The 57,671-nt window shown below is 32.3% G+C and carries 50 protein-coding genes (2 of these 50 cut by a window edge); 46 read left to right on the plus strand and 4 right to left on the minus strand.

Annotated elements, in window-relative coordinates:
- On the minus strand, window positions 1–146 hold the 5' end (the start) of the coding sequence (locus tag AC5YGG_RS10085; RefSeq protein WP_041461620.1) for a ribonucleotide-diphosphate reductase subunit beta. It extends 829 nt beyond the left edge of the window; 146 of the gene's 975 nt are visible here — the first part of the coding sequence; it begins with the start codon at window positions 144–146; the stop codon falls past the left edge of the window.
- Window positions 147–570: 424 nt separating this feature from the next.
- Between AC5YGG_RS10085 and AC5YGG_RS10090 the strand changes: the two genes are divergently transcribed.
- The 41 genes from AC5YGG_RS10090 to AC5YGG_RS10290 all read left to right on the plus strand — a co-directional run bounded on the left by AC5YGG_RS10090 (window position 571) and on the right by AC5YGG_RS10290 (window position 48,201).
- The gene (locus tag AC5YGG_RS10090; protein ID WP_065394913.1) at window positions 571–1,260 is read left to right on the plus strand and encodes an ABC transporter ATP-binding protein; all 690 of its coding nucleotides are present in this window, start codon (window positions 571–573) and stop codon (window positions 1,258–1,260) included.
- 105 nt (window positions 1,261–1,365) lie between these two features.
- Window positions 1,366–1,602: a four helix bundle protein gene (locus AC5YGG_RS10095; protein WP_496144380.1), complete on the plus strand. Its 237-nt coding sequence runs from the start codon at window positions 1,366–1,368 to the stop codon at window positions 1,600–1,602.
- 244 nt (window positions 1,603–1,846) lie between these two features.
- Window positions 1,847–3,076 carry an ABC transporter permease gene (locus AC5YGG_RS10100; RefSeq protein ID WP_496144381.1) on the plus strand — a complete coding sequence of 410 codons (1,230 nt, stop codon included), beginning with the start codon at window positions 1,847–1,849 and terminating at the stop codon, window positions 3,074–3,076.
- Between the two features lie 31 nt (window positions 3,077–3,107).
- A complete protein-coding gene (locus AC5YGG_RS10105; protein ID WP_076551011.1) occupies window positions 3,108–4,379 on the plus strand; it encodes an ABC transporter permease in 1,272 nt (423 codons plus the stop codon).
- Between the two features lie 118 nt (window positions 4,380–4,497).
- Entirely contained in the window at window positions 4,498–5,709 is a 1,212-nt protein-coding gene (locus AC5YGG_RS10110; protein ID WP_496144382.1) for an efflux RND transporter periplasmic adaptor subunit, read from the plus strand.
- Between the two features lie 145 nt (window positions 5,710–5,854).
- Entirely contained in the window at window positions 5,855–7,378 is a 1,524-nt protein-coding gene (locus tag AC5YGG_RS10115) for a glycosyltransferase family 39 protein (RefSeq protein ID WP_496144383.1), read from the plus strand.
- A gap of 106 nt (window positions 7,379–7,484) precedes the next feature.
- A complete protein-coding gene (locus AC5YGG_RS10120; protein ID WP_496144384.1) occupies window positions 7,485–8,390 on the plus strand; it encodes an NAD(P)/FAD-dependent oxidoreductase in 906 nt (301 codons plus the stop codon).
- A 149-nt stretch (window positions 8,391–8,539) separates the two neighbouring features.
- Window positions 8,540–9,805 carry a serine hydroxymethyltransferase gene (gene glyA, locus AC5YGG_RS10125; protein ID WP_496144385.1) on the plus strand — a complete coding sequence of 422 codons (1,266 nt, stop codon included), beginning with the start codon at window positions 8,540–8,542 and terminating at the stop codon, window positions 9,803–9,805.
- A gap of 55 nt (window positions 9,806–9,860) precedes the next feature.
- Window positions 9,861–10,322, plus strand: coding sequence for a regulatory protein RecX (locus AC5YGG_RS10130; RefSeq protein WP_496144386.1), 462 nt, complete (start codon window positions 9,861–9,863; stop codon window positions 10,320–10,322).
- 409 nt (window positions 10,323–10,731) lie between these two features.
- Window positions 10,732–12,690 (plus strand): UDP-N-acetylglucosamine 4,6-dehydratase family protein, encoded by a 1,959-nt coding sequence (locus AC5YGG_RS10135; RefSeq protein WP_496144387.1) that lies wholly within the window; start codon window positions 10,732–10,734, stop codon window positions 12,688–12,690.
- A 140-nt stretch (window positions 12,691–12,830) separates the two neighbouring features.
- Entirely contained in the window at window positions 12,831–13,637 is an 807-nt protein-coding gene (locus AC5YGG_RS10140; RefSeq protein ID WP_496144388.1) for a polysaccharide biosynthesis/export family protein, read from the plus strand.
- Between the two features lie 138 nt (window positions 13,638–13,775).
- Window positions 13,776–14,564, plus strand: a complete 789-nt coding sequence (locus AC5YGG_RS10145) for a polysaccharide biosynthesis/export family protein (protein ID WP_496144389.1) — start codon at window positions 13,776–13,778, stop codon at window positions 14,562–14,564.
- A gap of 8 nt (window positions 14,565–14,572) precedes the next feature.
- The gene (locus tag AC5YGG_RS10150) at window positions 14,573–16,915 is read left to right on the plus strand and encodes a GumC family protein (RefSeq protein WP_496144390.1); all 2,343 of its coding nucleotides are present in this window, start codon (window positions 14,573–14,575) and stop codon (window positions 16,913–16,915) included.
- A gap of 8 nt (window positions 16,916–16,923) precedes the next feature.
- Entirely contained in the window at window positions 16,924–17,892 is a 969-nt protein-coding gene (locus AC5YGG_RS10155; protein WP_496144391.1) for an SDR family oxidoreductase, read from the plus strand.
- A gap of 28 nt (window positions 17,893–17,920) precedes the next feature.
- Window positions 17,921–19,216 (plus strand): nucleotide sugar dehydrogenase, encoded by a 1,296-nt coding sequence (locus AC5YGG_RS10160; RefSeq protein ID WP_496144392.1) that lies wholly within the window; start codon window positions 17,921–17,923, stop codon window positions 19,214–19,216.
- Between the two features lie 150 nt (window positions 19,217–19,366).
- On the plus strand, window positions 19,367–19,918 hold the full coding sequence (gene rfbC / locus AC5YGG_RS10165; RefSeq protein ID WP_496144393.1) for a dTDP-4-dehydrorhamnose 3,5-epimerase: 552 nt from the start codon (window positions 19,367–19,369) through the stop codon (window positions 19,916–19,918).
- Window positions 19,919–19,987: 69 nt separating this feature from the next.
- On the plus strand, window positions 19,988–20,425 hold the full coding sequence (locus AC5YGG_RS10170; RefSeq protein ID WP_496144394.1) for a serine O-acetyltransferase: 438 nt from the start codon (window positions 19,988–19,990) through the stop codon (window positions 20,423–20,425).
- Window positions 20,415–21,845 (plus strand): lipopolysaccharide biosynthesis protein, encoded by a 1,431-nt coding sequence (locus tag AC5YGG_RS10175; protein WP_496144395.1) that lies wholly within the window; start codon window positions 20,415–20,417, stop codon window positions 21,843–21,845. Before AC5YGG_RS10170 ends, AC5YGG_RS10175 begins: the two co-directional genes overlap by 11 nt.
- Entirely contained in the window at window positions 21,835–23,202 is a 1,368-nt protein-coding gene (locus AC5YGG_RS10180; RefSeq protein ID WP_496144396.1) for a hypothetical protein, read from the plus strand. Before AC5YGG_RS10175 ends, AC5YGG_RS10180 begins: the two co-directional genes overlap by 11 nt.
- Window positions 23,177–24,283 (plus strand): glycosyltransferase, encoded by a 1,107-nt coding sequence (locus AC5YGG_RS10185; RefSeq protein WP_496144397.1) that lies wholly within the window; start codon window positions 23,177–23,179, stop codon window positions 24,281–24,283. Before AC5YGG_RS10180 ends, AC5YGG_RS10185 begins: the two co-directional genes overlap by 26 nt.
- Window positions 24,280–25,149, plus strand: a complete 870-nt coding sequence (locus AC5YGG_RS10190; protein WP_496144398.1) for a glycosyltransferase family 2 protein — start codon at window positions 24,280–24,282, stop codon at window positions 25,147–25,149. The genes AC5YGG_RS10185 and AC5YGG_RS10190 overlap by 4 nt, the downstream gene beginning before the upstream one ends.
- Window positions 25,142–25,954: a glycosyltransferase gene (locus AC5YGG_RS10195; RefSeq protein WP_496144399.1), complete on the plus strand. Its 813-nt coding sequence runs from the start codon at window positions 25,142–25,144 to the stop codon at window positions 25,952–25,954. The genes AC5YGG_RS10190 and AC5YGG_RS10195 overlap by 8 nt, the downstream gene beginning before the upstream one ends.
- Window positions 25,951–27,033: a hypothetical protein gene (locus AC5YGG_RS10200; protein ID WP_496144400.1), complete on the plus strand. Its 1,083-nt coding sequence runs from the start codon at window positions 25,951–25,953 to the stop codon at window positions 27,031–27,033. The genes AC5YGG_RS10195 and AC5YGG_RS10200 overlap by 4 nt, the downstream gene beginning before the upstream one ends.
- Complete coding sequence (locus tag AC5YGG_RS10205; RefSeq protein ID WP_496144401.1) at window positions 27,030–27,932, plus strand: NAD-dependent epimerase/dehydratase family protein; 903 nt, start codon at window positions 27,030–27,032, stop codon at window positions 27,930–27,932. Before AC5YGG_RS10200 ends, AC5YGG_RS10205 begins: the two co-directional genes overlap by 4 nt.
- Before the next feature lie 27 nt (window positions 27,933–27,959).
- A complete protein-coding gene (locus AC5YGG_RS10210) occupies window positions 27,960–28,511 on the plus strand; it encodes a sugar transferase (RefSeq protein ID WP_496144402.1) in 552 nt (183 codons plus the stop codon).
- 68 nt (window positions 28,512–28,579) lie between these two features.
- Complete coding sequence (locus AC5YGG_RS10215) at window positions 28,580–29,716, plus strand: DegT/DnrJ/EryC1/StrS family aminotransferase (RefSeq protein WP_496144403.1); 1,137 nt, start codon at window positions 28,580–28,582, stop codon at window positions 29,714–29,716.
- Between the two features lie 146 nt (window positions 29,717–29,862).
- Window positions 29,863–30,408, plus strand: coding sequence for a sugar transferase (locus AC5YGG_RS10220; protein ID WP_496144647.1), 546 nt, complete (start codon window positions 29,863–29,865; stop codon window positions 30,406–30,408).
- 446 nt (window positions 30,409–30,854) lie between these two features.
- On the plus strand, window positions 30,855–31,967 hold the full coding sequence (locus tag AC5YGG_RS10225; protein WP_496144648.1) for a DegT/DnrJ/EryC1/StrS family aminotransferase: 1,113 nt from the start codon (window positions 30,855–30,857) through the stop codon (window positions 31,965–31,967).
- A 91-nt stretch (window positions 31,968–32,058) separates the two neighbouring features.
- The gene (locus AC5YGG_RS10230; protein WP_496144404.1) at window positions 32,059–33,540 is read left to right on the plus strand and encodes an O-antigen translocase; all 1,482 of its coding nucleotides are present in this window, start codon (window positions 32,059–32,061) and stop codon (window positions 33,538–33,540) included.
- On the plus strand, window positions 33,537–34,433 hold the full coding sequence (locus AC5YGG_RS10235) for a glycosyltransferase (RefSeq protein ID WP_496144405.1): 897 nt from the start codon (window positions 33,537–33,539) through the stop codon (window positions 34,431–34,433). The genes AC5YGG_RS10230 and AC5YGG_RS10235 overlap by 4 nt, the downstream gene beginning before the upstream one ends.
- 30 nt (window positions 34,434–34,463) lie before the next feature.
- A complete protein-coding gene (locus tag AC5YGG_RS10240) occupies window positions 34,464–35,558 on the plus strand; it encodes a glycosyltransferase (RefSeq protein ID WP_496144406.1) in 1,095 nt (364 codons plus the stop codon).
- A 122-nt stretch (window positions 35,559–35,680) separates the two neighbouring features.
- Window positions 35,681–38,059, plus strand: a complete 2,379-nt coding sequence (locus tag AC5YGG_RS10245; protein ID WP_496144407.1) for a GumC family protein — start codon at window positions 35,681–35,683, stop codon at window positions 38,057–38,059.
- Between the two features lie 124 nt (window positions 38,060–38,183).
- Complete coding sequence (locus AC5YGG_RS10250) at window positions 38,184–39,209, plus strand: EpsG family protein (protein ID WP_496144649.1); 1,026 nt, start codon at window positions 38,184–38,186, stop codon at window positions 39,207–39,209.
- Window positions 39,206–40,018: a glycosyltransferase family 2 protein gene (locus AC5YGG_RS10255; RefSeq protein WP_496144408.1), complete on the plus strand. Its 813-nt coding sequence runs from the start codon at window positions 39,206–39,208 to the stop codon at window positions 40,016–40,018. The genes AC5YGG_RS10250 and AC5YGG_RS10255 overlap by 4 nt, the downstream gene beginning before the upstream one ends.
- 6 nt (window positions 40,019–40,024) lie before the next feature.
- Window positions 40,025–41,155 carry a right-handed parallel beta-helix repeat-containing protein gene (locus AC5YGG_RS10260; RefSeq protein WP_496144409.1) on the plus strand — a complete coding sequence of 377 codons (1,131 nt, stop codon included), beginning with the start codon at window positions 40,025–40,027 and terminating at the stop codon, window positions 41,153–41,155.
- A 2-nt stretch (window positions 41,156–41,157) separates the two neighbouring features.
- Window positions 41,158–42,219, plus strand: coding sequence for a glycosyltransferase (locus AC5YGG_RS10265; protein ID WP_496144410.1), 1,062 nt, complete (start codon window positions 41,158–41,160; stop codon window positions 42,217–42,219).
- Window positions 42,216–43,160, plus strand: coding sequence for a sugar transferase (locus AC5YGG_RS10270; RefSeq protein ID WP_496144411.1), 945 nt, complete (start codon window positions 42,216–42,218; stop codon window positions 43,158–43,160). Before AC5YGG_RS10265 ends, AC5YGG_RS10270 begins: the two co-directional genes overlap by 4 nt.
- A 186-nt stretch (window positions 43,161–43,346) precedes the next feature.
- Complete coding sequence (gene rimO, locus AC5YGG_RS10275) at window positions 43,347–44,648, plus strand: 30S ribosomal protein S12 methylthiotransferase RimO (RefSeq protein ID WP_496144412.1); 1,302 nt, start codon at window positions 43,347–43,349, stop codon at window positions 44,646–44,648.
- Between the two features lie 382 nt (window positions 44,649–45,030).
- Entirely contained in the window at window positions 45,031–45,696 is a 666-nt protein-coding gene (locus AC5YGG_RS10280) for a phage tail-like protein (protein ID WP_496144413.1), read from the plus strand.
- A 21-nt stretch (window positions 45,697–45,717) separates the two neighbouring features.
- On the plus strand, window positions 45,718–46,467 hold the full coding sequence (locus AC5YGG_RS10285) for a phage tail-like protein (protein WP_496144414.1): 750 nt from the start codon (window positions 45,718–45,720) through the stop codon (window positions 46,465–46,467).
- A 1,362-nt stretch (window positions 46,468–47,829) separates the two neighbouring features.
- The gene (locus AC5YGG_RS10290; protein WP_496144415.1) at window positions 47,830–48,201 is read left to right on the plus strand and encodes a septal ring lytic transglycosylase RlpA family protein; all 372 of its coding nucleotides are present in this window, start codon (window positions 47,830–47,832) and stop codon (window positions 48,199–48,201) included.
- Window positions 48,202–48,270: 69 nt separating this feature from the next.
- Here AC5YGG_RS10290 and AC5YGG_RS10295 read toward each other — a convergent pair whose 3' ends face one another.
- The 3 genes from AC5YGG_RS10295 to AC5YGG_RS10305 all read right to left on the minus strand — a co-directional run bounded on the left by AC5YGG_RS10295 (window position 48,271) and on the right by AC5YGG_RS10305 (window position 52,589).
- Window positions 48,271–49,035: an exodeoxyribonuclease III gene (locus AC5YGG_RS10295; protein WP_496144416.1), complete on the minus strand. Its 765-nt coding sequence runs from the start codon at window positions 49,033–49,035 to the stop codon at window positions 48,271–48,273.
- A 236-nt stretch (window positions 49,036–49,271) separates the two neighbouring features.
- A complete protein-coding gene (gene porX, locus AC5YGG_RS10300; protein WP_496144417.1) occupies window positions 49,272–50,816 on the minus strand; it encodes a T9SS response regulator signal transducer PorX in 1,545 nt (514 codons plus the stop codon).
- Between the two features lie 132 nt (window positions 50,817–50,948).
- Window positions 50,949–52,589, minus strand: coding sequence for a S41 family peptidase (locus tag AC5YGG_RS10305; RefSeq protein WP_496144418.1), 1,641 nt, complete (start codon window positions 52,587–52,589; stop codon window positions 50,949–50,951).
- A gap of 305 nt (window positions 52,590–52,894) precedes the next feature.
- Between AC5YGG_RS10305 and AC5YGG_RS10310 the strand changes: the two genes are divergently transcribed.
- The 5 genes from AC5YGG_RS10310 to efp all read left to right on the plus strand — a co-directional run.
- Window positions 52,895–54,106 carry an HD domain-containing protein gene (locus AC5YGG_RS10310; protein WP_496144650.1) on the plus strand — a complete coding sequence of 404 codons (1,212 nt, stop codon included), beginning with the start codon at window positions 52,895–52,897 and terminating at the stop codon, window positions 54,104–54,106.
- Between the two features lie 85 nt (window positions 54,107–54,191).
- Entirely contained in the window at window positions 54,192–55,223 is a 1,032-nt protein-coding gene (lpxD, locus tag AC5YGG_RS10315) for a UDP-3-O-(3-hydroxymyristoyl)glucosamine N-acyltransferase (protein ID WP_496144419.1), read from the plus strand.
- The gene (locus AC5YGG_RS10320; protein WP_065394880.1) at window positions 55,216–56,613 is read left to right on the plus strand and encodes a bifunctional UDP-3-O-[3-hydroxymyristoyl] N-acetylglucosamine deacetylase/3-hydroxyacyl-ACP dehydratase; all 1,398 of its coding nucleotides are present in this window, start codon (window positions 55,216–55,218) and stop codon (window positions 56,611–56,613) included. The genes lpxD and AC5YGG_RS10320 overlap by 8 nt, the downstream gene beginning before the upstream one ends.
- Window positions 56,614–57,408 (plus strand): acyl-ACP--UDP-N-acetylglucosamine O-acyltransferase, encoded by a 795-nt coding sequence (gene lpxA / locus AC5YGG_RS10325; protein ID WP_068944369.1) that lies wholly within the window; start codon window positions 56,614–56,616, stop codon window positions 57,406–57,408.
- Between the two features lie 38 nt (window positions 57,409–57,446).
- Window positions 57,447–57,671, plus strand: partial view of an elongation factor P gene (gene efp, locus AC5YGG_RS10330; protein WP_496144420.1) — the 5' end (the start) only. Its footprint extends 342 nt past the window's final position; only the first 225 of its 567 coding nucleotides appear in the window; its start codon is at window positions 57,447–57,449; its stop codon lies beyond the right edge, outside the window.

Below are 57,671 nucleotides of genomic sequence, written 5' to 3' on the forward strand. Positions count from 1 at the left end.
TCCAACTGCGAATGAAAATCTTGTACATCTGCAGTAAAGTCCACTTCCGAATGCACCCAGAACGATTTGTTGATCGCTTCCACAAATTGAAGGACCTCCGGGTATTCAAATGGCTTATAACTTACTCTCTTATCAAAAATTCCCATATTAAAATATCTATATAATTAAATAATTCAGATCTCTGTGGATAACGTTCAGAAAATGTATAACTTTTTGTTTTTGTGATGGTTGTGAATTTAAGTTATTCACATTCTAAGTTTGTGTTTCTGATCAGAATCTAAATACAAAGTTCGAAAAAAAGAACTGATTTTGAAAGAGGTAAATACTAATAGGCTGACTTTTAGCTGTAAAAGTTTTCCACATTTACATGAAACAGGCACGAATAATAGGCTAGACAGCTTTCTTGGGGATAAATACATGTAAAACTTAAGTTACGGTTAAACAAAAATTGATAAAATGCTTTGAATAAAGGGTAAAGTAGTTAAACAAAAAAATATTTGAATAAATTTTCATTCTTGTAACAATTTGAAAATATCATCTACTTATTGGGTATAAAACATAGATCACTTAATGTTAGTAATTCAGGATTTACATAAATCATACGATACAGGAAAAAGCAAACTTCACGTTCTGAAGGGAATCAATCTGAATATCTCCGAAGGCGAGTTTGTATCTATTATGGGAAGTTCCGGTTCCGGAAAATCTACCCTTCTTAATATCATTGGGATTTTGGATGAAAAAGATTCAGGAACCTATGAATTGGATGGTGTTCCGATAGAACATTTATCCGAGGTAAAAGCTGCCGAGTACAGAAGTAAATTTTTAGGATTTATTTTTCAGTCCTTTAACCTGATCAATTATAAAACGGCTTTGGAAAATGTAGCACTTCCTTTATACTATCAAAATGTACCAAGGAAAGAGCGTAATCAGAAAGCAATGGAGTATCTGGAAAAAGTAGGACTTGCACAATGGGCAAATCACCTTCCCAGTGAACTTTCAGGGGGGCAGAAACAAAGAGTTGCTATTGCTAGAGCTTTGATTACAGACCCGAAAGTGGTACTGGCGGATGAACCTACCGGAGCATTAGATTCAAAAACAACACACGATATTATGAAGCTTCTTCAGGATATTAACAATGAAGGAAAAACAATCATCGTGGTAACCCATGAGCCGGATGTTGCTGCACAGACAAAGCGAAATGTTGTTTTGAAGGACGGAATCATTGAAAGTGATGAGTTTATTAAGCAGATTGTGCTTTAAAAGTCAATAGTGAATAGTCAATTTTGCTTTGCAAGTGAATTTTTATTTGCTTGAAGTGAAATAAATTTAAATATAACACACACAAAAAAATGAAAAAAAGTAAAAATGTTTTTAAATCTAAATCACTATAAACTTGATGTTTATAAATCAGCTAGAGAATTAAGAATAGAATGTTACAAACATTTATCTAAGATTCCGGATAGTGAAAGATTTAATATAATAGATCAGATAAGACGAGCATCTACTTCAGTTGTATTAAATATTGCTGAAGGTTGTTCAAGGAAATCAGAGCTGGAAAGAAAAAGATATTTTGAAATAGCAAGAGGTCTGTTGTTGAGTTAGACTCCTGTTTTGATATAGTTATAGAGTGTGATTATATCAAAAGAGAAGAATTAATTAAAATTGAAAATTTAATAAAGACAACATTCATCTTATTAAGTAAAATGTTGAAAAAAGATTAGAAATGTAAAAGGGAAATATTCATTTTGCTGTAGGTTTAAAAAGAGAAATTGACATATTAATTGACTTCGAAGAAAATTGACAGTACAGCTCATTGACTTTTTACAAAGTAAAAAAATAAAAAACTATGTTTGACCTAGATCGTTGGCAGGAAATATTCAGTTCTATCCGCAGTAATGTGCTTCGGACAGTACTTTCGGGGTTTACGGTGGCTTTAGGCTTATTTATATTCATTGTTCTTTTCGGAATAGGGAAGGGACTTCAGAATGCTTTCTCGGAAGGGTTTTCAGGAGATGCCAAAAACCTGATTACTATTTCTACGGGGAAAACAACTTTAGCGTATAAAGGTTTACAGTCTGAACGTACCGTAACGATGAATAATGATGATTATGATTTTCTGATCAACGCAGAAAAGAAAAACGTTGGAGCATCCAGCCCAAGGTATAATGCCAGTCTGATGGTAAAATACGGGAAAGAAAGCGGAATCTATCAGGTACACGGTGCGGAACCGGGTGAGCAGATTATTGAAAACCGAAAAATGATCGATGGACGATACATTACTCCCAGAGATCTTGAAGGAAAACAGAATGTGGCTGTAATCGGAAGAATGGTTCAGAGAGACCTGATTAAAAACGGAAGTCCTGTTGGAAAAGAACTGGATATCAACGGAACTATGTTCAAAGTAGTAGGTGTATTCTCAGATGATGGTGGAGACTGGGATGAAAGACATATTACCGTGCCGATTACCACCTTGCAGCAAATGAAGAAAGGTTCTGATACCGTAAATATTGCTTATATCACGTACAGCGATAAAATGACCCCTCAGGAAGCCATTAAATATGGTGATGAGCTGAAAGATAAATTAAAATCACGAAAAAGTGTTTCTCCCGACGATGAAAACGGTGTCCGTGTCTGGAATAATGCCAAAAACATGAACGATACCTTTACCTTTATGGCAGTTCTTACAGCTATTGTTGGTTTTATCGGGATGGGAACATTGCTGGCAGGAATCATCGGGATCAGTAACATCATGGTATACATCGTAAAAGAAAGAACCAAAGAAATAGGAGTAAGAAAAGCTATTGGGGCAAAACCAAGAGGGATTGTAGCGCTTATTGTTCAGGAAAGTGTTGTGATTACAGTAATTTCAGGAATAGTAGGAATAGCAGTCGGTGTTTTGACATTAAGTATGATTGGTGACAGCCTTGAAGAGTTTTTCATTAAAAGCCCGAGTGTAGGGTGGGGAGAGATTCTGATGGCGTTTATAGCTTTGGTTTTCTCTGGGTTTGTAGCAGGATTTGTGCCGGCTTACAGAGCTTCAAAGATCAAACCTATTGAAGCATTGAGAACAGAGTAACTATATAACTTGTAACTAATAATTCATAAAGGTGAATATTATATTTAAAAAAGATACCTGGCAGGAGATTTATTATTCATTAAGAAATAATAAGCTTCGTACATTTCTTACCATGATCGGCGTGGGATGGGGAATGTTCCTGTACGTGAGCCTTCTTGGAGCAGCAAAAGGAATGGAGAATGGTTTTGATAAACTTTTTTCCGGATTTGCTACCAATTCCATTTTCCTGTGGGCACAGAAAACCTCTATTCCTTACGAAGGATTTCCCAAAGGAAGAGAAGTTCACCTGAACCTTTCCGATATGGAAATGCTGAAAAGAAAAGTAACACAGGTAGATTATATCTCTCCTCAGAATGCCAGAGGAAGCTTTACGGGAACACCAGGAGAATCTATGTCCAGAAACGGCAAAAGTGCTACCTATTCTCTTACGGGAGATTACTCGGTGGGAAATAAAATTTCAGAAAAGAAACTTATTTTCGGACGCTATATCAATGATGCAGACGTTTCGGGAAATAAAAATGTAGTGGTCATCGGAGAAGAAATTTATAAAAACTTCTTTGATTCTAAGAAAAAGGAAAATCCGATAGGACAATCAATCAATATCAAAGGGCTGTTCTTTAATGTAATCGGAGTATTCAGAGTGAAAAAAGGAGGAGGCTTTGAGAATGATCAGACCGCTTTTATTCCACTTTCTACATATACTAAAATGTATAATGCAGGAGATCAGATTGATATGTTTGCAATTGTAAGCAAGCCAAATGCAAATGTGAACTCCGTGGAAGAAGATGTAAAACAGGTGTTAAAAGCTAAAAACAAAGTTTCACCTGAAGATACCAATGCATTCGGTAGTTTCAATCTTGGAAAAGAATTTAAAAAACTGACAGGTTTCCTTACGGGAATGCAGCTTCTGACCATTATTGTGGGAACACTAACGATTTTAGCAGGAGTCATTGCGATCTCTAACATTTTATTGATCACGGTAAAAGAAAGAACCAAAGAAATCGGAATCAGAAGAGCATTGGGAGCAAAACCAGCCGAAGTAAGAAACCAGATTTTGTTAGAAAGTGTAGTGATCACGCTCTCCTCGGGATTATTAGGATTTATGTTTGGAATCTTTGTGCTGATGATCTTAAATGCCGTTACCCAGGGACAGGATTCTTTTCCTTTCTATAATCCGACGGTAAACTACGGAAACGTATTTGCTGCGATGGCAGTAATGGTTATTTTGGGGCTGATTATCGGAATGATTCCTGCGCAGAGAGCCGTAAAGATCAGACCGATTGAAGCATTAAGAACAGAGTAATAATTTGAAAATGATATAATTTGAAAATTTAAAAATAGAAAATGATCAGTAGCCATGTGGTATTACTCTTTTAATTTTTAAACCTTTCAATCTTTTAATTAAAAAATAAACTAGACATATGAAAAAGAAATTCACTTGGAAAAAAGCCATTTATATTGTGTTGGGGCTTTTATTTGCAGTGGCATTGTTCTCAGGGATTGGCTATCTTGTGAAATCAAATTCCAAAGAAGGCGAATCCTTCCTTACCCGTAAACCCAACATTCAGAATATGGATGATAAGGTGATGGCTACCGGAAAAATTGTTCCCAAAGAAGAAATTGAAATCAAACCCAATATTGCAGGGATTATCGATAAAATCTTAGTAAAGGAAGGAGATAAGGTAGAAGTAGGTCAGTTGATTGCTACTGTGAAAATTGTACCAAGTATCTCAGAAGTAAACGCATCTCAGCAGGAAGTTCAGAATGCTCAGATTCAGATCAGCAATGCTCAGATGAATGTATCAAACATGCAGAAGCAATTTGAAATTCAGGATAAGCTGTATAAGCAAGGTGTTGCTTCAAAGCAGGAATTCCTGAATGCTCAGCAGCAATTGTATTCGCAACAGCAGACGCTTAAAAATGCTCAGCAACAATTGAATACTGCTCAGAAAAGATTACAGATCGCAAAAACCGGAGCTACTCCTGAATTGCAGGGGCAAGGATTGGCAACTACGCAAATCCGTTCAAAAGTAGCAGGTACCGTTCTTGAAGTTCCTGTAAAAGTAGGAAGCCAGGTAATTGAAGCCAATAACTTCAACGCCGGAACTACAATCTGTTCTATTGCAGATCTAAACTCCTTAATCTTTAAAGGAGAAATAGACGAGGCGCAGGCAGGAAAACTTAGCGAAGGAATGGATATGAATATTGTAATCGGTGCATTACAGAACAAAACTTTCCCTGGAAAACTAACCATGATTGCTCCTAAAGGAAAAGATAATGCAGGTACCATCAAGTTTCCTGTAGAAGGAAATGTGGATAATCCTAATAACGAATATATCAGAGCAGGTTTCTCTGCTAACGGTGAGATTGTGTTAAGCTCTCAGAAAAACGCTTTATTACTGGATGAATCTTTAGTTCAGTATGAGAAGAAACAAGGTAAAGATGTTCCTTTCGTAGAAGTGAAGCAAAAAGACGGTAAGTTTAAAAAAGTGTACGTAAAACTTGGTGCTAGCGATGGGATCAATGTTCAGATTCTTCCGGGATCGGATATTACAAAAGATTCAGAAGTGAAAGTTTGGAACCCATCCGATAAAGACAAAGAAGAATTGAAAGAAAAATCAAAGTCAAAATAATAAACTGACATTATAAATTGGCAAGTCCCGGAGTGTTTTCTCCGGGATTTTTTTATGAATGAAATTTAGCCTGATTGTCAAATTAAATTTAAAATGCAATAAAAATACCGTTAGAAATGTTTTAATTTTAATTTAAAATATAGCCATGAAGAAAAATTATCTGATTTTGTTCCTGCTTATCATTGTAAAATTTATCCTTCAATATATCCTGATAAGTCCTGAATATGAATTGCAGCGGGATGAATACTTACATTTGGATCAGGGGAATCATCTTGCTTGGGGATATCTTTCAGTTCCTCCTGTAAGTTCATGGATTTCATGGCTGATCAAGATATTGGGCGGCTCTGTATTTTGGATTAAATTTTTCCCGGCTTTATTCGGAGCCCTTACGATGATTGTGGTCTGGAAAGCCATCGAAGAATTAAAAGGTGGTCTTTTTGCTTGTCTTCTTGCCTCTTTGGGATTGTTATTTTCATCCTTGCTTCGTATGAATATGCTGTATCAGCCCAATTCACTAGACGTTTTGTTATGGACTTCTTTTTTCTACATTCTGATAAAATATACCTATACAGAAAAAGTAAGCTGGCTTTATTGGGGCGGAGTTATTTTCGGAATTGGAATACTCAATAAATACAATATAGCTTTTCTTGCATTAGGATTTATTCCAGCACTTTTATTGACAAAACAGAGACGGATTTTTGTAAATCCCCACACGTACGGCGCAGCACTTTTAGCTTTAATAATTATTTTCCCTAACCTTGTTTGGCAGTATAATAATGGTTTTCCGGTTGTTCATCATATGAAAGAACTTTCCGAATATCAGTTAGTAAATGTCAACAGATTTGACTTTTTGAAATCACAGCTTTTATTCTTCATAGGCGTAACATTTGTTATTCTGTTTGGCTTTTATGCTTTATTATTTTATAAATCTTTTGAAAAGATCAGGTTCTTCTTTTGGGGATATGTTATCACAATATCGTTGTTTGTGTTTTTTAGAGCAAAAGATTATTACGCAATAGGTATATATCCTGTTTATATTGGATTCGGAGCCGTTTATCTGGAGAATATTTTAAATAGCGGATGGAAAAGATTTCTCAAACCTGTCTGCATTTTACACCCTGTCATTCTGTTCTTACCTATATATAATTTAGCATTTCCAAATAAAACCCCTGAATTTATAGCTGAAAATCCCGAATCTTATAAAAGGTTTGGGCTCTTGCGCTGGGAAGATGGTAAAGATCATGCATTACCTCAGGATTTTGCAGATATGCTGGGCTGGAAAGAACTTGCTCAGAAAGTAGATAAAGAATATTCAAGATTATCAAAATCAGGAAATACGCTTGTGTTATGTGATAATTACGGACAGGCAGGAGCAATTAATTTTTATTCAACAAAAGGAGTAAAAGCAGTTTCATTCAATGCAGACTATATTGATTGGATGGATTTAAGTAAGAAGTATAAAAATCTGATTAGAGTTAAAGACGCACCAGAAGATGAACTTGAGAAGACGGGAGTATTTTTCAAACATTCTGTAACCGCAGATTCTGTAACCAATCCATATGCGAGAGAAAGAGGAACTGTTATTTTTAGTTTTGAAGATGCGAAAATTGATATACGAAAGAGAATTCAGGACGAGATTCATGAAGTAAAAAACCGATGGCGCAAGTAAGATTTTAGGAAATAGTAATTAGGAAGAGAAAATATTATTGCAACAAAATTGCATTAAGTGGATTTTATTTTACCTTTGTACAGTAAAATTTAATCTCAACTGAAACATGGAAAATAAAAAATTTGATGTCATTATTATAGGCGGAAGTTACGCAGGGTTGTCAGCAGGAATGGCATTGGGGAGATCTCTCAGAAATGTTTTAATTATTGATAATGGAAAACCCTGCAACAGGCAGACTCCTCATTCGCATAACTTTGTAACTCATGATGGGAAGACCCCAGAAGAAATTCATCAGCTGGCAAAAAAAGAGGTTGAAAAATATCAGACAGTTCAATTTTATCATGGAACAGTTGTTTCCGTAAGAAAGAATATTGAGGGTTTTCAAGTGGAAATATCCGAAAGTGAAAAATTCCAGGCAAGAAAGGTGATTCTAGCTTCAGGAGTAAAAGATATTATGACGGATATTCCGGGATTTGCTGAATGTTGGGGAATCTCTGTGCTGCACTGCCCTTATTGTCACGGGTATGAAGTCAAAAATGAAATCACAGGGATTCTTGCGGACGGAGATATGGCGTATGAGTTTTCAAAATTGATTTTTAATATGACCAAAACCCTGACCTTGTTTACCAACGGAAAAACTAAACTTACCGTTGAACAGATTGAAAAACTTAAAAACAATAATATTGATATCAACGAAGGTGAAGTCGAAAAAATAGACCATGAAAACGGGCAGATTCAAAAAATTACTTTCAAAAATGGAAAATCTGTTTCTTTAAAAGCATTATATGCCAAAATCCCTTTTGAGCAGAATATCAATATTTCAGAAAATTTAGATGATGAGCTTACAGAGCAAGGGTATATTCAGGTTGATTTTATGCAAAAAACAAAAATTCCCGGAGTTTTTGCCTGCGGTGATAATACAACTATGATGAGGTCTGTGGCAAATGCTGTTGCGCAAGGTAATTTTACAGGTGCCATGGTGAATAAGGAACTTTCCGAAGAAGATTTTTAAAACAGAATATTGATGAAAAATTCAGAATAAATTGAAAAATTAATTTGAATTAATTCTTTTTTAGCTGTAAAAATCATCTTTTTCAATGGTAAAATCTCAACGAAAATTCCGTACATTTGGGGTGAAAAATTTCAAAAACTAAAAGTAAAATGGATATTATTTTCGACCTGATTGAAAAGGAAAGACAAAGACAAACTCATGGATTAGAGCTTATCGCATCAGAAAACTTTGTTTCTGAGAATGTGATGAAAGCAATGGGAAGTGTACTGACAAATAAATATGCTGAAGGATATCCTGGGAAAAGATATTACGGAGGATGTGAAGTTGTAGATGAGGTTGAAACATTGGCAATCAACAGAGCAAAGGAACTTTTCGGAGTAGATTATGTGAACGTGCAGCCACATTCCGGTTCTCAGGCGAATGCAGCCATTTATCTTGCAGTTTTGAAACCTGGAGATAAAATTATGGGGATGGACCTTTCCATGGGAGGACACCTTACTCACGGTTCTGCAGTAAACTTTTCAGGAATTCAATATGAAGTGGTTTCTTACGGAGTAGAAAGAGAAACAGGACTTATCGATTACAATCAGATGAGAGAAGTTGCTTTAAGAGAAAGACCGAAAATGATGATCGCTGGTTTCTCTGCCTATTCAAGAGATCTTGACTATGCTAAATACAGAGAGATTGCAGATGAGATCGGAGCAACTCTTTGGGCAGATATCGCACACCCGGCAGGTTTGGTAGCAAAAGGATTATTAAACTCTCCATTTGAACACTGCCACGTAGTAACTACGACTACTCACAAGACTTTAAGAGGTCCTAGAGGTGGAATGATCATGATGGGGAAAGACTTTGAAAATACTTATGGTCACAAAACTCCAAAAGGAGAAACGAAAATGATGAGCCAGGTATTGGATGGTGCTGTATTCCCTGGAATTCAAGGTGGACCACTAGAACATGTAATTGCTGGTAAAGCAGTTGCTTTCGGTGAAGCCTTAGACGGACAGTTCGAAACTTATGCTAAACAAGTGAGAGCTAATGCTCAGGCATTGTCAAAAGCTATGATTGACAAAGGATTTGACATCGTAAGCGGTGGTACAGATAACCACTTAATGTTGGTAGACCTTAGAAATAAAGGTGTAAACGGTAAAGAAACTGAGAAAGCATTAGTACTTGCCGATATTACATGTAACAAAAATATGGTTCCTTTCGATGATAAATCTCCGTTCACTACATCCGGTATCAGATTAGGAACTGCAGCTATTACAACCAGAGGTCTTAAAGAAAATGATATGAATACTATTGCAGAATTAATCTCTGAAGTGGTAGACAATATTAAGAATGAAGAAGTACTTTCATCCGTAAGAAAGAAAGTTAATGAATTAATGGAAGGTAAGGCTCTATTCAACTATTAATTATAGATTACAATATTATACCAAGAATGGGCTGCTGCCCATTCTTTTTTTATCCATGGAAAAGAAGTCTTTTACTTTTGAAGAAATTAAACTGAAACTGGTAAACTATTGTGTATACCAAGATCGTTGTCATGCAGAGGTAGAACAAAAAATGAAAGAGTTTTTGCTGATAGATGAAGCTAAAGAAGAGATTATTCTATATTTGATGAAGGAAAACTACCTTAATGAAGAAAGATTTACCAGAAGTTATATAAGAGGGAAGTTTTACATCAAACATTGGGGTAGAAATAAGATTAAAATGAATCTTAAGCAAAAGCAGATCTCTGAGAAACTCATTAATATGTGTTTTGATGAAATATATGAAGATGATTATAACAAAACGATCACAAGAATCTACGAAGATTATTCTTCCAGACAGAAAGGGTTACAGGAATATCAGAAAAAATCAAAAACCATAAAATATCTAATGAGCAGGGGATTTGAATATGATGCAATATTACAAGCCACTGATGATTAATCTATAAAATTAATAGTCTTTTCTGTGAATAATTAAAAAAAATATAACATCTGACAAAAAAAGAATAATAAGATTGAAATTGATTAATTTATATTAAACTATATAATGCTTTTATTTGTAATAGTTTAGATTATTTAATTAAAAAAAAATTAAATTTTAACTATCTGAAACACTAAAGTGGCATGAAAAATGCTTTTCGTAATAAATATCTCTATTTTGAGATTTTACCTTAAAAAAATGACTGTACCGTATATATTACGTAGAAAAAGATTAATTATACAGAATTTCTGTACTAATGATAATTGTAATACTTCATGAGTGGCATGATATCAAATGGAAAACCAAAACGTCACTTAACTTATGAATACTACCCTTACTATTACCCAGTAAATAAATCACTTTACCTTGAATGAGAAATTTGCAAGATGGATTTCGTGCTTTTTACAATGGAGATAACATTATAAAAATTACGAAACTAAGATATATGCCAAGGTGGTTTGTTATCTTTATCGATATTTTAATTATCTTATTTTCTATTTTTCTTTCACGTTTGTTTTTGAAAAACTTAGATGTGGAAGTTAATTTTCCTGAATATACCCTTCAGAAAAGATTAATCCTTATCGGGTTTAATATTCTGTTTATGTATGTTTTTAAAACTTATGCAGGAATTATCAGGCATTCTACTTTTTTTGATTTTTTCAAAATTATCCTGTCTTCAGGAAGTACACTTGTTTGTCTTTTGATCGTAAGCTATATTACAGAATTAGTAATGGGAAAATCACTATTTCTGTATCCAAACCTTTTTTTGTATTTCCTTATTTCTGTTTCTATAATGTTCTTTTTCAGAATGGTAACGAAGCAGTTTTTTAATATTATTGTAGATATTCAAGGGGCATCATCTAAAGTGAAAGTTGCTGTTGTGGGAGTGGGGGAAGCTTCAGTAGCAGTAGCGAGAGCAATTATGCACAATCCCAATTATCCTTACCGACTGGAAGGCTTCCTTACCAGCAGATCAGACTCTAATAAAGCATTATTGTTAGGACATAAAATCTACAATAAAAATGAATTTTTCGTCAGTGAGAACCTGGGGAAAAAATTTGATGCTGTTCTTCTTATCAAGGAGATTATGACAAAACAGGAGATTGAGGAATGGATGACGCTGGCTCTGGATAAAGACCTGAAGGTTCTGAAGGCACCTACCCTTAGTAAAATGAGAGATAGCGATCTTGTAGGAGGGATCAGTAATCTTCAGATTGAGGATTTGCTAAACCGTAAACCTATCAGTATTGAGAGTGAGGAGGTAATGAAAAGACATTTTGGCAAAAATGTTTTGGTTACAGGAGGAGCTGGTTCTATTGGAAGTGAAATCGTAAGACAGGTTTCACAGTTTAATCCATCTCTTATTGTTGTACTAGATCAGGCTGAATCTCCACTTTATGAGCTGGAGCTGGAGCTTTTGGAGAAATTTCCTGATCAAAATTTTAAATTCATACTAGCTGATATTTCCAATAGATACAGATTAGAAAAATTATTTGAAGATTATCAGTTTTCTATGGTGTATCATGCAGCTGCATACAAACATGTACCATTGATTGAAGATAATCCGCATGAAGCTATTTTTGTGAATGTTTTAGGAACTAAAAATGTAGCTTTATTATCTAAAAAATATAAAGTGAACCGATTTGTAATGGTTTCCACTGATAAGGCTGTAAACCCAACGAATGTGATGGGAGCTTCCAAAAGAGCAGCAGAGCTATTCGTACAATCATTACAGAATACCCCAGGGCATCCTACAAAATTCATCACTACGCGTTTTGGAAATGTTTTAGGATCAAACGGATCGGTAATTCCTCATTTCAGAAAACAAATTGAAAAGGGCGGTCCGGTAACCATTACACACCCTGATATCATCCGTTATTTTATGACAATTCCGGAGGCTTGTGAGCTGGTACTTCAGGCAGGAACAATGGGGAACGGAGGTGAGATTTATGTATTTGATATGGGAGAACCTGTGAAAATTCTTGATCTGGCAAAAAGAATGATCAGGCTATCCGGCTATACTCCTGATGTAGATATGAAAATTACATTTATAGGATTAAGACCTGGGGAAAAATTGTATGAAGAACTTTTAAGTAATAATACGGTTACAATTCCTACCCATCATGAAAAGATTCTGATCTCAAAAGATCCTTTAATGGAATTTAGTCAAATCGATAATTTAAGTAAACAGATTATTGTAGCAGCCGTAAAAAGAAACAGGTTGGAAGTAGTAAGAATATTAAAGACAATTGTTCCTGAATTTATAAGTAATAACTCTGAATTTGAAATTTTAGATAAAGAAACTGTTGTAGATAAGGATATTATTTGATTGTATGAAGGTTTTACTGAAGTTTTTTAAATAATCAATTTAAGAAGATAAAAGATTTATAATTAATATCTCCTAACAGACATAGTTTATAAAGTATTACCTTAAAATAATTATCCTATTTTTGTGAAAAAATTATTAAAATGAATTTGAAGTATTTTTTCTACGGAGCGATTTGCATATCAGTACTTTCTTGTACACCAAGACAAGAAATCAATTATATGAAAGACATTGATGGCATAGCTTTGGAGAATTCGATCAAAAATAGCAGAGTTGATCTTCAGCCTGGTGATCAATTAATTATTTCTATTTCTGCTAAAGATATGGAAGTAGTTAAAATTTTTAATCAAAATTATTCATCAAGCACGAATGTTGCTCAGTATACAATTCCAAGTAGTAATAATCTTCCTCAGGCTACTCCTGTTTCAGGACCTACCTATGTGGTAGATACGAACGGAGATATCGTATTTCCTCAAATTGGAAAGGTGAATACAAAAAATGAAAATATAGAAACGTTCAGAGCTAAACTCTCTGATCTTATCAGAGCTTATGTAAAAGATCCTGTAGTAGATGTAAAGCTTATTAATTTTAAAGTTTCAGTATTAGGTGAAGTTACTAAACCCGGAACTTATGTTATTCCCGATGGAACGACAACATTACTTGGGGCGCTAGGACTTGCAGGAGATCTTACACCTTATGGGGTGAGAAATAATGTTTTGGTTGTTAGAAATATTGATGGTCAGATAAGTAAAGAAAGAATAGATCTTACAAGTGCTAATTTTATTAATTCTCCCTATTACTACCTGAAACAAAATGATGTTGTATATGTGCAGCCTAATGCCGTAAGAGAAAAAGCTGCGAGAGTAGATCCAAATACAGGATTATATATATCAGTAGCATCAGTAATTGCATCAATTACAGTAGGAATATTAGCCTTAATAAAAAACTAATAAACTTTAAATAAAAAAACTAATAGCTAAAATTGTCTCTAAAAAGACAAGTTGATTAAACACAAATTTATTGTATTTACTTTTTCGTGCAAATGTCTTATTTCTGAAAATGTATTTATGATTGATATTATTAAAATTATGAACAAAACTATTATTACGTATTTTATACTGTTATCAATTGTTCTCTTATCCTGTAAGCCTAAGCAGAACATGGTGTATATGTCGCAGCATAATATGGAAGAAGAAATTGCTAAGGCAAAATATGAAGGACTTCACATTCAGGAAAGTGATGTGCTTTTAATTTTAGTTTCAGCACTGGATGAAGCTGCAGTAAAACCATTTAACCTGAATACGGCAAACCGTGTAGGAGGTACATCTGTGAATGGAGTTAACCAATATGTACAGCCAAGTGAATATTTGGTGAATGAAGATGGTTATATTAATTTTCCCGTATTAGGAAATGTATACGTCAAGGGAATGACTCAGGTGCAGTTGAAAAATGATCTTGAATCCCGATTAAAAAGATATCTTAAAGATCCTTTAGTAACCACTACGCTGAAAAACTTTAACGTAAGCATTCTTGGGGAAGTTAAGACGCCGGGGCAAAAAGAGAGTACCACACAGAAACTAAATATTTTCCAGGCATTGAGTTTAGCTGGGGATATGACAGATTTTGGAGATCGTACGAAAGTGAAGCTGATCCGTACGGCAGATAGTGGGGAAGATCAGGTGGTAAACCTGGATTTATCCAGATCTGATATTGTCAATTCACCTTACTATTATATGAAACAGAATGATGTGCTTTATGTAGAACCTGATAAGAACAAGCAGGTTCAGGCTAATTCTAACCCTAACAGGGCTCTTACTTTCCAAATTATTGCATCTGCATTGGGAGTTGCTACCCTTATCATTTCTTTAACCCGATAAATTAAGATATGCAGCAGATAGAACTTAAGGAAAATGAAGAAACTTTAGACCTAAGAAAAATTATTGGCAAATATCTTAATAAATGGCCATGGTTCGTAGGATCAATTTTAGTCTTTTTAGTAGCAGCATTTATATACCTTAGATACAGTATACCACAATATCAGTCAACTACAACACTTAAATTTGATAAAAAGCAGTCGGATTTAACAGGAGCATTGGTGGACCTAGAGAATCTCGGACTGGGATTAGGAAATGCAGATGAATTGAAAAGTGAAGTTGCAGTTGTTAGTTCGAGACCTATTCTTATGAAAGTGGTGGAGAACCTCAACCTTAATGTACAATACTATAATTCCGGTGAAATAAAGGATTCTGAATTATTTTCAAAAATCCCGATTATAGCCAAAGTTATTTCTTATACTGATCAAAAGAGGTTTATTTCTTCAGAGTATGTAGTAAAAGAAGTAAATGGAAATAGTTTTGTTTTAGAGGATAGTGATAAAAAACTATTTAAAGGAAATTTTGATAAGAAATTAAAATTGGATTTCGGAACAGTGATATTGCAGAAAATACCCGGTCTTACTTTCAGCTCAAAATATAAAATTGTTTTTTGGAATCCTTTAGAGAAAGTAAAAAAATTAGAAAAGAAGATTCAGGTTAATCTTCCCGACCAGAAAGCGATGTTGATGGACATAAGCCTGGTAGGAACTGTTCCTGATAAATCAGAGTCTATTCTTAATGAAATTACCAAAGAATATAATTTAGATGGTCTTAAAGATAAAAACTTACAGGCACAAAATACTCAGGAATTTATAGATAAAAGATTAGAAGTTATTACACGTGATCTTTCAGGAGTAGAAAACCAGAAAGAAGATTTTCAGAACCGTAACCGTATTGTTGATCTTCAGGCTCAAGCACAACTTGCTCTTCAGAATACAAGTGATAATACGAAGTCTTTACTTTTACAGCAAACACAATTAGATTTATTAAATTCTCTTCAGGCAGAAGCATCCAAAGGAGATAATCAGCTGATGCCTTCAAACTTAGGACTTAGTCCTTCTTTAGAACAGGCAATTTCACAATATAATACTCTTCTTATCAGTAGAAATAAGACATTAAAGCAGGCTACTAACGAAAACCCTGCCGTTATAGAAATGAATAAGGAGATAGCATCATTGAAAGAGGTTGTTCGTGATAATATCCGTCAGCAAAAAGCTAGTATGCAGGCTTCTATTGCTCAATTAAACGGTCAGATTTCAGCTAATACGGGGATGATTGAAAAAGTTCCTGGACAATCAAAGATTTACAGAGGAATTGAACGTCAGCAAAATCTTAAAGAACAACTTTTCCTTTTCCTTCTGCAGAAAAGGGAAGAAAATGCAATAAATTTATCTGTAAAAGTTCCAAAGGCTAAAATTGTAAATCCTGCTTATACAATTGATATTCCTGTTTCACCTAAAAAAAGTTTGATTCTTGTAGGAGCATTTATGTTGGGAATATTAATTCCTTTTGCAATATTTTATTTTTTCTTCATGTGGGATGATAAAATATATAGTAGAAGTGATATCTCAGATCGTACTTCTTTGGGAGTACTATCGGATATTCCATCATTAGATGGTAATCAAAACCATTTGGTACAAAAAAATGATTTTTCAGAATTGGCAGAAGCATTCAGAGTATTGGTGTCCAATTTGAAATATGTGCTACCGAAAAAGGATTCTGCTAAAGTTGTTATGGTGACTTCTTCTGTAAAAGGAGAAGGTAAAACTTTAGTTTCAGTAAATTTGGCATTAACTCTTGGAAATAAGAACGGTAGATCTCTTTTAATTGGTTCCGATATCAGAAATCCTCAGATTCAGAGATATGATAATGAACCAATAAAAGGAAAAGGACTTACAGAATATTTGTATGATGAGTCAACTGGTGTAGACGAATTAATTCATACATCCGATACCAATCCTAATTGTGATGTGATCTATGCAGGAACTATTCCTCCCAATCCACAGGAGCTTCTATCCAATGGAAGATATCAAAAGCTTATTCAGGATTTGACTGATAAATATGCCTATATTATTATAGATTCAGCACCTCTTATGTTGGTTTCTGATACACTCTATATTGCAGATACACCTGACGCAACACTTTATGTAGTAAGATCAGGGGTTTCAAGAAATATATTGGTAGATTTTGCCAATAATTTGGTAAAAGAATCAAAACTATCCAATGTCTCTTTTGTAATCAATGATGTTTCTAAAAATGTAGGAGGTTATGGTTATGGCTATAATTATGGTTATGGCTATGGTTATACAAGTGAAAAGAAAAAAAAATGGTGGCAAAAATTATTTAAATCATAAAATATTATATGCGTAAAATTTTGATTACTGGCGGGGCAGGTTTTATTGGCTCTAATCTAACTGAATATTTTTTGAATAAAAATTATGCGGTTGTTTGCCTTGACAATTTTGCAACAGGACATCGTCATAATGTAGAACCTTTCTTTGAAAACCCCAACTATACTTTGATAGAAGGAGATATCCGTGATCTTGAGGTTTGTAAAAAGGCAGTTGATGGAGTAAATTACATTTTGCACCAGGCTGCGTTAGGTTCTGTTCCTCGTTCAATTAAAGATCCGATTACAAGTAATGATGTTAACGTTTCCGGTTTTTTAAATATGCTTGTGGCAGCACGTGATGCCAATGTAAAACGTTTTGTATACGCGGCTTCATCTTCTACATATGGAGATTCAGAATCTCTGCCTAAAGTTGAAGATGTAATTGGAAGACCTTTGTCTCCTTATGCTATTACTAAATATGTTAACGAACTTTACGCTGATGTATTCAGTAAAACATACGGTATAGAATGCATTGGATTACGCTATTTCAACGTTTTCGGACGCCGTCAGGATCCAAATGGAGCATATGCAGCAGTGATTCCGTTATTTGTAAAACAACTGATGAGCCACGAGTCACCTAAAATTAACGGTGAAGGAAATTATTCCCGTGATTTTACATACATAGACAATGTAATACAAATGAATGAACTGGCAATGCTTACGGATAATCCGGAAGCAATCAATACAGTTTACAATACAGCTGTCGGCGACCGTACAACTTTGAATGATTTGGTAAAATATCTTGGAGAATACTTGGGAGAATTCGATTCTGAGATTTTGAATATCAAACCAGTGCATGGTCCCAACAGATTAGGTGATATTCCTCATTCTCTGGCTTCAATTGAAAAAGCAAAATCTTTACTGGGCTATCAGCCTACCCATACTATTGATAAAGGGCTTAAAGAAGCAGTAAAATGGTACTGGGAAAACTTAAAATAAATTTACAATCAAATTAATATAATATTAAATGAATACGACGCATAAAATTGCAATTGTTGGATTAGGTTATGTAGGTCTGCCTTTAGCACGTTTATTTGCTACAAAATTTTCTGTAGTAGGATTTGATATCAATCAGAAGCGTATTGAAGAACTTAATCAAGGAAAAGATCATACATTGGAATTGGATGATGATATTTTGCAATCTGTACTTGTTGCTGAAAATCCTTTTAATACATCAGGAAACGGCTTATACTGTTCCTCAAATCTTGATGATATTAAAGATGCAGATATTTATGTGATAACAGTACCTACCCCTGTAGATAAGCATAACCGCCCGGATTTGACCCCTTTATACAAATCTTCAGAAACAGTAGGTAAAGTGTTGTCAAAAGGAAATATAGTGATTTATGAATCTACAGTATACCCTGGCGTAACTGAAGAAGAATGTATTCCGGTATTGGAAAAAGTATCAGGATTTAAATTCAATGAAGATTTTTATGCAGGGTATTCACCAGAGCGTATTAATCCGGGAGATAAAGAACATACTGTTGAGAAAATTTTAAAAGTTACTTCAGGTTCCACTCCTGAAATAGGTAAGGTTGTTGATGATCTTTACAAATCTGTAATTGTAGCAGGTACACATTTAGCCCCTACAATTAAAGTGGCTGAAGCTGCAAAAGTGATTGAGAATTCACAACGTGATATCAACATTGCTTTCGTTAATGAATTGGCAAAAATTTTCAATCTGTTAGAAATTGATACCCATGCTGTTTTAAAAGCTGCAGGAACTAAGTGGAACTTCTTACCTTTCAAACCAGGGCTTGTAGGAGGACACTGTATTGGTGTTGATCCTTATTATTTAGCTCAAAAAGCACAGGAAAAAGGATATCATCCTGAAATTATTCTAGCAGGAAGACGTTTGAATGACTCAATGGGCGAATACGTAGCTTCCCAGGTTGTGAAAACAATGATCAAGAAAGATATTAAAGTAAATGGAGCCAAAATACTGAACTTGGGAATTACCTTTAAAGAAAACTGTCCGGATGTACGTAATACAAAGGCTGTTGATGTGATCAATGCTTTAGAAGATTATTCATTGGAAGTTACTACTTATGATCCTTGGGCAAATGAAGCAGAAGTTCATCATGAATATGGTATATCCTCTGTTAGTTCTTTAGACAGTATTACAGAAAAATATGATGCCATTATCCTTACGGTTGCTCATAAAGAATTCCTTGATCTGGATTTAAGTAAATTTTTAAAAGAGAATGCAATTATTTATGATGTGAAGGGCATCCTAGATAATTGTGACGCAAGATTATAAGAAATAATACCTTAAAAAGTAACAGGAAGAGCCGGTTTTATCGGCTCTTATGTTATGAGGTAATTGATTGAAACTTCAGGTATATAAAACCATTTATAAATCACTGTCAGAATTGCTACAGTGATTCTGAAATTATTATTAAACAGAGATATGAAAGCTACAGAAACAATATTAAAAGGATGTTTTATTTTGGAACCTCAAATTTTTGAGGACGAAAGAGGATATTTTTTTGAATCATATAATGAAGAAAAATTAGAACAGATATTAGGGTATAAACCTTCTTTTGTGCAGGATAATCAATCAAAATCATCATATGGAGTGGTTCGCGGGCTTCATATGCAGAAAGGGGAGCACTCACAGGCAAAGCTGGTGAGAGTTATTGAAGGAGGAGTAATAGATGTTGTAGTAGATGCAAGAAAAGATTCTTTAACTTTTGGACAGTCAATAGCAATAGAATTAACGGCAGAAAATAAAAAACAACTATTTATTCCCAGAGGATTTTTACATGGTTTCTCTGTAATTTCCGAGAGTGCTGTTTTCTTCTACAAATGTGATAATCAATATAACAAAGCTTCTGAAGATGGGGTTGATCCATTAGATACAGAATTAAATATAGACTGGAGTGTTCCGGTAGAAAAAATGATTATTTCAGAAAAAGATAAAGAAGCACAGACTTTTGAAGCTTTTAGAAAAAAAAACTAATAATTTTTGTTTAAAGTCATTACATATATAAAAGTAATGTGAACAGTTAATTTGGATTAAAGTAATTTTATGAAGGAACCTAATTTAATAATGAAATGCATTCGATTAATGCATTATTTATACAATAAGAACATCCCTTTTTTACCTAAGGTTGTGCAATGGTTTATCAGGATTACATGTTCTGCAGATATTCCAGTGAATATATTAATAGGAAAAAATAGTGTTTTGAAACATAATGGACTAGGGGTCGTATTCCATGAAAAAGCTAGAATAGGAAGTAATGTAACAATTATGCAACATGTTACTTTAGGTGGAAGAAATGGTAGAGGAGCCCCTGTTATTAATGATAATGTATTTATAGGTACTGGAGCCTGTATATTAGGGGATGTGAAAATTGGTAAAAATGCAATGGTTGGAGCTAATGCGGTAGTTATAATGGATGTACCTGATAATGCCGTTGTAGGTGGAATTCCTTCTAAGATCTTAAAATATTTGGATGAAAAATAAAAAATTATTACTTGACTCTTTTTGGTCAATGGGTAGTCATATTTTTTCGCTCGGAATTATTTTAGTTTCTAATATTCTTTTGGCACGTCTTATGGGACCGAAAGAGTTTGGTCAATTAGGAATTATTATGTTCTTCATTGCCGTATTCAATGTTTTTACTGATGGAGGACTTTCAGGTGCACTAGTTAGAAGACTAGATAAAAGAGAAGAAGATTATTCCACAGTTTTTACATTTAATTTGGTTGTAAGTACTTTTTTATTTTTTGTCATGATATTGGCATCAGGACTGATTGCACAATTTTATAATACTCCCACGATTAAGTTGCCTATTATGGCTGCTGCAGTAATACTTATTATATCTTCTTTTCAAACAATTCAGAATGTAAAAATATTACAAAAATTAGAGTTCAAAAAACGATCTGTAATAACTGTAATATCAAGTTTTCTTGGAGCCATAGTTGGGATATATTTAGCATTTTTTTTTAAATTAGGGATTTGGGCACTAATATCCATTCCTATTTCAACAGTTTTATTTCAAACTCTTTTATATATTTATTATGAAGGATTTTATTTTAATTTACATTTTGATAAAAAATCCTTTAAAGAATTATTTGGTTTTGGAGTAAATACAACTCTTGTTTCAGTATTAAATTTGACGTTTGATAATATATATCAGCTTGTTATTGGAAGAGTTTTTAATATGTATCAGGTTGGTTTTTACTACCAGGCAAAGAAATTGCAGGATGTTCCGAACAATGTTGTAAATAATTTATCCCAAGGAGTGTTTTTTTCGAGTCTTTCCAGGATACAGAATGAAACACAAGAATTAATTAAAACATATAATTTAATATCAAAGTCGTTTCTATTCTTAATGGGTATGGCTGTTTTAGTTATACAACTTTTTGGAAAAGATATTATTTTATTAATGTTTGGAGTCAAATGGTTGGGAGCTGTTTTTTATATCAAGTTATTAATAATTGGTTCGCTATTTTATACACAGGAATTAATCAATAAAATGATATTTAAGATATATAATAAAACACAGAATTTATTAAGATTAGAGATTGTAAAAAAAATTTTTCAAATTATAACGCTAGTTATTGGGGTATATTTGAAAAGAATAGATATACTATTATATGGATATATCGCTACAAATGCATTTAGTTATTTTATTAACTATTTTTTTACCTCTAAAATTATCAACATTGGTTTTAAGGAGCTAGTAACAATGTTAAAAGTAGTTTTTTTGATAATACTATTAGTTGTATGCGATATGTTAATAGAAAATCACTTACCTAAAAATGGTTATATATACATATTATCATTCATAGTGATATTTCTTTATATAATGTTTTCTCAAATATTTAAAATTGTTGATTTTAGAGTGATATTAAAACTAATTAAAAAAAATGGGATCTAAAATTACGATAGTATTATCTATTATCATAAATGTATTTATAGCATTTAATGGAATATTTATTGAAAATACAGGCTTTAAATATGTTTTTATATTACCAATAGTATTTATTTTTACTTCTATTGTAAGCTATTTAAGGATTAATATTTTATCTAAATACTTTGTATTTTGGGTATTGTATATTCAGGCATTTATAAGAATGTCTTTACTACCCTACATTGTTATGAATGGCGAAAAGACATTTTTTAGTACTGACATCTTTTATTCAGATTTAACTACTTTCATGTTTATTATTGAAAATATAATAATGGCAGTATTATTTATGAATGTTAAAAGTAAAATAAATGAAGATAAAATAAATTTTACGGAAAATAAGAAATTATATAATTGTGTTTTTTTAGTTTTAATTATTTTATTAGTTTTTATTTTAAGAGATGAGGCTTTTCTAAAGAAGGTAAATTTTATATGGAACTTTGGGGATTATTTTAAAAATGTATTAGAAGGAGAAGAGGATGATTCTTCTTCTTTGTCAAACTTTTTCTTTCCTATTGTTAGAACTGTCTGTGTCGCAATTATAATATTAAAAATTAGTAAAAGTAAAGTAAGCAAAACAAAAAAAATTATTTTCTCTTCAGTTATTGTCCTGTTTAATTCTTCAATAATTGTGGGAAGTAGTAGATTTAGTATTATATATGCTTCAATACCATTGGTTTTATTGCTTTTACACATATTTCCATCTTATAAAAAAATTATTGTTAATTTCTCACTATGCTTATCCATACTGGTAATTGCCGTCTCTTCATTGACTAAGTATTCAACTCATAAACAAGTTACATTAGATAGTTTTGTGAGTGCTTTACAACTTAATGCTTATTTTACGGGAATTTTTAATTATTCGAAAGGGCTAGAATCTTATAACAATAAAAATGTTTTATTAACGGAGAGACCCTCTTATTTGATCTCAGATGTTTTTAAAAATATTCCTTTTTTTTCAAAACTAAGTGATGAACATTATCAAACATCAACATTGTTTAATAATGAAATTTATGGTAGTTACAGGAATCAAGATCAAATTGTACCTATTTCAATATCAGGTTTATACCATTTCTCTTATGGTTTTTTTTATATACATTTTATTTATCTAATTTATTTAAGCTTTTACTGGGAGAGAGTTGCATACAAACAAAAAGATATTTTGTTATTTATATGTTATGTTACAATTGCTTTTAGTTGTAGTACACTTATGATGGTTAATATAGGGTCTATTTATAAAACTATTTTTACTTTTTTTATCGTTTTAGTTCCTTTATTTAATTTTTTAAAGACAGTTTTTTATGAAAAAAATCTTGGCTATAAATAATACTATTTTCTATGAAGAAAATAGCAAACTATATCTCAATAAAGAAACCGGAGGTTTTTTTATAAAATTACAGAAACTAGAAAATGAAGTGTGTGCATTTCAGATTAGTCAAAAAAAAACAGCTAAAGATACGTTTGCAAATTTTCCATTATCAGATACAGATATTAAAATCTATGATGTAAAGCGTAGAGGCAATAGATTTTTACCTTTTTTTAAATCATTTTTTAAAATCCAAAAATTAATCTTAAAAAATGATTTTGTCTATATTTTTTATCCTGGTCCAATTTGCCAAGTTATAGCTTTATTGTGCATAATGTATAGAAAGCCATATGGTTTATATATAAGAGGTGAACAGGGGATAGAATCAGGAATATCTAAAATAATCCTTAAAAATGCTAGAACAATATTTACTATATCCCCAAGTTTTACACAAAAAATTACAGATTATAATCAAAATGTACACACAATTCGCCCCATGATAGGCTTTAACGAGTTTGATATAATAAGTGAAAAGAAATTTGATTTTAACAAAACTATTGAGTTATTGTATGTTGGAAGACTAGTATTTGATAAAGGTCTTTTTGAATTGTTAGATGCTTTAGTTACTTTACAACAAAAAAAATATAATATCCATTTAAACATAGTAGGTAGTGGTACAGATTATGATAAATTAGTTAATGAGATTAAGCAAGCCAAACTTGAGGATAGTGTTACTTTTTGGGGAATGATTTCTGAGAAAAAAGAATTGATCAGTATCTATAAAAAGAGCGATATTTTTATCTTGCCAACTTATCACGAAGGATTCCCAAGAGTTTTATATGAAGCGATGATGATGCATATCCCGATTTTGACAACTTTTGTTGGTACTATTAATTATCTTATGAAAGATGGAAAAAACTGTCTTGAAATTATTCCTAAAAGTTCAGATAGTATTGTAAGTCAGCTAGAAAAACTAATTAATAATCCGTCTTTAGCTCAAAAATTAGCGAATAACGGTTTAAAGACTATTCAGAATTATTTGGCAGATAAAAAAATTGATCACTCTGAACAGTTAAACCAATTTATACAAAAAGAATTATGAAAGTTAGTGTGATCATACCATTTTATTCTAATATAAATTGGTTAGAAGAGGCGGTAGATAGTATTTTAAATCAAACGTATAAAGATTTTGAGATTATTGTTATAAACGATGGATCTCCTGAAAATGATACAGCCTTCTTAAATAAATATGGATCTTTAATTTCATATTTTAAAATAAAAAATGGAGGGCCAGCAAAAGCACGGAATTATGGAATTGACAAAGCTGAGGGTGAGTATATAGCTTTTTTAGATTCTGATGATCTTTGGATGCCTGAAAAAATTGAAATTCAGTTAGATCATATGTTGCGGCATGATGCGGTTTGGAGCCATACAAATTATACCACATTCAATGAAAATGGGCTTTTAAAAGAAGTAGATTTAGGATATTATGATGGGAAAATATTTCCTATGAGTCTCTATTCTATGCATGTAGCAACTCCCTCGGTAATAATAAAGAAATCTGTTCTTCAAAATCAAGATTTTAGATTTCAAGAAAAGATGAGATTTGGTCAGGATTATTATTTATGGTTAACATTATCCAAAACCTATCCAATATTATTAGTAAATCAATCTTTGTGTAGGGTAAGAATACGTGGTACCAATGCAGCATTAAGAGCTAGAGCCCATTTGCAAGTAAGGGCTCAAATTTGGGAACTTTTAAAGAATAGTGAAATTTTTAAACTTAGTAAAAATAAAACTTTAACAAAACTAGCATACAGGTGGTGTGCTTTTAGCTTGAGTCAAGTTCTATATTTAGAAAAAATGGGTTGGAGTAAAAAAAGAGTAGAATCTACAGCTAAATTTTTTTATGCTCCATCATTTATAATTTTTCAATTAATGTTTAATAAATATAAAAAAAATGATTAGCCTGTCAATTGTATTATATAATACTTCAAAAGAAGATATAAATAACATTTTCAAATCATTAGAACTTGTAAAGTCTTCGTATAAATTATATATAATAGATAACTCTCCAACTAATCAATTAATTTCCTTTTTTAACGATAAAGAAAATATTGAATATTTACATAATCCTTCCAATCCAGGATTTGGAGCATCTCATAATATAGCGCTAAAAAAAACGTTAGAAGATGAAATACCCTATCACTTTGTAATTAACCCTGATGTATATTTTACAGAAGATGTAATTACTCCCATGGTTGAGTATATGAAATCTAATAAGAACATTGGTATGATGATGCCACAAATATTAAACTTAGATGGTACAGTACAACATCTTCCTAAGCTGCTGCCCTCACCATTAAGTCTTGTATTAAGAAAAATAAAGCAACCTAAGTTTATATATAACTCGTTCATTGAAAAGTATGAACTTAGGAATGTGTCTGATAATCAAATTTATAATGCTCCTATTCTTTCAGGTTGTTTCACTCTTTTTAATGCAAAAGCATTAGATGTTATCGGGTTATATGATGATCGTTTTTTTATGTATTTTGAAGATTGGGATATTTCAAGAAGAATGAACCAAAAATTTCAAACTGTATATTTTCCAAAAGTTTCTGTATTCCATGGTTATGAATCAGGAGCAAATAAAAGTAAAAAATTATTTAAAATATTTATAACATCGGCAAAAAACTATTTTGATAAATGGGGTTGGTTTTTTGATAAAGAAAGAATAAAAGTTAATAATCACATTTTAAATCAATTCAGATGAAAAAAATGACATTTTTACTTATGCTGCTAGCCAATATAATTGTTAGTGCACAGCAACCTTTTACGGTACAGAAGCTAAGCTCGCAGACTATAAATAATTATCGTAATGTAACGACGTTTAGTGAGGAATATAATGCTTATTTTAAAAAAGCTTATTCATTGGAAAAAGCACTCCCTGCAAACCTTCAAAAAGATGCTTCCATAGATTGGACTCAATATATCCAGGATGCTGTAAATAAAAATAGTATCGTTTTACTTCCTAATAAAACACTTAAAGTAAATGATAATGGGATTAATTTAAATTCTAATCAAGTTTTATTGTTTCAACCCAATACTAAACTAGTGTTAATACCTTCAGCGAAGATAGGTTATAGTATTTTAGGTGTTAACAATATAAGTAATGTGAAAATTTTTTATGCTAATATAGAAGGTGATAGAAATGGTCACTTGGGTAAGGATGGACAATGGGGATTTGGTATTGGTATCAAAAGTGGTGAAAATGTCAAAATATATTCTCCATATATAACAAATACATGGGGTGATGGAATATATGTTGGACAGATAAATGGTAAACCTTCTTCTAAAATTTATATAACGAATGCTGTTATAGATAATGTTAGAAGAAATGGAATATCAATTACTTCTGCTAAAAATGTTGATATTTTGAATAGCTATATTGCCAATACTAATGGTAATAGCCCTCAAAGTGGGATTGATTTAGAACCTAATAGAATTTATGACGATTTGGATAGTATTAATATTAAAAATGTTACCACCTTCAATAATAAATGGGCAGGAATACTTTTAGTATTTGAACAATATAAATCTAATCAGAAGAAGACGGTATCGATAAATATAGATGGGCACACTGATTCTTTTTCAACTTACGGAATCGCTTTTCATGGATTTAAGAATGATATAAATACAACAAATCTTGAAGGAATCATTAATTTACAGAATACTAAATACTCCAATAATAAAGAAAAGTTCTTTTTTTATAAAACCAATCTTTCAAAACTTAATTTAAATACTGGTGACTCTGCACTTAAAACAAAGTTCAATAATTTTAAAGTCAAATGAAGATTATAATAACAGGAGCAACTGGATTTGTTGGTCAAAATTTGAGTCAGTATTTTATTTCTAAATCAATTGAGGTAATGCCTTTATCTTTGCGACAGCAAGGATGGACAAAAAATATTGATGCTAGGGCTAATGCTATTATCCATTTAGCAGGTAAGGCACATGATACTTCTAATACCGATGCGGAGGACGAATATTTTAAAATAAACAGGGATCTTACCATCACATTGTTTCAAAAGTTCCTGAAGTCAGACATAAAAGATTTTTTTTACTTCAGCTCCGTTAAAGCAGCTGCAGATACTGTGAACGGGACTTTAACTGAAGATGTAATCGGTAAACCGTTTACAGCATATGGAAAATCAAAGTTTGAAGCAGAACAATTCCTGCTCAGCCAAACATTGCCGGAAGGTAAAAGAATTTTTATTATCCGCCCTTGTATGATTCATGGCCCGGGAAATAAAGGAAATCTGAACTTATTGTACAAAATCGTTAAAAAAGGAATACCATGGCCTTTAGCTGCTTTTGAAAATAAAAGATCATTCCTAAGTATTGATAACTTAAATTTTCTTGTTGATCAAATGATAATAAATCAGGAGCTTGCTTCAGGAATATACAATTTTGCCGATGATGAAGCAATACCCACTAATAAGCTGATTGAAGTAATCAATAATGCTCTCGGTAAGAAGGCAAAGCTTTGGAATTTATCAAAAAGTATGATCGAAAATGTGGCAAAACTTGGCGATAAGTTACACCTTCCGTTAAATTCTGAAAGATTAAAAAAATTAACAGAATCCTATGTGGTTTCTAATCAGAAAATAAAAACAGGATTAAAAATTAATTCTTTACCTATGACAGCTCAGGAAGGATTAATCAAAACTATAAAAAGTTTTACTATTTAAATTACCTAAATTTCTAAAATTCAAACAATGATACGTATACTTGACTTTCTATTCTCTTTTTTCGGAATCCTTTTCTTATGGCCAGTGGGAGTAATATTATATATAATCGGACTATTTGATACAGGATCTCCTATTTTTGTACAGGAAAGAGTAGGTAAAGAGAAAAAGCCATTTAAATTATTAAAATTCAGAACAATGCATGTAGATACAAAGTCTGTAGCTACCCATCTTTCAAGCAATGCTTCTGTAACAAAATTCGGCAGCTTTTTGCGTAAATCAAAACTTGATGAGCTTCCGCAGCTTATTAACGTTTTAAAAGGAGATATGAGTCTTGTAGGACCTAGACCCAATCTTTTTAATCAAACAGAACTTATTGAGGAAAGAGATAAAAGAGGAGTTTATAATTTCATACCAGGTATTACCGGTTTAGCACAGATTAATGAAATCGATATGTCCAGACCTGTAGAACTTGCAGAAAAAGATGCGGAAATGCTGAGAAATTTAACGGTTTCGGATTATATAAAGTATATTCTTGCTACAGTTGGAGGCAAAGGGCAGGGGGACCGTGTAGGAAAGTAATACGACGAACTTAAAAAAAGATAAATAAATCGCTTAGAAAAATTATATTTGCTATTGAATATAACACAATGCAAAATAAAATTTGGCTTTCATCCCCTCATCTTTCAGGTAATGAACTGGCTTTTATTGAAGATGCTTTCAATAAAAATTGGGTCACCTCAATAGGTGAAAATATTAATGAATTTGAAAATAGTCTTGAGAAATTCCTTGGCTGCGAAACACAGGTCTGTGCTCTGAATTCTGCTACATCTGCCATACATCTGGCACTCATATCTTTAGGAATAAAGAATGATGATGAAGTCCTTACTTCAACTTTTTCTTTTATAGCCTCTGCTAATCCTATAGTCTATCAGGGAGCAAAACCTGTTTTTGTAGACTCTGAAAAAGATACATGGAATATGTGTCCTGTTGCCTTACACGAGGCAATAGAAGATCGAATCTCAAAAGGAAATAAGCCGAAGGCTATTATTATAGTTCATCTGTATGGTATGCCTGCGAAAATGGATGAAATTTCAGCCATCGCAGAAAAATATAATATCCCGTTAATTGAAGATGCTGCTGAAGCATTAGGCTCAAACTATAAAGGAAGGTCATGTGGAACTTTCGGACGTTTTGGAATTTTATCCTTTAACGGTAATAAAATAATCACAACTTCCGGCGGAGGTGCTTTGGTTTGCCACTCAGAATCTGATAAGCAACATACCGTATTTTTATCCACCCAGGCCAGAGATAATGCACCCCACTATCAGCATTCACATATAGGATACAATTACAGAATGAGTAATATTTCTGCCGGAATAGGTCGTGGGCAAATGGAAGTTTTGAAAGACAGAATCAATGCACGCAGAAAAATGCATGATTTCTATATAAAACTATTCCGGGATATTGATGGAGTAGATGTTTTTACAGAACCTAATGAAGATTATTATTCTAATCACTGGCTTTCTGCAATTACGATAGATGAAAGTTTGGCAGGTAAGAATAGAGAAGATCTCAGATTGGCATTACTTGAAGATAATATAGAATCCAGACCTTTATGGAAGCCAATGCATATGCAGCCTGTTTTTGCGGATGCTCCATATTATGGCAAAAATGTAGCAGAAACATTATTTGAGCATGGTTTATGTTTACCTTCAGGCTCCAATCTTGAAGAGGGAGATAGACAGAGAATACAAAATATCATAGAAAAGTTTTTCTCTAAATAATAAAAATCAGCTTTATTAAAAGCTGATTTTTGTTTATCTCTTATAGAACATCTCCTTTGTAATAGCTTTAATAAGCTTATAAAATCCAAACATTTTTATATATTTGTAACAATACAAATACTTTGAAAAAATACCCTCTCTGGAAAATGCTGATGGATTACAGTATCGCATTTTTGGCAATTATGGCACTGTTGCCAGTTTTTATTATACTTTTCATTCTTACTTCCTGGGATACAGGTTTCCCTGGAATATTCTTCCAACAACGTATAGGTCGTTACGCTAAACCGTTCACAATTTATAAGTTCAAAACACTGGATACTAAAACCAGACAGAAATCCTCTGTGGGGCGCTGGATGAGAAGAACGAAACTGGATGAACTTCCTCAGTTATTTAATATCTTAAAAGGAGACATGTCTTTGGTAGGCCCCAGACCCGATATTCCTGGTTATTATGATAAACTGGAAGGGGAAGATTGTCTTGTTCTTCTTTTAAAACCAGGGCTTACCAGTGAGGCGGGTATTAAATACAGAAACGAAGAAAAACTATTGAGTTTACAGAAAAATCCTTTGCAATATAATGATGAAGTTCTTTTTCCTGATAAAATAAGGATGAATTTGGAGTATTATAACCATCTTTCTTTTAAAAATGATATTTTAATCCTATTAAAAACATTTTTTACCATGAGTAAATAAGGAAAATAAAAAAATCTTAAATATTTATTATTAGTATAAGTAATCAAGAATGTAGATATTGTGTAAAATATTAGATATATTTGTAAGGTATAAAAATTAGAGATGAATAGCCATATACCGTAATTAAAGTATCTTCCCAAGATATTGGATAAAATAGGAATTGATCATTTTATGAATAGTCTGGAGTATATTTTAGAAGGTGTTACATCTGAGGATTTCCCGTTCAAAAAAGTAATAGAAGTTTTTACCAGGATCATAATAAAAAAAGTAATATCGATTGGGACAAATTCGACAATTGTTACTGGCAATATATAGATGGAAATTTATTAATAGGGAAGGAGAATGTTATTATCAAAAAATGTGTCTGTCAATACGGTTTAGAAATCCTACAAAGTAAAAAGGATGAATTGACAGAAAAAGGAAGATTACTTACTTATAATAAAATGATGATTAAATTTTTAGATTTACAGAAAATAAACCTTGTTCATCAGCAAGAGATAGAGGAAAGATTGCTTAATACCTTTCGTTCAGGTTGGTATCTTTTAGGAAATGAGGTGAAAAATTTTGAATTTAATTTAGCAAAATATATAGGCACTCAACATGCCATAGGGGTGGCTAATGGATTAGACGCTTTAAGATTAATTCTTCGCGCCTATATTGAACTAGGAATTTTTCAGCAGGGAGACGAAATTATAGTTCCTGCCAACACATACATTGCTTCTGTTCTTGCAATTTCAGATAATGGGCTTATTCCTGTTTTAGTAGAACCAGATATCAACAATTATAATATTGATGTTTCTAAAATTGAGGAAAAAATTACTTCAAAAACTAAAGGAATACTGATTGTACATCTGTATGGCAAAATAGTTTTTTCCGAAGACCTTAAAGATATAGCCACTAAGCATAATCTTAAAATCATTGAAGATAACGCACAGACAATAGGAGCTGAATGGAATTCAGTAAAGTCAGGAAATCTAGGTGATGCGGCAGGGTTTAGTTTTTATCCTGGCAAAAATTTAGGGGCTTTAGGTGATGCAGGAGCAATAACTACCAATGATGAAGACTTGGCGAGTTGTATCAGAGCTTTAGCTAATTATGGCTCTAAAGAAAAGTATATCAATATATATCAGGGATTAAATTCCAGATTGGATGAGATACAAGCAGCTGTTTTAGATGTTAAGCTTAAGTACATTGATACAGAAAATCAAAAAAGAAGAGAAATTGCTCGCAGGTATATTGCAGAAATAAATAATCCGGAGATTATACTTCCTGAGTTTCCAGAAAAGGAAAAAGAACATGTATGGCATTTGTTCGTGATCAGAACAAAATCGAGAAATGATCTTCAGAATTATCTTTCTGATAATAATATACAGACACTCATACATTATCCTATACCGCCTCATCAACAAGAGGCTTATAAAGATTTGAATTATTTGAGTTTTCCTATTACTGAGCAGATTCATAGTGAAGTCTTAAGCTTACCTATAAGCCCTGTTATGGCTAATGAAGAAATAGATAAAGTAATTCATATTATAAATTCTTATTCCAACAGAATTTGAAATTACTTTAATACCCAAAGAATGCAACTTTGTTTCTTATTAAAAACAGTGTGGAATATTTCGGATAATTCATTAGAAATTGTCAGAAACTATGAGTAATGAAAACGTGTCATACCGACAGATTTTTAAGGCTACATCAATTTTTGGTGGCGTTCAGTTTATCAATATTTTGATTTCTGTAATACGTTCTAAATTTATTGCGATTTTATTGGGGCCGATGGGGATGGGAGTGGCAGGACTGCTAAATTCTACCATTAGCTTACTGTCTTCAATTGCTAATTTTGGAATAGGAGTAAGCAGTATAAAAGATATTGCAGTAGCCAATGAAAATCAAAACGAAGGGCGGCTTTTACATGTAATAAGTATTGTTAATAAGTTAGTTTGGCTGACAGGCACCTTTGGAATGATTTTAACTTTGGTACTTTCTCCCTTATTATCAAAACTGACATTTGATAATTATGATTATACCTGGTCTTTTATTTTTTTGTCCATTACTTTGTTTTTAGGACAGCTTACCTTGGGAAAAGATGCGGTTTTACAAGGAACACGGCAACTTAAATGGCTTGCATATGCCAATATATCAAGTTCTGTAGTATCCTTACTGATTACATTACCATTATATTTTTTATATGGAATAAACGGAATTGTTCCAGCAATGATTATATTATCCTGTACAACTCTGGCAATTACTCAGTTATTTTATAAAAAACTTAACATCAGTTTACAGCCAATAAGTTTTAAGAAAAGCTGGGAAGAAGGATTGCCCATGCTAAAGTTAGGTTTTTTTTTAAGTCTTAGCGGTATCATTGCTACGGGATGTACCTATCTTGTCAGAATTTTTATAACCCGTATTGGCGGGCTGGATGATGTAGGATTTTATAATGCCGGTTTTGGAATCGTTAACTCCTATGTCGGAATTATTTTTACAGCAATGGCAACCGATTATTATCCCAGATTATCAGCAGTAATACATGATAAACTAAAATATATAGAAACAGTAAATCAGCAGGGAAATGTAGCCTTGTTGATTTTGGGTCCTATCATTACAATATTCGTTGTGTTTGCTAATCTTGCTATTAGAATGCTTTATAGTAAAGATTTTTTGCCTATCAATTCGATGATACAATATGCAATGATTGGCGTTTTCTTTAAAGCTTCTTCCTGGTTAATGAGCTATATTATATTAGCCAAAGGCTCAACTCAGCTATTTTTCTGGAGTGAATTAACAGCTAATATATATATGACTATATTAAATTGTATAGGGTTTTATTATGGGGGGTTGGAAGGATTGGGAATTTCATTCCTTGCAGGGTATATTATTTATGCTGTACAAATGTTTTTTATTTCAAAAAAGATTTATAGTTTTTACTTTGATATTTCTTTCTTAAAATTATTTATTGTACAAATCTCTATAGCCATTATTGCGCTTTTAATGATGAGAATGATAGATAATGATTATGTTTCATATAGTCTTGGATGTATAATGGTGATGATTACAGGAATATATTCAATCTATCATATCAATAATATCATAAGCATTAAAAGCTTAATTTCAAAATTCAGAAGAAAATGAAAATGATCCAGAATCCTTTAGTTTCAGTTATAGTAATCACATATAATTCAGAAAGTACTGTACTGGAAACATTGGACAGTATTAAAAATCAGACTTATCAGAATATTGAGCTGATTATTTCTGACGACTGTTCTAAAGATAAGACAGTTGAACTTTGCAACGCATGGCTGCTGGAGAATAAAGGCAGATTTATTCGTACTGAAATAAGTACTGTAAAAGAAAATGCCGGAATTTCGGCAAATTGTAATAGGGGACTTATACATGTTCAGGGTGATTGGGTAAAATTAATTGCTGGAGACGATTCTTTATTTGAAGACTGTATAATACAAAACATTGATTATATTAAAAAGAATCCATCCATACAAGCATTACAGTCATTTTCAGAGATGTATGTTGATGTATTGTCCGGCCTGTCAACAGGTAAGGTTCCATTTGAAAAGAACCTTAAGTTTTTCAAATTACAAACTGCGGAATTACAGAATAAATATCTTCAAAATTATGGAAATGTTGTTGCTGCCCCTTCAATGTTCATTGAAAAAAAAGTTTTGGATAAAGTTGGGGGATATGATGAGAGATTTAAAATGATGGAAGATTTCCCACTATGGTTAAAACTTACAGAAAATGGAATAAAGATTTATCTTTTGGAAGAATCTACCATACGTTATAGGATACATTCAAAATCTGTAATGAAAAATAGGAAACCATTTATATCTGCTAAATTTGCATATGAATATATAAATTTTATTGAAGTTTTTTTTAAAAATAGAAAATTAACTTTTTATTTTAAAAAAGAAAAGCTGAAACATAAAACTGCCATACTTTTCGAAAAGTTAGGGTTAAACAGACCTGGAATTATTCCCAAAGTCCTGTATGCTGTACTGTTTAAATTGTAAGTAAATTATTTATTTTAATATTGATTGAAAATGAAAAAAATAAATGTACTGCATATTGTTAGCCAAATGAACAGAGGGGGGGCGGAAACCTTGTTGATGAATTTTCTGCGTAGAATAGATAAAAACAGATTCAAGTTTTACTTTTTAATATTCAATGGTGCTAAAGGTGATTATGATGATGAAATTAGATCTTTAGGAGGTGAACTCATCAATATAAATGGAGGAAACTCATTGATCCGGTTTTATAATTTTTATAATTTCTTAAATAAAAATAGAGGGAAATTCGATATTGTTCACAGCCATTTACTGCTTAATGATGGATTTCAGCTTACAGCTGCAAAACTGGCAGGCATAAACAAAAGAATATCCCACTCTCATAGTACGGTTTATAAGCAGCATATGACAATTATTGATAGAGCATATGAATTTTTATTAAAAAAAAATATTGCTTTCTCTGCTACACAAAAGATTGCCTGTGGTGATCTAGCAGGAAGATATTTGTTTGGTGAGAATTCGGATTTTACCATTATCAATAATTCAATTGATCTGAATAAATTCAGAATTATAAAAAAACAATGTGAAAATTATTGGGATGCTATAACACAACATAAGGGGCTAAAAATTATACAGGTAGGTCGCCTTACAGATCTTAAAAATCATAAATTCTCTCTGGAAATAGTAAAAAAAATAAAAGATTTAGGTCATGAACTTACTTTTATGATTGTAGGAAAAGGAGAAGAACATGGTCCTATTTTGGAAATGATTAGGAATTTGAACCTTAGTGATCAGGTTGTTTTAATGGATGTACGTTCGGACGTGGCAGAGTTAATGGCCGGGGCAGATATACTTTTGCTGCCATCTAAATTTGAAGGGTTTCCTATGGTCTTGGTAGAAAGCCAGGCTATAGGTCTTCTCGCATTGGTTTCAAATAGGGTTTCAAGTGAAACTGATTTAGGCTTAGGTCTAATTAAATTTCTGGAAATTGATAAAGTTGATAGCTGGGTTGATGAAATTTTAAAGTACAAGAGGCAGTCTTTTTTTTCAGAAAATGTTTACGAAGTACTCCGTAAAAAAGGATTTGATCTGGATTCCAATATAGAATTATTAGAAAAGTTCTACAAGTAAATCAAAAATATAAAATAATTTAAGATCATATTAAATTATTAGAAATAGTACTAAAGAGTAAGAAACGTTTTTTTAAATAAAATTATTTATATTCGTCAACCAAAATTCAGGGTAATATAGACATGGAGAAAGAATATCAGAATTCAACAGAAGATTCACTGAAAGAAATTATACAGCCATATATAAAAAAATGGTATTGGTTTGTTATTTGTGTGTTATTAGCGACAACACTGGGTTTCATATATATTAAAATGACAACCCCGGTATATGAAGTTTTAACAAAAATCTTAATTAAAGATGCAAAGAAAAATGGCAATCCGGCTTCTGATATTGCTGAAATGCAAGGACTATCTGCTTTTTCAGGTTTTGGGTCAAATACCGTTGAAAATGAAATGGAAGTACTATCTTCCAAGAAAATCCTTTCTGAAGTAATTAATGAATTACCTTTGCAGTGCTCTGTTTTTAGTATTGGTAGACTTCATGATACCGAACTCTACAGAATACAGTCTCCAATTATAATCCAAGTGATTAATGAAAAACCTTTTGCCCAACTGCCCGATAAAAGAATTAATCTGACAATTAATGGTGATGCACTAGAATTAAGCTCTGAAGAATTGGAAAGGCCAATAAAGACTTTTTTTAATAGAACGATAAGCTTACCGTACGCTAATCTGATGATTATAAAAAATCCATTATTCAATCCTAAACAATTAAAAGTAGTTAACAACTATAATTCATTATATTTTATTTATAAAAACAAAGAAGCTGTTATTGATGATTTGCAAGAAACACTGAGTGTTGGGCTTAGTAATAAAGAAGCTACAGTTATCAGTTTGTCTCTGAAATATCAGAATATAGATAAGGCAAAGGATATTTTGAACACTCTCGTAAGAAAATATAATAACGAAGCAATTGTTGAAAAGAATGCAGAATCGGAAAAGACGAAGGAATTTATAGATGAAAGAGTCACGCTGATCTCGAAAGAGTTAGGTGATGTAGAAGTTAAGAAAGAAAATTTTAAGACGGATAATAATATTGTTGATATACCCTCCGAAGCAGGTGTAAACTTGCAAACTAATACAGAAGCTGAGAAGAAGAGATTAGAATTGTATACTCAGCTGGAACTCAATAATATGTACATGAGTTATTTGAATAACAAATCTTATGATGATATATTACCTGCTAATATAGGTTTAGATAATGGTACTGCAATTAGTAATATTACATCTTATAATCAACTTATTATAAATAGGAATAGATTACTTGAAAATGCTACAACCAAAAACCCTCTTGTAAAAGAGTTGGATGATGAAATAAAAGTGCTAAGGTCTACCATAAAAGAAGGTCTTGATAAAAATAGATCAAATATTCAGTTGGCTATTAATAATGTTTCCTCTATAGAAAAGAAAAGCAATAATGAGTTAAGAAAAATTCCTTCTTTTGAGCGGGTTTTCAGAAATATTGAGAGACAGCAGCAAATTAAAGAAGAGCTATATTTAGTTTTATTGAAGAAAAGAGAAGAAACTGCTATTACATTAGCCATGTCTTCAGATAAAGCAAGAATATTGGATCTAGCTTATGCTAAAAGAAAACCAGTGGCTCCTCAGAAAATGATTATTATTGGATTAGCTGTATTACTCGGAGCTGGGATTCCTTTTTTAATTTTATTTTTTAAACAATTTTTGAATACAAGAATTTCCGATAATAAAAGTATTGGTAAGCATAGCAATATACCAGTTATCGCAGAAATACCACATTTAACTGTAAAGGAGAATAACTTAATTAAGCCCAATGATATATCTCCATTAGCAGAATCTTTTAGAATTTTGGCTACCAATGTTAATATGCTTTTACCTGTTTCTAAAGAAAAAGATAAAATTATACTTGTGACATCTAGTGTGAAAGGAGAAGGAAAAACTTTTATTTCTATTAATTTAGCATTAAGTATTGCCAAACCAGGTAAAAAAGTTCTTGTTATAGGTTCTGATATCAGAAACCCTCAGTTACAGAGATATAAACCGGAAATGAAGAATGCTTACGGATTGACAGAGTTTTTATATGGATCTGTTGATAGAGTAGAGGATATTATTTATCCAAGCGGATTTAATGCTAACTGTGATTTTATTTTTTCAGGAATTATCCCTCCAAATCCGGTAGAACTTTTTGAGAATGGTAATTATACTGTTTTATTAGAAAAGCTCGCAGGGAAATACGATTACATTATTATAGATTCAGCACCATTAATGCCCGTTACAGATACATTTATCATAGTAAAATATGCAGATGCCATTCTTTATGTTGCTCGCTCAGAAAAAACTGAAAAAGCATTTATTGAATATGCAGACAATGTAGCAAAAGATAAATTAAGGAACGTTAATTTTGTTCTTAACGATGTTAAAGTTGAAAATTTTGGATATGGCAACAAACATGGATACGGCTATAAAAGTGCAGACCGACAAAATACACTAGGTAGTAGAATAAAATCTTTTTTTAACAGATAGATTAGGATTAAATAGAATAGAAAAATAAATATTATAGGTTTTTAAGGTAACATTAATGGATGTTTTTAATTTAAAGTACTATACTATATACTTTGTATTTGCTATTGCAGCATTTATATTTTCGATGTATATAGATATTAAAAAGAAGAATTATAATAATATTTCCCAGCTTGTTACATTCCTTTTATTTATAATCATTGCCTTTCTTTTCGGTTTTAGAGATTCGGATATCGGAACGGATACAGAATTGTATAAATGGCAATTCCTTACCTATTCAAATATCGATTTTGGTGTTCAGATTATTTTTAAATATTTTATCATCCTGATTCGTTTTTTTACAGAGAATTACCATTATTTTTTATTCGCTATAAGTTTATTATATGTCTCTATTATTTTTTGGAGTATTAATATATACATTGAAAATTTTAAAGCTAACTTTCTTTTAGTTGGCTTTGCTTTTGTAAGTCTTATCTTTTTTATTCAGCTTGGAATTAATATTATAAGACAGGGAGTATCTCTTGCCTTAGTGTTGTTGGCGATCAGTTATTATATTAAAGATAAGAATAATATCAAAAGCTGGTTGGTGCCTTTTATTTTGGCAATAGGATTTCATGTAACTTCTGCTGTTATACTTTTCTTGTTTTTTATCATTTTATTACTGAAAAAAATAACATTGAACTATTATTATGTTTGGTATTTTATTTTATTAGGAATATCAGCGCTTGGAGGCAGTATTTTATCTTTAGGTTCTTTTTTAAATTACTTTTTGGTAATTGACAGTAAACGGGCAGATTTTTATGTGAAAGGTCAAGGAACTGATGGAGAGTTTGTTGTTGGCTTTAAAGCTCAGTTTGCCATTTTTAATACAATATTTTTGATTATTTTTTCTTTAATCAATTATAAATTATTGAAAAATGAAAATGAGAATTACAAATTGCTTTTAAAGTACTATATGCTCATGAGTGGCGTATTTTTTATGATGTTTCAAATCCCCTATTCAGATAGGTGGGGAATCATGTCATGGATTATGATCCCATTTCTAATTGCCCCCTTATTCAGTATTAAAAATACTTCAAAGTATGGGATGATTACTGTTATGTTTTTTATATTTATTTTTGTGTTCTTTAATATCTATAATAATAGCAAATGACGGAAGTAACTGTTGCAATACCATTTTACAATGCAGAAGAATATCTCGAACAAGCAATTCTTTCTGTCTTATCTCAAACATATAAGGACTTCATTCTATTGTTAATAGATGATGGTTCTACAGATTCTTCCTTAAAAATAGCGCAGAAATATCAGAATGATCAAAGAATAAGAATTTTATCTGATGGTAAGAATCTTAATTTGGGGAACCGCTTAAACCAAATTCCTTTCATAACAGAGACTGAATTTTTAGCAAGAATGGATGCAGATGATATTATGCATCCTAAAAGAATTGAACATCAGCTTAAAATATTAAAAAGCAATCCCGAAATTGATGTTTTAGGAAGTAATGTTTACTCTATTGATGAAAATAATAATGTGACAGGGAAAAGAATGGATATTTCTGATGAACAGCTTATCCGTACTCACACATTTTCACATCCTACTGTAATGGCAAAAACGATTTGGTTTAAAAATAATCCCTATGATGTGAATGCCATTCGTATCGAAGATGCAGAACTATGGTTAAGAACAGCAGATAAATATATTTTTAAAGTTTCCGGAGAACCACTCCTTTTTTATAGAGAAATAGGAAATAAATACTATGAAAAATACCTCAAGGGGTTGCCAGGTATATGGTATATGATTAAAAAACATAGGTTTTCGAAGCGTTATTTTACATTTTCTGCTAAATATTTGCTATCTTGTATAGTATATTTTGTATTTGACTTGTTTGGAAATGAGAGTTTTCTGATTCAAAATAGAAATGATATCAAAATAAAGAAGAAAAATTATAAATTTTATATATAAAATAGGATGATGTATAAAGATTTTTTTCATTTATTTTTTTTAAAAATATCATTAGGATTCATACTACTGAGTTGTGAAGGTATTGCACAAGGGTTTTCAATCAAAGCCGTTTCCCAAAAGACGATTACAAATTATTATTCTCCTGATTATAAAAGTTTATATTACTTAAAGGATAAAATGTATGTTGTGGGAGATGAGATACTAAAAGGAGATGATCATACAGCAATTATCCAGAAAATTATTGATACCTACGAAAATATCTTATTACCGAATTCCACCATACTGATTAATAAAAATGGTCTTAAGATAGGCTCAGGAAAAAAGATCATTTTTCAGAAAAATACCAAAATTTATTTTTTAGGGCCTGCTAATGGAAGCTACTCGGATGTGGTAAAAATTTATGATGTCCATGATGTACAAATAATAAATCCTATAATCGTTGGAAGTAGAAATAGTAAACTTCAGCAAAGTGGGCAATGGAGTGCTGGCATTTCTGTTTTAAATTCCAAAAATATAAAAATTGTAAATCCAAAAATTACAGATACATATGGAGATGGAATTTTTATTGGTTCTGAAAGTGGAGGATTTTCTGAAAATGTAATTGTTGATGGCGGTTGGATAGATCAGGCAAGAAGAAATGGTATTTCTATTACTTCAGGGAAACAGATACTGGTCCAGAATATTTTGATTTCAAACACACATGGACACGATCCAGAATCTGGGATTGATATAGAACCCAGCTGGGATAAAGATACACTTAAAAATATCTTAATTAAAAACGTTTATACTTATAATAATGGATCTGCAGGAATTTCAGTTAATCTTAACGGGTTAAGTACAGACAATAGTAAAGATGCAAAAATAACAAATATAGTTATTGATGGACATGTTGACTCAGGATCAAGACATGGCTTTTTAACCTCTTTAAATAATATTAAAAATAAATTCGATGTTACTGGAAATATTACTGTAAAAAATTCAAGTTGGGAAAAGAGTAGAGATATAGCATATTGGAAAACTCCTCAAGACCATCGTATCAATATTATCTTCTCAAAAATTAAAATTGATAATAAACAAAAGAAACAAGATTTTGAAAACAGTATTCAAAATCTTAAGAACACAAAATTGACTCAGTAGAAATGAAAATTTTACACGTTATTACCCTTGCAGAATTAGGAGGAGCTCAGTCTGTTGTAATTAACTTAGCTGAAAAGTCAATAGAACAAGGACATCAGGTCTTTGTAGCTTCTTCTGTGTTTGGAGAGATGTGGAATGCCTTACATAAGGATGTCATCCAAATAAAATTAAAAAATCTTTATCATGCAATAAGTATGAAAGATATATTGGTAATTAATGATTTAAGGAAGATATATAATGAAATTAAACCAGATATTATTCATTTACACTCCTCTAAGATTGGAATTTTAGGAAGATTATGTTTACCAGAATCAAAAATTGTATACACAGTACATGGATTTGATTCAATAAGATTGAGATATCGAAAATTTCTACCAATTGAAAAAGCTCTAAAAAAAAGATGTAAAGCCATTGTAGGAGTAAGCGAATATGATACATTTAATTTAAAAAAAGAAGGAATAAAAGATAATGTTTTTCTTGTTCGAAATGGTATTAAGGACTTCACTATAAAAGATAATGAGTATGATCCCGAAAATATATTATATAAAATAAAAGAAAATACTGATAGAAAAATAATACTTTCTATTTCACGATTGGCTTTGCCTAAAAGATTTGATTTGTTTTGTAAAGTAGCAGAAGCTTTTTTAGACACAAATTATCAGTTTGTTTGGATTGGTAATAAAGAACAGATGACCAAAGTTCCTAAAAATGTTACTATGCTAGGTGAAAGAGAAGATGCCTATATGTATTATAAATATGCGGATGTAGCTTTATTATTATCAGACTTTGAAGGTCTGCCAATATCACTTATTGAAGCTTTGTGTTATTCAAAGCCTATTATTGCGTCTGATGTTGGTGGAATTTCCGAATTGCTTGAAGGTAATGGAATGCTTGTTTCTAATGATAATTTACCACAGATTATAAATTCTATTACAATTATACTTGCTAATCAAAATAATTATGAGAAATTTGCACAAAAATCAAGGCAAATATTCGAAAGTAAATTTACGATTGAAGAAATGTATAATCAATATATTTACATTTATACAAAAACACACAAATGAAGACTACTTCAAAAGTAACAACCCCTCAAAGGCTTCTTTTTGTAAACGTTAGTGATATTTCTTACAAGTTACTTAAAGAAACTGATTTTATCAAAAACTATAAAGTTATTTTCTTTAATACAGAAACAGCAAAAAGGAGTATTTCAGATTATATTATTAAACTAAAAATTAAAACCATAATTATCGAAACCTCAAATATTAATCATATTTCGGAGAAAATAACCAACGAAATTATTGAGAATAGAAGAAAAGGAATCAAAGTTTATGATGCTCAGGAATTTTATGAAGTAATAAATAACAGAATCCCTTTAGTTAAGTTTGAAACCAATGAATATTTTGCAGACAATATTTTTTCAATAGGGCTTAAAAAACGAAATGAAATTTTCAAACGCATTTTCGATATAACAGTAAGTTTGATTATTTTACCTTTTTCAATTCCCCTTGTTGCTGTTGGTTGCTTATTAATTTTCATCAGTTCCCCAGGAAGTGTTTTCTTTGTTCAAGAAAGAATTGGAAAAAATTCAATTCCATTTAAAATTTATAAAATCCGAACAATGAGGCTACATCATAATGGAGATTTTACTCAAAAAAATGATGATAGACTTTTAAAAGTTGGTAAAATTTTAAGAATTATTAAAATTGATGAGCTACCACAATTGTTTAATGTTTTAAATGGAAACATGAGTCTCATCGGACCAAGACCCGAAAGACCAAAATTTGTGCAGGAATCTATCAGAGAGAATGCATATTTCGATTTAAGGCATTTAGTAAAACCTGGAGTTACTGGATGGGCACAAGTACATTTGCCCAAGGCAACCCCAAAAGACAATCTTAAGAAACTGGAATACGATTTATATTATATTAAAAATTATAGCTTTAAGCTAGATGTTCTTACACTTCTAAAAACAATAAAAGTTGTACTTACGATGAATAGTCATTAATTTAAAACATTTATTTTTTTGAAATCTTAAATATGCTATCCGCTAAGAAAAGAGCAAAATGCACCTAGTTTTAAAGAAAAAAACTTTTAAAGCATATCCTTGAAAACCACTTTTTTAAAGTGGTTTTTATTTTTTAATTTTTACTCTATCAATATTTTGTATCTTTGCACACTCAAAATCAAAAAGATGCGTACAAAATCTGTAGGGAAGAAGAAAATCAATGTAGTGACACTTGGATGTTCCAAAAATGTATACGATTCCGAAGTATTAATGAGCCAGTTGAAAGCCAATGGTAAAGAAGTGGTTCACGAAGACCGTGGAGATATTGTGGTAATCAATACCTGCGGATTTATTGACAATGCAAAAGAAGAATCTATCAATACAATCCTTGATTATGTTGACGCTAAAAACAGAGGTGAAGTAGAAAAAGTATTTGTTACAGGCTGTCTTTCCGAAAGATATAAACCAGATTTGATTAAAGAAATTCCAGATGTAGATCAGTACTTCGGAACAAGAGACCTTCCGGTATTATTGAAACATTTGGGAGCAGACTATAAACATGAATTGGTAGGAGAGAGATTAACAACCACTCCAAAGCATTATGCCTACCTGAAAATTTCTGAAGGATGTGATAGACCATGCTCATTCTGTGCTATTCCTTTGATGAGAGGTGGTCACGTTTCAACACCTATCGAGAAGCTAGTTACTGAAGCTCAGAAATTAGCAAAAAAAGGGACAAAAGAGTTAATTCTTATTGCACAGGATCTTACTTATTATGGATTAGATCTTTATAAAAAACGTGCATTAGGTGACTTATTAAAAGAATTGGTAAAAGTAGAAGGTGTAGAGTGGATTCGTCTACATTATGCATTTCCAAGTGGTTTCCCGGAAGATGTTTTAGATATTATTCGTGAAGAACCGAAAGTTTGTAACTATATTGATATTCCACTTCAGCATATCAATTCTGATCTGTTAAAATCAATGAAAAGAGGAACTACCCATGAAAAAACAGACGCTCTTTTAGGAAAATTCAGAGAGAAAGTGCCGGATATGGCTATCAGAACTACCTTGATTGTAGGATACCCGGGAGAAACCGAAGAAAGATTCCAGGAACTTAAAGACTGGGTAAGAGAACAAAAGTTTGATAGATTGGGATGCTTTACATATTCTCATGAAGAAAATACTACCGCTCACGTATTGGATGATGATATTCCACAGGAAGTAAAAGAAGCAAGAGTAGAAGAGATCATGGAATTACAATCTCAAATCTCTTGGGAAAAGAATCAGGAGAAAATAGGAAAAGTGTTCAGATGTATCTTTGATCGTAAAGAAGGAAACTACTTTATCGGAAGAACAGAGTATGATTCTCCGGATGTAGATAACACGGTTTTAGTATCTGCTGAAGACACTTATATTTCTATTGGTGAGTTTGCAGATGTGAAAATTACTTCAGCTGAAGAATTTGACTTATATGGTGAATTAGTTTAAATTATAAATAGCTATTAATCAGTAAGTAAAAAATATATTTTGATTAATGAAAAATTGAAATATTAATGGATTTTAACATAGATATTTTTCGGTTAAAAACATTATGTTTCTGATTTTGAATACGTTGTGATTTTAAGGTATTAAGATTTATTTAAATTTATTGTATAAAGTATACAAATTAAAAAATTATGTCTTAAATTTGCACAATAAGCAATGTTTTTAAATCATATGCTTTCAGGGAGTTATTCATCAAAATGATGCGAAAGTTTCATTTAAAAAAGAAATTTATGTATATTTAGCTTCAAGATGATAACCAATTGAGATATGTTTTCCTTTTGGAAATATTGATGAAAAATAATGTAATTAAAATCTTTAAAAACTTATGAAAAAATTTTTATTAACAGCGACTATGCTCGTTGCCTTTACGGCGCTTTCAAAGGCTCAGCAAGGGAGAGTGGGGATTAACACAACCACACCTGCCGCAACTCTAGATGTAGTAGCAAATACTACAGATAATGCTAGACCTGATGCTGTATTGGTCCCTCGTATGTCAAGAGCAGATCTAGAAGCTAAAACTAACGCGTATGCTAACGGAACAGCTACTGGAGCTAGTGCTCAGAACGGAGCTCTTGTTTTCGTTAATGCATTAGGAGGTACAGGAACTGGTAAAACAGTAAATGTTGTTGGTACTGGTTTTTACTACTATGATGGTACAAACGGTAACAATGTTTGGAGACCACTTGTTGCTAATACTGCACCGGCTGGTATGTCTGTAAGATTACAAACAGCAAATACTATTTCTGATGCTGATTTGGGTAATGCAGTTATTGTAAATATTGGTGGATCTTCATTTAACTTGGATGCTCTAACTAAGAGTAACGGTAAAACTATTACATTTATTGATAGTACACCTAATGGTCAAGGTTTTAGTATTACAGGTGCTTCTGGAACTATTAATTCTCAAGCAACTCTTTCTCCAACAGGTCCTGGTGGTTCACTAAGCTACATCTGTGATGGAGCAGTTTGGTATAGTTATAGTAGCTTTTAATCTTAAAAACACATTTATATTATGAAATTATATTTAACCTCAATAGTTTTAGCTATTACAGCATCTGTAAATGTAACATTTGCTCAATTAAGAGCTAATAATGCTATTAGTACAAACATTGCAGGACAATCTGCTTTTTTGGATGCTTCTGCCAATGGATTCTCAGGTGGAACTAATAATGGTAAAGGACTTGCATTCCCTAGAACAGATTTAACTGTTTTTACCTTTGCTACAGCTACAACAAGTAACTTCAACTTCCCTACTGCATACGATGGTATGATAGTATATAATACTAAATCAGGTACTACACCAACTACTGGATCAGGTGTTGGTAGTCAAACTGTTGCTCCAGGATTCTATTATTTCTCCAACCCAACTGGAGGTGCAACGAATTCTTACGCAACTTCTACAGGTCAATGGATTGCTGTAGGTGGTGCTTCACCTAAAGTAACTATCGGAACTAATGAAGTCGCTACTAATACAATAATTAATGTTGGTACAGGAGTAGACAAACAAGTATATGCAATCAAAGGAAGCTTTACTACAACAGGTACTTCTACTTCAGTGACTATTCCTTCACCTACAGGTATGACTTCTTTATACGGAATTACTATCTATAAAGTGAACGGAACTGGAAATAAAGTAGTGTATTCTAGAGACCTGTATTCTTATAATATCGGTACTACAAATAATGCTGTTACAGGTTCTCCTAGCATGTCTGTAGTGTATCCTGCTGATACATATGATTATGTATTAGAATACATCAAATAAGATTATATTTTAATTATATATAAAACCAATGACACCGTCATTGGTTTTTTCGTTTTTGTATAATGTAGTTCTTTTATAAAAACCGGATCAGCTGCAAAAGTTGTGGACTAAGTAAAAAGTTTAGTTAATGTGAAGGAAAAAATAAATTATCTTTTTACTCCTCTAAGCTTTATACTTAAATTTTCTATAAACGCAAAGACATGATGGAATTGATTATTGATAAGGGAGCTAAGAAAGCGACAAAAGTCGCTGATGAAGCTATGTAGATACGCGTACGCTTAGAAAGAATCAATACAATTGATTCAAGCTTTGCTTCCTAAAATACAACACCAGATAATAGAAATCCTTTGCGTTAAATTTTAAAATTAAACAGATCTAAATATTCTAAGCCGCACAACTTTTGCGCTTGATCCTAAAAACCTTACTGGTATAGTCTTTTAAATAGATCAAGCAGGAAAGTTAAGTTAGGCGAAAAATTGAGTTAATTTGAATAAATAAGTTTCTGTCTTTTATCGTAGGAAGTTATGAAGTGCTACTTTCTTGCTGAAAGAGCTTAGCGGACAAGCATTTGCATAGAAAGAATCAATTTCATTGATTACATCCTTTGCATCTTGAAAATATGAGATACGGAGCTAAAAACTTTGCTTTAAATTGCATAAATACAATATTGTCCCCAAGCCTATGAAACTATCCTTTTAAACTTAAAATAGCTTACTTTAAATAAAGGTTAGCCTTTTCTTCTTAGTTAGAAAGATATCAATCTTGGTTATTGAATACTTTTACAATTAAATTGTCTTCATATTTCAATATAAATCAATTTATTTTTGACTAAAAATTTTCTAATCTAATCTTTAAAACTTATTTTTGATGTATTCAGATGAGCATAGGTGATCATTTAATTTGTTGAAATCCAAAACTTTTTCTTTAAAATATGATTAAGTAATGAATTCTATTGTTTTTCGAGAGTTTATTTATTGTTAAAATAACAACTAAAGGATAAGCCTAATGCCCTTCAGTCTTGTGTTTAGCGATGATTTGAGTAGTTTTAAATCTTAAGACTTTTTAATTCCTAAATGACTTTTAGACTTCAAAATAGTAATTTTTGATTTTATTTAAACAATTGAATACCAGTATTTTATATTTTTAAAATTATGAAATTATGCATCAATTAGTTAAATAAATTAACATTTGTATGTTTTTTTTAACACTATTTAACAGTGTCTTTCAAAGCCCCTGTTTATAGGTAGTTACAAAGCTAATTAACATTTTGTTTTTATTTTGTTAACAGTTTTTAACAATTGAAATAGGGATATAAAAAGATTCCTGATACTTTTGCTCCGTCAAAACCAATAAAAGTTCAAAATGATGAAAAGATTCATTCTCGTAATCATAATGATGATTTCAACCTTAGGAATTTATTCATTTACGAATAATACCTTAGATGCGAAAAAAACAAGTTATGCATCGTACTACCACGATAAATTTAACGGTAGAAAAACTGCTAGCGGAGAAATCTTTGATAACTCAAAGTTTACTGCAGCAAACAGAACGCTTCCATTTGGAACAAACGTTAAGGTTACTAACCTTAAGAATGGGAAAGAGGTAATAGTGAGAATAAATGACAGAGGACCTTTCCATTCATCAAGATCTTTAGACATGTCTAAAGCTGCGTTCGATGAGATCGGAGATATCAGTCATGGTACTATTCCGGTCGAATATGAAATTGTCGATTAATCTTATGATTTAAATTAAAAAAAGCCAGCTGATTTCAGCTGGCTTTTGTGTTGATAATATTCGATACTATTATACATCTAATTCCAATAAAGCAGGGCAATGATCAGAATGCACAGCCTCCTTTAAAATAACAGCTCTGGTAAGCTTTTCTTTTAAGCTATAAGATGTAAAGTTATAATCCAGTCTCCAGCCTTTGTTTCTTTCCCTTGAATTTTGTCTGTAGCTCCACCATGTATAATTTTCGGGCTCATTATTGAAGAACCTGAAACTATCAATCAATTCACATTCATTAATGAAATCAGTCATCCATTCTCTTTCCATAGGAAGAAATCCTGAAACGTTCTTTAAGCCAACAGGATTGTGAATATCAATGGCTTCATGACAAATATTAAAGTCTCCGGATATAATAAGGTTTGGAATTTCCTTCTTTAAGTTTTTAATATAAGCCAGAAAGTCATGACAGAACTGCATTTTAAATTCCAGTCGCTCTATATTTGATGCAGAGGGAACATATACTGAAATTGCAGAAAATCCATCGAAGTCCGCACGGATAATCCTTCCTTCATTATCATAGCTTTCAATTCCACATCCATATTCAACATGATTGGGTTTGATTTTTGAGGCAATTCCGACACCGCTATAGCCTTTTCTCACTGCCGAATGCCAGTAACTGTGATATCCTAATTTTTCCAGGCTTTCGATGTCTATCTGATCGTTTCCGGCTTTACTTTCCTGAATGCAGATCACATCCGGGTCTGCAGTCTTTAGCCAGCCAAGGAAATCTTTGGTAAAAGCAGCTCTGATTCCGTTGACATTGTAGGTAATTAATCTCATTAGTCTTTTATAAAGATTTTAAATTTTTTATTGTATTTCGTTGGGGTAAATTCAGTGATCTCATCATCCGCGATCTGATGGTCTGCATTTTCAAGAGCAGCCTTGTACGTAAGCGAATAATAACCATTACTTATTTTATACGAAGATAAGAACTCTGGAAGACTATAAAAAATAAGCGGGAAAAATCAACTGATTTTTCCCGCCTAAACCCAAAATTAAATAAACTATGAAAAAAACTACTTGGGTTCTAAAATACTGATAGGAATAATACACTCTTCTAATGATATTCCACCGTGTTGATATGTCTCTTTATAGTAATTTACAAAATGGTTGTAATTCTTAGGATAAGCTAGGAATGTGCTATTTTTTGCAAATATATACTTTGAACTTAGATTTCCTTTTGGAAGGAAAAGTTTTTCAGGATTGGTAATTGCCCAAACATCACTGTCGTCATACGTTAAGCTTTTACCTGTTTTATATCGGATGTTGGTAGATGTTTCTCTGTCTCCAACCACTTTACTTGGCTTTTTAACGTAAACAGTTCCGTGATCGGTAGTAATAACCAATTTGTATCCATTTTCAGCTGCAGATTTAATAATCTTCAATAGGGAAGAGTTTTCAAACCAGTTGAATGTTAATGAACGGAAGGTTTTATCGTCACGGATAAGCTGATCTACGATATGGTTATCGGTCTTAGCATGTGAAAGAATATCAATAAAATTATAAACGATGACCAAAAGATCATTATTCTTATGTTGATTGAAATCATCATAGATCTTCCTTTCAAAATCTGCGTTCAGAACTTTAAGGTATTTCATAGATTTAGATCCAAGGCCGATTCTTTTCATCTGATCTTCCAGGAAATCACGCTCAAATTCGTTTTTATTTCCTTCTTCATTATCGTTGAACCATTTGTCTGGAAATCTTTTTTCAATTTCTGACGGCATCAAACCTGCAAAGAAAGAGTTTCTTGCATATTGAGTAGCAGTAGGAAGAATGCTGTAATAATAATCTTCTGAAACCTTATTATAATACTTAGTGAATAATGGCTCAATCACTTTCCACTGATCGTAACGAAGATTGTCTACCATTAATAAAAGTACTTTTTCTTTTTCAACTTCAGGTTTTACTTTTTCCTTGAAAAGAGTATGACTCATCATAGGCTTATCTGAATCGGTAAGCCAGTTTTCATAATTTTTCTCAATAAATTTCGCAAACTGAATATTTGCTTCTTCTTTCTGAGATTGTAAAAGATCTGCAAATTCATTATCTGCTACCTTATCAAACTTTATTTCCCAGCTTAAAATCTTTTTATAATATTCAGCCCATTCCTGATATGTTCTTAAATAAGAAAGTTCCATAGAAAGGTTTCTGAATTCCTGTTGGTATTGTAAGATGGTTTTCTGCTCCACCAGGTTTTCCTGCTGAAGGTTTTTCTTTAATGAAAGTAATATTTGGTTTGGATTTACCGGCTTTAGGATATAATCGGCTATTTGAGAACCGATAGCCTCTTCCATAATATGTTCTTCTTCGCTTTTGGTAACCATTACGATTTTTAAGGAATTATCTTTCTCCTTAATCATAGGAATAGCTTCCAACCCGGAAATTCCAGGCATATTTTCATCAATTAGCGTTAATGCAAATTTCTCTGAATCCATAAGTTCCAAAGCCTCATTCACGTTATTTACAGGGGTTACCTGATAACCTTTCTTTTCTAAAAATACGATATGAGGTTTAAGTAAATCTATTTCATCATCGATCCATAATATCTTTTCTGACATAATTTATTTTTTACATGATTATTGTATCAAAATGTTGACCAAATGCTTTTAAAATCTCACAAAATCGAAAGATTAAAAGTTAAATATTAGTTAAATGAAAATACTCTAAAATATTTCATCTTTCCGGTCTATCTATTCATTGGTCCTTATATATTGTAAAGCTCTTTCCAGAACTTCATCTTTACCGTTTTTAATTCCTTCCACTGTAGGTTTTACAATGATATCGGGAATGATTCCTATTCGCTGTGTTTCTCTGCCATCAGGATAATAAGCTCCAAGCCCCGTAAAACACGTATCCAGATCTGCAATTTTAAATTTAATAACATCACCATTCGCACCGGAAGTATTGCTTCCAATCACTTTTGCCTTGGGATGCTGTTTAAACATCATTGCGGTGGTTTCTGCCTGGCTTTGGGTATTTTCATCTACCAAAACTATTACATTTCCTTTATAATAATCAGGATTTTTTCTGCCAATACTGTTTATTCTGCTATAAAACTTTCCAGGATAGTTGGTTTCCGGAAAGTTAAACTGATAATAAAGACTGGAGTTGGGAAGGAGCAGCTCGCTTAATGGAATAATTGTCAGCTTTGGATAGTTTCTAAGATCAAAAATGATGGATTCCGTAGATTTCAGGTTTCTGTACATTTCATTCAAATCATCTTTGGTAATGATTCCCATGTTAACATAGCCTGTTTTGTTTTCGTGATCTATAAATTTCCATTTTTTGGGAGCAGGTGCTTTTTTGATAATAATATCTTTTTGGAAGTACGTTTTAGCAGTAACTTCTATATTTTGTCCATTCCTTTCTATTTTGAGGGTAAGAGAATCATCTTTACTGAAAAGAAGTTTGCTTTTAATCTTATTCACTTTGCCCCAGGAATTGGAGGCGGGAATATATTTACTTAAACGATTAACGACCTGAGGAATAGTTTGTCCATTGATGTCATAAATCACGTCATGAACTTTTAATGGTGTTTTTTCATGGAAATGATTGGCATTGATCTTTGTGATAACCAGCTTTCCTTCCACATAAGAATATTCTACAGGAAGTTTTTTGCTTCCATACAGATGAAGACTTATTGGGGTTGAAAATAAATAAGCGTGAGAATCATCAATCTTAGCGACCAGTTCAGCTAATGCAAGATGGTAATCGGTATCATTGCCGGCGGATAGAAATTTAGGAATCATTTCCGTTAAAACGGCATTCCAGTTTTGATCTGTTTCATATTTATAAGGAAAGAAATATTCTACATAATTCCAATATCGGAATAGCTCTAATAAACTTATTGAACGTGATGTAAATTTTGAACCGTAAGAGTTTTCATTTTTGAAATAAATTTTTCTTCCACCTTTTCCAATATAATAATTGGGTCCGATGTTACGGTTGTTCTGAATGTATTGTAGTTTCTTTGAAGTATTTTTTGTGAATATATCAGAATTGTCTATCCATCCCAGGTCAAAATTTTTCAAAAAGTAAGGTGCATTGTCTTCCTTTAAGCAATCTGTACATGGTTCTACTTTTCCTAAACTTTCAATCCAGAGAGAGTAGAGGTTGTTCAGCTCTGTTTTATTATGTACTTGATCAAGCTCGTCAATCTTTTGAAGAAGCTGCTGATCCCAGTTTAAATTACCTGCAGCAACATTGGGATGGTAATATTTTAAAAATCCCCAAACTCTGCAAAGGGATTCCAGTTTTTGATTTTCAGATAAGATCTGTGCGGAAAATTGTAAACTTAAAAATAATAAAATGAAAAGAAAATACTTTCTCATCAAAGGATATCGGTTTTTCTCAAAGATAAGTGATTAATGGAAGAACTGCAAAGGTTTTTTGATGAATAATTTTAAGTGGTAAGGAAGCCGGAGGATGGAAGCTGGAAGTTACTTTGGGGTAATTAAATAAGAACTCCGTCTATTTATTATTATCTATCTCTATCCTCAAAATCAATAAACTCTAATCGTGCATTGTTCACCATAACTTCCAGCCTTCCTCTTCAAGCTTCCCTCCTTATTAATACTAATTTAATTATCCCTCAAATTTAAAATCCCTAACTTTGTTTACTAATATTGACGATTCAATGCAGAATAAGCTAAAAATTATCAACGATCCTGTTCACGGATTTATCAAAATACCTCACGAAATTTTATTTGATATTGTTGAACATCCCTATTTTCAGAGATTAAGAAGAATCGGGCAGACCGGACTTTTGAATCTTATCTTTCCGGGAGCAACGCATACAAGGTTTCATCATGCTTTAGGAGCAATGCACCTGATGTTTACTGCACTGGAAACTTTGAAGCAGAAAGGGGTTAAAATTTCTGAGGAAGAGGAAAAAGGAGCTATGTTGGCAATTTTGATGCATGATATCGGGCACGGACCGTTTTCTCACGCATTGGAAAGCATGCTGATGGATGACTGGCATCACGAGAATCTTTCGCTTTTGCTGATGAATAAGTTGAATGAAGAATTTGACGGTCAATTATCCATGGCAATTGAAATGTTCCAGGGAAAATATCACAGAAAGTTTTTTAATCAGCTTATATCGTCACAGCTGGATGTAGACAGACTGGATTATCTGAAAAGGGATAGTTTTTTCACAGGGGTATCAGAAGGTAATATCAATACACAAAGGATTATTTCTATGATGAATGTTTGTGAGGAAGGTGAGCTGGTGATTGATGCAAAAGGAATTTATTCCATAGAAAACTTTTTAACTGCAAGAATGTTCATGTATTGGCAGGTATATTACCATAAAACATCTGCTTTGGCGGAGTTTCTTTTGGTTAAAATCCTTGAAAGAGCCAAATATTTAATTTCTCAGGGAATAGAGCTTCCAGCAACGGAAAATCTTAAATACTTTTTATATAGAGAGAAAAGTGCTGCAACGGATGAAGATGTAGAGCGTTTTACCCAGCTGGATGATAATGATATTATTCAGGCAATGAAAGAATGGCAGAATTCAGATGACTTTGTATTGTCTTATTGGTGTAAATGCGTTATTCAGAGAAATTTACCTAAAACAATTATTTCATCACATCCTTTCGATGAAAAAGTTATTGATGAAAAAGTAAAGAATATCAATGATTTTTTTGAAATAAACAATGGTAAAGAGTTAGTACATGAAATAAAAAGAAAGCTTTTGCCTTATGATACGGAAAAGCAGCCTATCTATTTGCTGCAGAAAAATGGTAAAAGAATAAAGCTTCATGAGTCTGAAGACCAGCTTTTATCAGGATTGATGATGAATAAAACGACACGCTATATCCTTATGTTTCCGAGAGATATATAAAGACAGACTCTTAAATAATATTAAAATTTACGATCTGAATTCAAAAAATGTTTGCAAATTATAGAATTTCTTATCTTTGCAGAATATGGAATTTACAGCTTCGCAAATTGCAAGTTTTATTGACGGAAAAATTATAGGTGATGAGAATGCTCTTATTACAGGGGTTTCTCCAATTGAAAACGGAGAGTCAGGACATCTTTCTTTTATAGCACAAGATAGATTTTCTCATTTTTTAGATACCTCAAAGTGCTCTGTTATCATCGTTTCGGAAAAACTTCTGAATGAAAATAGTTATACCCCTACCTTAATTGTTGTAAAAGATGCCTACTTATCTTTTCAGATCCTGATGAATTTATATCAGGAAATGAGAGGGCGAAAAGAAGGTATTGAAGATGGTTCGTCCATCCATGATTCAGCTGTGATAGGTGATCAAGTTTATATAGGAGCATTTACATATGTTTCGGAGAAAGCTAAGATCGGTGAGGGTTCGCAGATTTATCCACATGTATATATCGGAAAAGGAGTAAAAATCGGTAAAAACTGTAAAATAGACAGTGGTGCCAGAATTTACGATTACTGTATTATCGGGGACAACTGTGTTATTCACTCCAATACTGTAGTAGGAGGAGACGGATTCGGGTTTCAGCCAACTGCTGAAGGATTCAAAAAAATTCCACAGCTTGGGAATGTAATTATTGAAGATGATGTGGAAATCGGTTCAAACTGTAGTATAGACAGAGCGACAATAGGATCTACAATCATTGGAAAAGGGACGAAAATTGATAATCTGATTCAGATTGCTCACAATGTGAAAATCGGACAAAATAATGTGATTGCAGCACAAGCCGGAATTGCAGGTTCCACTACCATTGGAGATTGGAATCAAATTGGAGGTCAGGTAGGAGTTGTAGGACATATCAAAATCGGAAACCAGGTGAAAATTCAGGCTCAAAGTGGCGTGAACTCCAGTGTGAATGATAGAGAAACATTATATGGCTCGCCGGCAATCAGCTATAATGACTATTTAAGGAGCTATGTTCATTTCAGGAACTTGCCAGGAATAGTAAACAGAATAAATAATCTTGAGAATAACTCAAAAGATAATACTAATGAGTGATATGCAAAAAACGCTTCAGGAAGAGGTAACACTTTCTGGAAAAGGTCTTCATACTGGTAAAGAAGTAAAACTTACCATCAAACCCGGAAAAGAAAATACGGGATTTGTATTCGTAAGAACAGATCTAGAGGGAAATCCTCAGGTTGAAGCTGATGTTAATTATGTAGTAGCAACAGAAAGAGGAACAACATTAGAAAAGCTTGGCGTAAAAATCACTACCTGTGAGCACCTTTTGGCTGCACTTGTAGGTTGTGACATAGACAACGCAGTGTTGGAAATGGACGCATCCGAACCTCCTATTTTGGACGGATCTTCAAAATATTTTGTGGAAGCCATTGAAAGTGTAGGAGTCGTAGAACAAAATGTAGCCAGAGAATATTTAGTGGTAAAAGAAGTTCTTACCTACAGTGATCCGGCTACAGGTTCAGAGATCACGATCATTCCTTCAGATACATACGAAGTGACTACCATGGTAGATTTTGGAACTAAAGTATTAGGAACTCAAAATGCTACCCTTAAAAATATTTCCGAATTTAAAGATGAAATCTCTTCAGCAAGAACATTCAGCTTCTTACATGAGCTAGAAATGCTTTTAGATCACGGATTGATCAAAGGAGGAGATATCTCCAACGCGATTGTTTACGTAGACAAGGATCTTACTCCTGAAACTACAGAAAAACTTAAAAAAGCCTTTGGTAAAGACAATGTTTCTATCAGACCAAACGGTATTCTTGATAATCTTAACCTTAATTACCCTAACGAAGCTGCAAGACACAAATTACTTGATGTAATCGGTGACTTAGCGTTAGCAGGTGTAAAAATTAAAGGTAAAGTAATTGCTAACAAACCAGGACACTTCGTAAATACTCAGTTTGCAAAAAAACTGAACCGCCAGTGGAAATTACAGAAGAAGAAAAATGTTCCTGATTTTGACTTAACGAAAGAACCAGTATTTGATATCAACGGTATTATGAAGCTTATGCCTCACAGACCACCATTCTTATTAATTGATAAAGTTCTTGAATTATCAGATTCTCATGTTGTAGGGTTGAAAAATGTAACCATGAACGAGCCTTTCTTCGTTGGACATTTCCCTAAAGAGCCTGTAATGCCTGGTGTACTTCAGGTAGAAGCATTAGCTCAGACAGGAGGTATTTTAGTATTGGCAAGTGTGCCTGATCCTGAAAACTATTCTACTTATTTTATCAAAATTGATAAAGTAAAATTCAAGAGAAAAGTAGTTCCGGGAGATACTATTATTTTCAAAATTGAATTGATAGAGCCTATCAGAAGAGGTATCGTTCACATGCAGGGGTACGGATATGTAGGAGATACAGTGGCAGTAGAAGCAGAGCTAATGGCTCAAGTTGCAAAAAATAAAGTTGATTAAATGATTCATCAATTAGCAGCCGTAGATAAACGTGCGAAAATCAGCAAAAACGTAATTGTAGAACCTTTTACTACAATTGCAGGGGACGTGGAAATTGGAGAAGGAACATGGATTGGTCCCAATGTTACCATCATGGATGGAGCAAGAATCGGTAAAGATTGTAAGATTTTTCCCGGGACTGTAATTTCTGCAATTCCTCAGGACTTAAAGTTCGATGGTGAAGATACACGAACCATTATTGGAGATAATACTACTTTAAGAGAGTGTGTAACAATAAATAGAGGAACAAAAGCTTTAGGGTATACCAAAGTAGGAAGCAACTGCCTTATTATGGCAACTTCCCACGTTGCCCATGACTGTATCATAGGAGATAATGTGATTATTGCCAATGGTTGCGGTATTGCAGGACATGTTGAAATTGGAGACTTTACCGTAATGGGAGGGTTATCTGCTGTTCAGCAGTTTGGTAAAATCGGAAAACATACGATGATTTCTGGAGGATCTTTGATCAGAAAAGATGTTCCACCTTATGTGAAAGTAGCAAGAGATCCTATTTCTTATGCCGGTATTAACTCAGTAGGACTTAGAAGAAGAGGCTTTTCCAATGAAAAGATCTTTGAAATTCAAAAGATTTACAGAGCAATATTCCAAATGAAAATGAACGTTTCTCAAGCGTTGGCATATATTGAAAAAGAAATGCTTCCTACAGCTGAAAGAGATGAAATTCTTCAATTTATCCAGAACTCTCCAAGAGGTATCGTAAAAGGATACGGAACAGGAAAAGACAGCAACTAAGAGTGCTAAAAATTAAGTAAAAAAAAGATAATATATTAATGGCAACAAGTAACGATATCAAAAAAGGTCTTTGCATCGAATATAGCAATGATATTTTTAAAGTAATCGAGTTCCTTCACGTAAAACCAGGGAAAGGACCTGCTTTCGTAAGAACAAAATTAAAGTCAGTAACTAACGGTAAAGTAATTGATAATACTTTCTCTGCAGGACATAAAATTGACGAAGTAAAAGTAATCACTAGAAAGTTCCAGTATCTTTATGAT

It is taken from the genome of Chryseobacterium sp. CS2K3 (assembly GCF_059515185.1).

Bases quoted from the DNA above. Each gene is read 5' to 3' on its own strand.
- AC5YGG_RS10090 (WP_065394913.1), top strand. From the start codon at position 571: ATGTTAGTAATTCAGGATTTACATAAATCATACGATACAGGAAAAAGC.
- AC5YGG_RS10095 (WP_496144380.1), top strand. From the start codon at position 1,366: ATGTTTTTAAATCTAAATCACTATAAACTTGATGTTTATAAATCAGCT.
- AC5YGG_RS10100 (WP_496144381.1), top strand. From the start codon at position 1,847: ATGTTTGACCTAGATCGTTGGCAGGAAATATTCAGTTCTATCCGCAGT.
- AC5YGG_RS10110 (WP_496144382.1), top strand. From the start codon at position 4,498: ATGAAAAAGAAATTCACTTGGAAAAAAGCCATTTATATTGTGTTGGGG.
- AC5YGG_RS10115 (WP_496144383.1), top strand. From the start codon at position 5,855: ATGAAGAAAAATTATCTGATTTTGTTCCTGCTTATCATTGTAAAATTT.
- AC5YGG_RS10120 (WP_496144384.1), top strand. From the start codon at position 7,485: ATGGAAAATAAAAAATTTGATGTCATTATTATAGGCGGAAGTTACGCA.
- glyA (WP_496144385.1), top strand. From the start codon at position 8,540: ATGGATATTATTTTCGACCTGATTGAAAAGGAAAGACAAAGACAAACT.
- AC5YGG_RS10130 (WP_496144386.1), top strand. From the start codon at position 9,861: ATGGAAAAGAAGTCTTTTACTTTTGAAGAAATTAAACTGAAACTGGTA.
- AC5YGG_RS10135 (WP_496144387.1), top strand. From the start codon at position 10,732: ATGAGAAATTTGCAAGATGGATTTCGTGCTTTTTACAATGGAGATAAC.
- AC5YGG_RS10140 (WP_496144388.1), top strand. From the start codon at position 12,831: ATGAATTTGAAGTATTTTTTCTACGGAGCGATTTGCATATCAGTACTT.
- AC5YGG_RS10145 (WP_496144389.1), top strand. From the start codon at position 13,776: ATGAACAAAACTATTATTACGTATTTTATACTGTTATCAATTGTTCTC.
- AC5YGG_RS10150 (WP_496144390.1), top strand. From the start codon at position 14,573: ATGCAGCAGATAGAACTTAAGGAAAATGAAGAAACTTTAGACCTAAGA.
- AC5YGG_RS10155 (WP_496144391.1), top strand. From the start codon at position 16,924: ATGCGTAAAATTTTGATTACTGGCGGGGCAGGTTTTATTGGCTCTAAT.
- AC5YGG_RS10160 (WP_496144392.1), top strand. From the start codon at position 17,921: ATGAATACGACGCATAAAATTGCAATTGTTGGATTAGGTTATGTAGGT.
- rfbC (WP_496144393.1), top strand. From the start codon at position 19,367: ATGAAAGCTACAGAAACAATATTAAAAGGATGTTTTATTTTGGAACCT.
- AC5YGG_RS10170 (WP_496144394.1), top strand. From the start codon at position 19,988: ATGAAGGAACCTAATTTAATAATGAAATGCATTCGATTAATGCATTAT.
- AC5YGG_RS10175 (WP_496144395.1), top strand. From the start codon at position 20,415: ATGAAAAATAAAAAATTATTACTTGACTCTTTTTGGTCAATGGGTAGT.
- AC5YGG_RS10180 (WP_496144396.1), top strand. From the start codon at position 21,835: ATGGGATCTAAAATTACGATAGTATTATCTATTATCATAAATGTATTT.
- AC5YGG_RS10185 (WP_496144397.1), top strand. From the start codon at position 23,177: ATGAAAAAAATCTTGGCTATAAATAATACTATTTTCTATGAAGAAAAT.
- AC5YGG_RS10190 (WP_496144398.1), top strand. From the start codon at position 24,280: ATGAAAGTTAGTGTGATCATACCATTTTATTCTAATATAAATTGGTTA.
- AC5YGG_RS10195 (WP_496144399.1), top strand. From the start codon at position 25,142: ATGATTAGCCTGTCAATTGTATTATATAATACTTCAAAAGAAGATATA.
- AC5YGG_RS10200 (WP_496144400.1), top strand. From the start codon at position 25,951: ATGAAAAAAATGACATTTTTACTTATGCTGCTAGCCAATATAATTGTT.
- AC5YGG_RS10205 (WP_496144401.1), top strand. From the start codon at position 27,030: ATGAAGATTATAATAACAGGAGCAACTGGATTTGTTGGTCAAAATTTG.
- AC5YGG_RS10210 (WP_496144402.1), top strand. From the start codon at position 27,960: ATGATACGTATACTTGACTTTCTATTCTCTTTTTTCGGAATCCTTTTC.
- AC5YGG_RS10215 (WP_496144403.1), top strand. From the start codon at position 28,580: ATGCAAAATAAAATTTGGCTTTCATCCCCTCATCTTTCAGGTAATGAA.
- AC5YGG_RS10220 (WP_496144647.1), top strand. From the start codon at position 29,863: ATGCTGATGGATTACAGTATCGCATTTTTGGCAATTATGGCACTGTTG.
- AC5YGG_RS10225 (WP_496144648.1), top strand. From the start codon at position 30,855: ATGATTAAATTTTTAGATTTACAGAAAATAAACCTTGTTCATCAGCAA.
- AC5YGG_RS10230 (WP_496144404.1), top strand. From the start codon at position 32,059: ATGAGTAATGAAAACGTGTCATACCGACAGATTTTTAAGGCTACATCA.
- AC5YGG_RS10235 (WP_496144405.1), top strand. From the start codon at position 33,537: ATGAAAATGATCCAGAATCCTTTAGTTTCAGTTATAGTAATCACATAT.
- AC5YGG_RS10240 (WP_496144406.1), top strand. From the start codon at position 34,464: ATGAAAAAAATAAATGTACTGCATATTGTTAGCCAAATGAACAGAGGG.
- AC5YGG_RS10245 (WP_496144407.1), top strand. From the start codon at position 35,681: ATGGAGAAAGAATATCAGAATTCAACAGAAGATTCACTGAAAGAAATT.
- AC5YGG_RS10250 (WP_496144649.1), top strand. From the start codon at position 38,184: ATGTATATAGATATTAAAAAGAAGAATTATAATAATATTTCCCAGCTT.
- AC5YGG_RS10255 (WP_496144408.1), top strand. From the start codon at position 39,206: ATGACGGAAGTAACTGTTGCAATACCATTTTACAATGCAGAAGAATAT.
- AC5YGG_RS10260 (WP_496144409.1), top strand. From the start codon at position 40,025: ATGATGTATAAAGATTTTTTTCATTTATTTTTTTTAAAAATATCATTA.
- AC5YGG_RS10265 (WP_496144410.1), top strand. From the start codon at position 41,158: ATGAAAATTTTACACGTTATTACCCTTGCAGAATTAGGAGGAGCTCAG.
- AC5YGG_RS10270 (WP_496144411.1), top strand. From the start codon at position 42,216: ATGAAGACTACTTCAAAAGTAACAACCCCTCAAAGGCTTCTTTTTGTA.
- rimO (WP_496144412.1), top strand. From the start codon at position 43,347: ATGCGTACAAAATCTGTAGGGAAGAAGAAAATCAATGTAGTGACACTT.
- AC5YGG_RS10280 (WP_496144413.1), top strand. From the start codon at position 45,031: ATGAAAAAATTTTTATTAACAGCGACTATGCTCGTTGCCTTTACGGCG.
- AC5YGG_RS10285 (WP_496144414.1), top strand. From the start codon at position 45,718: ATGAAATTATATTTAACCTCAATAGTTTTAGCTATTACAGCATCTGTA.
- AC5YGG_RS10290 (WP_496144415.1), top strand. From the start codon at position 47,830: ATGATGAAAAGATTCATTCTCGTAATCATAATGATGATTTCAACCTTA.
- AC5YGG_RS10295 (WP_496144416.1), bottom strand. From the start codon at position 49,035: ATGAGATTAATTACCTACAATGTCAACGGAATCAGAGCTGCTTTTACC.
- porX (WP_496144417.1), bottom strand. From the start codon at position 50,816: ATGTCAGAAAAGATATTATGGATCGATGATGAAATAGATTTACTTAAA.
- AC5YGG_RS10305 (WP_496144418.1), bottom strand. From the start codon at position 52,589: ATGAGAAAGTATTTTCTTTTCATTTTATTATTTTTAAGTTTACAATTT.
- AC5YGG_RS10310 (WP_496144650.1), top strand. From the start codon at position 52,895: ATGCAGAATAAGCTAAAAATTATCAACGATCCTGTTCACGGATTTATC.
- lpxD (WP_496144419.1), top strand. From the start codon at position 54,192: ATGGAATTTACAGCTTCGCAAATTGCAAGTTTTATTGACGGAAAAATT.
- AC5YGG_RS10320 (WP_065394880.1), top strand. From the start codon at position 55,216: ATGAGTGATATGCAAAAAACGCTTCAGGAAGAGGTAACACTTTCTGGA.
- lpxA (WP_068944369.1), top strand. From the start codon at position 56,614: ATGATTCATCAATTAGCAGCCGTAGATAAACGTGCGAAAATCAGCAAA.